The 56,663-nt window shown below is 60.8% G+C and carries 56 protein-coding genes and 1 pseudogene (1 of these 57 running past the window's edge); 34 read left to right on the plus strand and 23 right to left on the minus strand.

Annotated elements, in window-relative coordinates; all coding sequences use genetic code 11:
* The 4 genes from EXW71_RS06625 to EXW71_RS06640 all read left to right on the plus strand — a co-directional run.
* Window positions 1-1,043, plus strand: the 3' portion of a protein-coding gene (locus tag EXW71_RS06625; RefSeq protein WP_134656825.1) for an N-acetylglutaminylglutamine amidotransferase. Its footprint begins 730 nt before the window's first position; the window shows 1,043 of its 1,773 coding nt (coding positions 731-1,773); its start codon lies beyond the left edge, outside the window; the stop codon is at window positions 1,041-1,043.
* Window positions 1,044-1,046: 3 nt separating this feature from the next.
* Window positions 1,047-2,780 carry an N-acetylglutaminylglutamine synthetase gene (ngg, locus tag EXW71_RS06630; RefSeq protein WP_134656826.1) on the plus strand — a complete coding sequence of 578 codons (1,734 nt, stop codon included), beginning with the start codon at window positions 1,047-1,049 and terminating at the stop codon, window positions 2,778-2,780.
* Between the two features lie 23 nt (window positions 2,781-2,803).
* Window positions 2,804-3,988, plus strand: a complete 1,185-nt coding sequence (locus EXW71_RS06635; protein ID WP_134656827.1) for an osmoprotectant NAGGN system M42 family peptidase — start codon at window positions 2,804-2,806, stop codon at window positions 3,986-3,988.
* 69 nt (window positions 3,989-4,057) lie between these two features.
* Entirely contained in the window at window positions 4,058-4,285 is a 228-nt protein-coding gene (locus tag EXW71_RS06640) for a YheU family protein (protein WP_003192759.1), read from the plus strand.
* A gap of 7 nt (window positions 4,286-4,292) precedes the next feature.
* On the opposite strand, the gene csrA is transcribed toward EXW71_RS06640, so the two are convergent.
* Entirely contained in the window at window positions 4,293-4,490 is a 198-nt protein-coding gene (gene csrA / locus EXW71_RS06645) for a carbon storage regulator CsrA (RefSeq protein WP_134656828.1), read from the minus strand.
* Between the two features lie 126 nt (window positions 4,491-4,616).
* Window positions 4,617-5,432 (minus strand): SDR family oxidoreductase, encoded by an 816-nt coding sequence (locus EXW71_RS06650; RefSeq protein WP_167659639.1) that lies wholly within the window; start codon window positions 5,430-5,432, stop codon window positions 4,617-4,619.
* Between the two features lie 327 nt (window positions 5,433-5,759).
* Here EXW71_RS06650 and EXW71_RS06655 point away from each other — a divergent pair, with 327 nt between their 5' ends.
* Window positions 5,760-5,912 (plus strand): DUF3309 family protein, encoded by a 153-nt coding sequence (locus tag EXW71_RS06655; RefSeq protein WP_065873322.1) that lies wholly within the window; start codon window positions 5,760-5,762, stop codon window positions 5,910-5,912.
* 55 nt (window positions 5,913-5,967) lie between these two features.
* On the opposite strand, the gene EXW71_RS06660 is transcribed toward EXW71_RS06655, so the two are convergent.
* From EXW71_RS06660 to EXW71_RS06680, 5 genes are all read right to left on the minus strand, one after another.
* Window positions 5,968-8,058 (minus strand): LTA synthase family protein, encoded by a 2,091-nt coding sequence (locus tag EXW71_RS06660; protein ID WP_134656830.1) that lies wholly within the window; start codon window positions 8,056-8,058, stop codon window positions 5,968-5,970.
* Window positions 8,059-8,418: 360 nt separating this feature from the next.
* Window positions 8,419-8,610: a PLDc N-terminal domain-containing protein gene (locus EXW71_RS06665; RefSeq protein ID WP_003172956.1), complete on the minus strand. Its 192-nt coding sequence runs from the start codon at window positions 8,608-8,610 to the stop codon at window positions 8,419-8,421.
* A 67-nt stretch (window positions 8,611-8,677) separates the two neighbouring features.
* A complete protein-coding gene (locus tag EXW71_RS06670; protein ID WP_134656831.1) occupies window positions 8,678-9,208 on the minus strand; it encodes a hypothetical protein in 531 nt (176 codons plus the stop codon).
* A 41-nt stretch (window positions 9,209-9,249) separates the two neighbouring features.
* The gene (locus tag EXW71_RS06675; protein WP_134656832.1) at window positions 9,250-9,765 is read right to left on the minus strand and encodes an ankyrin repeat domain-containing protein; all 516 of its coding nucleotides are present in this window, start codon (window positions 9,763-9,765) and stop codon (window positions 9,250-9,252) included.
* 97 nt (window positions 9,766-9,862) lie between these two features.
* Entirely contained in the window at window positions 9,863-11,686 is a 1,824-nt protein-coding gene (locus tag EXW71_RS06680) for a long-chain-acyl-CoA synthetase (protein WP_134656833.1), read from the minus strand.
* 396 nt (window positions 11,687-12,082) lie between these two features.
* Between EXW71_RS06680 and EXW71_RS06685 the strand changes: the two genes are divergently transcribed.
* Entirely contained in the window at window positions 12,083-12,361 is a 279-nt protein-coding gene (locus EXW71_RS06685; protein WP_016970113.1) for a DUF3509 domain-containing protein, read from the plus strand.
* A gap of 59 nt (window positions 12,362-12,420) precedes the next feature.
* Here the strand turns inward: EXW71_RS06685 and EXW71_RS06690 are convergent, their stop codons facing one another.
* From EXW71_RS06690 to aroC, 4 genes are all read right to left on the minus strand, one after another.
* Window positions 12,421-12,690, minus strand: a complete 270-nt coding sequence (locus EXW71_RS06690) for a response regulator transcription factor (protein ID WP_123717585.1) — start codon at window positions 12,688-12,690, stop codon at window positions 12,421-12,423.
* A 207-nt stretch (window positions 12,691-12,897) separates the two neighbouring features.
* Window positions 12,898-13,428 (minus strand): acireductone dioxygenase, encoded by a 531-nt coding sequence (locus EXW71_RS06695; RefSeq protein ID WP_134656834.1) that lies wholly within the window; start codon window positions 13,426-13,428, stop codon window positions 12,898-12,900.
* Entirely contained in the window at window positions 13,425-14,588 is a 1,164-nt protein-coding gene (locus EXW71_RS06700; RefSeq protein ID WP_123717583.1) for an MFS transporter, read from the minus strand. Before EXW71_RS06700 ends, EXW71_RS06695 begins: the two co-directional genes overlap by 4 nt.
* Window positions 14,589-14,643: 55 nt before the next feature.
* Window positions 14,644-15,735: a chorismate synthase gene (aroC, locus tag EXW71_RS06705; RefSeq protein WP_134656835.1), complete on the minus strand. Its 1,092-nt coding sequence runs from the start codon at window positions 15,733-15,735 to the stop codon at window positions 14,644-14,646.
* Window positions 15,736-15,878: 143 nt separating this feature from the next.
* Here aroC and EXW71_RS06710 point away from each other — a divergent pair, with 143 nt between their 5' ends.
* Both EXW71_RS06710 and EXW71_RS06715 read left to right on the plus strand, forming a co-directional pair.
* A complete protein-coding gene (locus tag EXW71_RS06710; RefSeq protein ID WP_134656836.1) occupies window positions 15,879-16,841 on the plus strand; it encodes an alpha/beta hydrolase in 963 nt (320 codons plus the stop codon).
* A 100-nt stretch (window positions 16,842-16,941) separates the two neighbouring features.
* On the plus strand, window positions 16,942-17,748 hold the full coding sequence (locus EXW71_RS06715) for a hypothetical protein (protein ID WP_134656837.1): 807 nt from the start codon (window positions 16,942-16,944) through the stop codon (window positions 17,746-17,748).
* 139 nt (window positions 17,749-17,887) lie between these two features.
* Here the strand turns inward: EXW71_RS06715 and prmB are convergent, their stop codons facing one another.
* Window positions 17,888-18,796, minus strand: a complete 909-nt coding sequence (gene prmB / locus EXW71_RS06720) for a 50S ribosomal protein L3 N(5)-glutamine methyltransferase (RefSeq protein ID WP_134656838.1) — start codon at window positions 18,794-18,796, stop codon at window positions 17,888-17,890.
* Window positions 18,797-19,034: 238 nt separating this feature from the next.
* Between prmB and EXW71_RS06725 the strand changes: the two genes are divergently transcribed.
* The 6 genes and pseudogenes from EXW71_RS06725 (at window position 19,035) to EXW71_RS06750 (ending at window position 22,192) form a co-directional block, all read left to right on the plus strand.
* Window positions 19,035-19,625 carry a cysteine hydrolase family protein gene (locus EXW71_RS06725; protein WP_123717578.1) on the plus strand — a complete coding sequence of 197 codons (591 nt, stop codon included), beginning with the start codon at window positions 19,035-19,037 and terminating at the stop codon, window positions 19,623-19,625.
* A gap of 140 nt (window positions 19,626-19,765) precedes the next feature.
* Entirely contained in the window at window positions 19,766-20,086 is a 321-nt protein-coding gene (locus tag EXW71_RS06730; protein ID WP_134656839.1) for a hypothetical protein, read from the plus strand.
* A gap of 75 nt (window positions 20,087-20,161) precedes the next feature.
* Window positions 20,162-20,719, plus strand: a complete 558-nt coding sequence (locus EXW71_RS06735) for a Smr/MutS family protein (RefSeq protein WP_134656840.1) — start codon at window positions 20,162-20,164, stop codon at window positions 20,717-20,719.
* Between the two features lie 218 nt (window positions 20,720-20,937).
* Window positions 20,938-21,150, plus strand: a pseudogene (locus EXW71_RS29015) (site-specific integrase); the annotation flags it as partial.
* Window positions 21,151-21,172: 22 nt separating this feature from the next.
* Entirely contained in the window at window positions 21,173-21,718 is a 546-nt protein-coding gene (gene folE, locus EXW71_RS06745) for a GTP cyclohydrolase I FolE (RefSeq protein ID WP_019826593.1), read from the plus strand.
* A 102-nt stretch (window positions 21,719-21,820) separates the two neighbouring features.
* Window positions 21,821-22,192, plus strand: a complete 372-nt coding sequence (locus EXW71_RS06750; protein ID WP_123717575.1) for a glutathione S-transferase N-terminal domain-containing protein — start codon at window positions 21,821-21,823, stop codon at window positions 22,190-22,192.
* Between the two features lie 103 nt (window positions 22,193-22,295).
* Here EXW71_RS06750 and EXW71_RS06755 read toward each other — a convergent pair whose 3' ends face one another.
* The 3 genes from EXW71_RS06755 to EXW71_RS06765 are packed head-to-tail and all read right to left on the minus strand — an operon-like array spanning window position 22,296 to window position 25,229.
* Window positions 22,296-22,613 carry a hypothetical protein gene (locus tag EXW71_RS06755; protein WP_123717574.1) on the minus strand — a complete coding sequence of 106 codons (318 nt, stop codon included), beginning with the start codon at window positions 22,611-22,613 and terminating at the stop codon, window positions 22,296-22,298.
* Entirely contained in the window at window positions 22,610-23,935 is a 1,326-nt protein-coding gene (locus EXW71_RS06760) for an acyclic terpene utilization AtuA family protein (protein WP_134656841.1), read from the minus strand. The genes EXW71_RS06755 and EXW71_RS06760 overlap by 4 nt, the downstream gene beginning before the upstream one ends.
* Before the next feature lies 1 nt (window position 23,936).
* A complete protein-coding gene (locus EXW71_RS06765; protein ID WP_134656842.1) occupies window positions 23,937-25,229 on the minus strand; it encodes a CitMHS family transporter in 1,293 nt (430 codons plus the stop codon).
* 125 nt (window positions 25,230-25,354) lie between these two features.
* Here EXW71_RS06765 and EXW71_RS06770 point away from each other — a divergent pair, with 125 nt between their 5' ends.
* A complete protein-coding gene (locus EXW71_RS06770) occupies window positions 25,355-26,242 on the plus strand; it encodes a LysR family transcriptional regulator (RefSeq protein WP_134656843.1) in 888 nt (295 codons plus the stop codon).
* Window positions 26,243-26,487: 245 nt separating this feature from the next.
* Here EXW71_RS06770 and EXW71_RS06775 read toward each other — a convergent pair whose 3' ends face one another.
* Together EXW71_RS06775 and EXW71_RS06780 are read right to left on the minus strand one after the other, a co-directional pair.
* Window positions 26,488-27,090, minus strand: coding sequence for a glutathione S-transferase family protein (locus tag EXW71_RS06775; protein WP_123717570.1), 603 nt, complete (start codon window positions 27,088-27,090; stop codon window positions 26,488-26,490).
* A 10-nt stretch (window positions 27,091-27,100) separates the two neighbouring features.
* The gene (locus tag EXW71_RS06780; protein WP_134656844.1) at window positions 27,101-28,267 is read right to left on the minus strand and encodes a PLP-dependent aminotransferase family protein; all 1,167 of its coding nucleotides are present in this window, start codon (window positions 28,265-28,267) and stop codon (window positions 27,101-27,103) included.
* An 81-nt stretch (window positions 28,268-28,348) separates the two neighbouring features.
* Here EXW71_RS06780 and EXW71_RS06785 point away from each other — a divergent pair, with 81 nt between their 5' ends.
* The 3 genes from EXW71_RS06785 to EXW71_RS06795 all read left to right on the plus strand — a co-directional run bounded on the left by EXW71_RS06785 (window position 28,349) and on the right by EXW71_RS06795 (window position 31,029).
* Window positions 28,349-28,783, plus strand: coding sequence for a MarR family transcriptional regulator (locus EXW71_RS06785; RefSeq protein WP_134656845.1), 435 nt, complete (start codon window positions 28,349-28,351; stop codon window positions 28,781-28,783).
* 186 nt (window positions 28,784-28,969) lie between these two features.
* Window positions 28,970-30,316 carry an NCS2 family permease gene (locus EXW71_RS06790; RefSeq protein WP_123717567.1) on the plus strand — a complete coding sequence of 449 codons (1,347 nt, stop codon included), beginning with the start codon at window positions 28,970-28,972 and terminating at the stop codon, window positions 30,314-30,316.
* 74 nt (window positions 30,317-30,390) lie between these two features.
* Window positions 30,391-31,029 carry a LysE family translocator gene (locus EXW71_RS06795; protein ID WP_134656846.1) on the plus strand — a complete coding sequence of 213 codons (639 nt, stop codon included), beginning with the start codon at window positions 30,391-30,393 and terminating at the stop codon, window positions 31,027-31,029.
* On the opposite strand, the gene EXW71_RS06800 is transcribed toward EXW71_RS06795, so the two are convergent.
* Both EXW71_RS06800 and uraH read right to left on the minus strand, forming a co-directional pair.
* Window positions 31,007-36,256: a dermonecrotic toxin domain-containing protein gene (locus EXW71_RS06800; protein WP_256657089.1), complete on the minus strand. Its 5,250-nt coding sequence runs from the start codon at window positions 36,254-36,256 to the stop codon at window positions 31,007-31,009. The genes EXW71_RS06795 and EXW71_RS06800 overlap by 23 nt on opposite strands.
* Before the next feature lie 154 nt (window positions 36,257-36,410).
* Window positions 36,411-36,764, minus strand: a complete 354-nt coding sequence (uraH, locus tag EXW71_RS06805; protein ID WP_123717565.1) for a hydroxyisourate hydrolase — start codon at window positions 36,762-36,764, stop codon at window positions 36,411-36,413.
* A gap of 344 nt (window positions 36,765-37,108) precedes the next feature.
* Here uraH and puuE point away from each other — a divergent pair, with 344 nt between their 5' ends.
* The 8 genes from puuE to EXW71_RS06845 all read left to right on the plus strand — a co-directional run bounded on the left by puuE (window position 37,109) and on the right by EXW71_RS06845 (window position 44,284).
* On the plus strand, window positions 37,109-38,035 hold the full coding sequence (puuE, locus tag EXW71_RS06810; RefSeq protein ID WP_134656847.1) for an allantoinase PuuE: 927 nt from the start codon (window positions 37,109-37,111) through the stop codon (window positions 38,033-38,035).
* Window positions 38,032-38,547, plus strand: coding sequence for a 2-oxo-4-hydroxy-4-carboxy-5-ureidoimidazoline decarboxylase (gene uraD, locus EXW71_RS06815; protein WP_134656848.1), 516 nt, complete (start codon window positions 38,032-38,034; stop codon window positions 38,545-38,547). The genes puuE and uraD overlap by 4 nt, the downstream gene beginning before the upstream one ends.
* 41 nt (window positions 38,548-38,588) lie before the next feature.
* Window positions 38,589-39,584: an allantoicase gene (gene alc / locus EXW71_RS06820; RefSeq protein WP_134656849.1), complete on the plus strand. Its 996-nt coding sequence runs from the start codon at window positions 38,589-38,591 to the stop codon at window positions 39,582-39,584.
* 141 nt (window positions 39,585-39,725) lie between these two features.
* Window positions 39,726-40,229, plus strand: a complete 504-nt coding sequence (locus EXW71_RS06825; RefSeq protein ID WP_025854991.1) for an ureidoglycolate lyase — start codon at window positions 39,726-39,728, stop codon at window positions 40,227-40,229.
* Between the two features lie 51 nt (window positions 40,230-40,280).
* Complete coding sequence (locus EXW71_RS06830; protein WP_134656850.1) at window positions 40,281-41,585, plus strand: urate hydroxylase PuuD; 1,305 nt, start codon at window positions 40,281-40,283, stop codon at window positions 41,583-41,585.
* Between the two features lie 133 nt (window positions 41,586-41,718).
* Entirely contained in the window at window positions 41,719-43,062 is a 1,344-nt protein-coding gene (locus EXW71_RS06835; RefSeq protein WP_134656851.1) for a nucleobase:cation symporter-2 family protein, read from the plus strand.
* A 45-nt stretch (window positions 43,063-43,107) separates the two neighbouring features.
* On the plus strand, window positions 43,108-43,476 hold the full coding sequence (locus EXW71_RS06840) for a hypothetical protein (RefSeq protein ID WP_134656852.1): 369 nt from the start codon (window positions 43,108-43,110) through the stop codon (window positions 43,474-43,476).
* Between the two features lie 22 nt (window positions 43,477-43,498).
* Window positions 43,499-44,284, plus strand: a complete 786-nt coding sequence (locus EXW71_RS06845) for an outer membrane protein OmpK (RefSeq protein ID WP_134656853.1) — start codon at window positions 43,499-43,501, stop codon at window positions 44,282-44,284.
* 46 nt (window positions 44,285-44,330) lie between these two features.
* On the opposite strand, the gene EXW71_RS06850 is transcribed toward EXW71_RS06845, so the two are convergent.
* Together EXW71_RS06850 and EXW71_RS06855 are read right to left on the minus strand one after the other, a co-directional pair.
* Entirely contained in the window at window positions 44,331-45,461 is a 1,131-nt protein-coding gene (locus EXW71_RS06850) for a patatin-like phospholipase family protein (protein ID WP_134656854.1), read from the minus strand.
* Window positions 45,462-45,491: 30 nt separating this feature from the next.
* Window positions 45,492-46,427: a lipid A biosynthesis lauroyl acyltransferase gene (locus EXW71_RS06855; protein ID WP_123717558.1), complete on the minus strand. Its 936-nt coding sequence runs from the start codon at window positions 46,425-46,427 to the stop codon at window positions 45,492-45,494.
* A gap of 119 nt (window positions 46,428-46,546) precedes the next feature.
* Between EXW71_RS06855 and minC the strand changes: the two genes are divergently transcribed.
* The 8 genes from minC (at window position 46,547) to EXW71_RS06890 (ending at window position 54,666) form a co-directional block, all read left to right on the plus strand.
* The gene (gene minC, locus EXW71_RS06860; RefSeq protein ID WP_123717557.1) at window positions 46,547-47,284 is read left to right on the plus strand and encodes a septum site-determining protein MinC; all 738 of its coding nucleotides are present in this window, start codon (window positions 46,547-46,549) and stop codon (window positions 47,282-47,284) included.
* A gap of 201 nt (window positions 47,285-47,485) precedes the next feature.
* Window positions 47,486-48,298 (plus strand): septum site-determining protein MinD, encoded by an 813-nt coding sequence (gene minD, locus EXW71_RS06865; RefSeq protein ID WP_016970146.1) that lies wholly within the window; start codon window positions 47,486-47,488, stop codon window positions 48,296-48,298.
* Between the two features lie 3 nt (window positions 48,299-48,301).
* Window positions 48,302-48,556 (plus strand): cell division topological specificity factor MinE, encoded by a 255-nt coding sequence (minE, locus tag EXW71_RS06870; protein WP_010208824.1) that lies wholly within the window; start codon window positions 48,302-48,304, stop codon window positions 48,554-48,556.
* A gap of 96 nt (window positions 48,557-48,652) precedes the next feature.
* Window positions 48,653-49,288 (plus strand): RluA family pseudouridine synthase, encoded by a 636-nt coding sequence (locus EXW71_RS06875; protein ID WP_123717556.1) that lies wholly within the window; start codon window positions 48,653-48,655, stop codon window positions 49,286-49,288.
* A 170-nt stretch (window positions 49,289-49,458) separates the two neighbouring features.
* Entirely contained in the window at window positions 49,459-50,748 is a 1,290-nt protein-coding gene (locus EXW71_RS06880) for a M18 family aminopeptidase (protein ID WP_134656855.1), read from the plus strand.
* 148 nt (window positions 50,749-50,896) lie between these two features.
* Window positions 50,897-51,073 (plus strand): hypothetical protein, encoded by a 177-nt coding sequence (locus tag EXW71_RS28745; protein WP_167659640.1) that lies wholly within the window; start codon window positions 50,897-50,899, stop codon window positions 51,071-51,073.
* A gap of 72 nt (window positions 51,074-51,145) precedes the next feature.
* On the plus strand, window positions 51,146-53,311 hold the full coding sequence (locus EXW71_RS06885) for a mechanosensitive ion channel family protein (protein ID WP_134656856.1): 2,166 nt from the start codon (window positions 51,146-51,148) through the stop codon (window positions 53,309-53,311).
* A gap of 17 nt (window positions 53,312-53,328) precedes the next feature.
* A complete protein-coding gene (locus tag EXW71_RS06890; protein WP_134656857.1) occupies window positions 53,329-54,666 on the plus strand; it encodes an amidohydrolase in 1,338 nt (445 codons plus the stop codon).
* 129 nt (window positions 54,667-54,795) lie between these two features.
* Here the strand turns inward: EXW71_RS06890 and EXW71_RS06900 are convergent, their stop codons facing one another.
* Together EXW71_RS06900 and EXW71_RS06905 are read right to left on the minus strand one after the other, a co-directional pair.
* Window positions 54,796-55,020, minus strand: coding sequence for an MbtH family protein (locus EXW71_RS06900; protein WP_071486465.1), 225 nt, complete (start codon window positions 55,018-55,020; stop codon window positions 54,796-54,798).
* An 82-nt stretch (window positions 55,021-55,102) separates the two neighbouring features.
* Window positions 55,103-56,497 (minus strand): aspartate aminotransferase family protein, encoded by a 1,395-nt coding sequence (locus EXW71_RS06905; RefSeq protein WP_134656859.1) that lies wholly within the window; start codon window positions 56,495-56,497, stop codon window positions 55,103-55,105.
* Window positions 56,498-56,663: the final 166 nt, after the last annotated feature.

The following is a 56,663-nucleotide window of genomic DNA, read 5'->3' on the forward strand; positions in this document are numbered from 1 at the left end:
GCGTCCTCGACAGCACCCGCGAAGCCGTAGCCATTCGCCAACGCGCGGCCGTGGATGTCGGGGTACTGCTCTCCGGCGGCGTCGACTCGAGCATGCTCGTCGGGCTGCTGCGGGAAGTCGGCGTGGAAGGTCTGTCGACCTTCTCCATCGGGTTTGAAGATGCCGGCGGCGAACGTGGCGACGAGTTCCAGTACTCGGACCTGATCGCCCGGCACTATGGTACCCGCCATCACCAGTTGCGCATCGCCGAGAGCGAAATCATCGAGCAACTGCCCGCGGCCTTTCGCGCCATGAGCGAGCCGATGGTCAGCCACGACTGCATCGCCTTCTACCTGTTGTCGCGGGAAGTGGCCAAGCATTGCAAGGTGGTGCAGAGCGGCCAGGGCGCCGATGAGCTCTTCGCCGGTTACCACTGGTACCCGCAGGTGGATGGCGCCAGCGATCCCTACAGTGCCTACCGCGAGGCATTCTTCGACCGCAGCTACGACGACTATGCCGCCACCGTCGCGCCTAAATGGCTCACCGCCAACGACGCTGCGGGCGACTTCGTGCGCGAGCATTTCGCGATGCCGGGTGCGCAAGCCGCGGTGGACAAGGCGCTGCGCCTGGACAGCACGGTGATGCTGGTGGACGACCCGGTCAAACGCGTCGACAACATGACCATGGCCTGGGGCCTGGAAGCACGCACGCCGTTCCTCGACTACCGCCTGGTGGAACTGTCGGCCCGCGTGCCGGGTAAATTCAAATTGCCCGATGGCGGCAAACAAGTGTTGAAAGAAGCGGCGCGCCGCGTCATCCCCAGCGAGGTCATCGACCGTAAAAAAGGGTATTTCCCGGTGCCCGGTCTCAAGCATTTGCAAGGCGACACCCTGAACTGGGTGCGCGACCTGCTGCTGGACCCCAGCCAGGATCGTGGCCTGTTTAACCCGGCCACACTCGACCGCCTGCTCACTGACCCGCAGGGCCAATTGACCCCGCTGCGCGGCTCCAAACTGTGGCAACTGGCGGCGCTGAACCTGTGGCTCAGCGAACAAGGAATCTGATTGATGAAACCCCATGCAGCGGCTTACAGCCAACGTTTACTCAAGGGCCAGGCACCGTCTTACGAACGCCTGCAAGCCCGACTGGCCGAGGATGGCAGCCCGCAAAACGCCGAACCGATCGCCGTGCATTGCGGTTGGGGCCGGTTACTGATCGGCCATACCTTTCCCGAACCGGCCAGCCTGGCCGAAGAACTGCTCAAGGAGCAGCCCGGGGAACGCGATATAGCGTTGTACGTGGCGGCGCCTCAGCAGATCCTCGGGCTCGACCCACAACAATTGTTCCTCGACCCCTCCGACACCCTGCGCCTATGGTTCACTGACTATCGTCCGGCCACCCGCGTATTTCGAGGTTTTCGCATCCGTCGCGTACAGACCGATGCCGATTGGCAGGCGGTCAACCTGCTCTACCACGGGCGCGGTATGTTGCCTGTCGACGCCGAACGCCTCACGCCCCGCCATCAGGGCGGACCGGTGTATTGGCTGGCCGAAGACGAAGACAGCGGCGCGGTGATCGGCAGCGTGATGGGCCTCAATCATCAGAAAGCCTTTCAAGACCCGGAAAACGGCTGCAGCCTGTGGTGCCTGGCGGTCGACCCGCAATGCACACGTCCCGGTGTGGGCGAGGTGCTGGTGCGCCATTTGGTGGAGCACTTCATGAGCCGTGGCTTGAGTTACCTGGACCTGTCGGTGCTGCACGACAATCGCCAGGCCAAGAGCCTCTACGCCAAGTTGGGTTTTCGGGCGCTGACCACGTTTGCGATCAAGCGCAAGAATGGCATCAACCAACCGCTGTTTCTGGGGCCGGGTCCGCAGGCGGAATTCAATCCGTATGCGCGGATCATTGTCGAAGAGGCCCATCGCCGCGGCATCGATGTACAGGTCGATGACGCCGAGGCCGGTTTGTTCACCTTAAGCCATGGCGGACGCCGCGTGCGCTGCCGTGAGTCCCTGAGCGACCTGACCAGCGCTATCAGCATGACCTTGTGCCAGGACAAAAGCCTGACCCATAAAGTGCTCAAAGCGGCTGGTCTGAAATTACCGGCGCAACAATTGGCAGGCAGCGCCGATGACAACCTGGAGTTTCTCGACGAGCACCAGCGCATCGTGGTCAAGCCACTGGACGGCGAGCAAGGCCAGGGGGTGGCGGTGGATTTGCAGACCATCGAAGACGTGCAACAGGCCATCGAAGCGGCACGCCAGTTCGACAGCCGCGTGTTACTGGAGAGTTTCCACGAAGGCCTGGATCTGCGCATCCTGGTGATCGGCTTTGAAGTGGTCGCCGCCGCTATCCGCCGCCCGGCCGAAGTCACCGGCGACGGTCACCACACCATCCGCGCCTTGATCGAGGCCCAAAGCCGTCGCCGGCAGGCCGCTACCGACGGCGAGAGCAAAATCCCCCTCGATGGCGAAACCGAACGCACGCTGAATGCCGCCGGCTACGACTACAACAGCATCCTGCCTCCCGGCCAGACCCTGGCCGTGCGCCGCACGGCCAACCTGCACACCGGCGGTTGCCTGGAGGATGTCACCGCAATCCTGCACCCCACCCTGGTGGACGCCGCCATTCGTGCCGCCCGCGCCCTGGACATCCCGATGGTCGGCCTGGACCTGATGGTGCCTGCCGCCGACCAACCCGAGTACGTATTCATCGAGGCCAACGAACGGGCCGGCCTGGCCAATCATGAGCCGCAGCCCACTGCGGAAAAGTTTGTGGACTTGCTGTTTCCCCATAGCTGAACGATCCGACCTTAGGAGTCTTTATGAGCCGAACCATCCCCGAACCGGATCTGAATTACCTGCAAAAAGTACTGCTGGAAATGCTCGCCATTCCCAGCCCTACCGGATTTACCGACACCATCGTGCGCTATGTCGCCGAACGCCTGGAAGAACTGGGTATTCCCTTCGAAATGACCCGGCGCGGCACCATTCGCGCCACCCTGAAAGGCCAAAAAAACAGCCCGGACCGTGCCGTGTCTGCGCACTTGGACACCATTGGCGCCGCCGTGCGGGCCATCAAGGACAACGGTCGCCTGACGCTGGCGCCAGTGGGTTGCTGGTCGAGCCGCTTTGCCGAAGGCAGCCGGGTCAGCCTGTTTACCGACAATGGCGTAATCCGTGGCAGTGTGCTGCCGCTGATGGCCTCCGGGCACGCGTTCAACACCGCCGTGGATGAAATGCCGGTGAGTTGGGACCATGTGGAATTGCGCCTGGACGCCTACTGCGCCACCCGCGCCGACTGTGATTCGCTGGGCATCAGCGTGGGCGACTACGTGGCGTTCGACCCCTTGCCGGAGTTCACCGAGAGTGGGCATATCAGCGCCCGCCACCTGGATGACAAAGCCGGTGTCGCGGCCTTGCTCGCCGCGCTCAAGGCCATCGTCGACAGCGGCGAACCCTTGCTGATCGACTGTCACCCGCTGTTCACCATCACCGAAGAAACCGGCAGTGGCGCAGCCGCCGCCCTGCCCTGGGACGTCAGTGAATTCGTAGGGATCGATATTGCCCCGGTTGCCCCCGGCCAGCACTCCAGCGAGCATGCCGTGAGCGTGGCGATGCAGGACTCCGGCGGGCCGTATGACTATCACCTGTCCCGTCATCTGTTGCGCCTGGCGACCGACAACGAGCTGCCCGTGCGCCGCGACTTGTTCCGCTATTACTTCAGCGACGCCCACTCGGCCGTCACCGCCGGCCACGACATCCGCACCGCCCTGCTGGCCTTCGGCTGCGACGCCACTCACGGCTACGAACGTACGCACATCGACAGCCTGGCCGCGCTGAGCCGCCTGTTGGGCGCCTATATCCTCAGCCCGCCGGTGTTCGCCAGCGATGCACAACCGGCCCAGGGCTCACTGGACAGGTTCAGCCATCAGCTGGAACACGAGACGCAAATGGAGAGCGACACCCGTGTACCGTCGGTGGACAGCCTGGTCGGTCAAAAATCCTGACGCCGGCAACTGCTGGTAACAAGGGGCCCGGCGCAGTAGGATCGCCGGGACCCTACCTCCGAGGCTTGTATGCTGATTCCCTACGACGCACTTGAAGTCGATACCCTGACCCGGCTCATCGAAGACTTCGTCACCCGCGACGGCACTGACAATGGTGACGACACGCCGCTGGAAACCCGCGTGCTGCGTGTACGCCAGGCCCTGACCAAAGGCCAGGCGCTGATCGTATTCGACCCCGAGAGCGAGCAATGCCAGTTGATGCTCAAGCACGATGTGCCCAAGCATCTGTTCGACTGAGCAGGTTTCAGGGATGGGTGGCGGTGTGGGGTTGGGCGGCCTGGCGTTCGAGGATCTTTTGATAAACCTCGGCACGGTGCACATTGACGTCCACAGGCGCCACGATGCCGAGTTTTACCTGGGTACCGTTCACTTCGAGGATGTGCAAGGCGATGTCATCGCCGATGGAGATGATTTCGCCGACGGCGCGGCTTAAGACCAGCATGGCGGTTGTCCTTTTGGAGTGACAGGACCTCGACCATGCGCGCTTGAATACGGCCCAGCAATGGCTTGCGGTCAAATCAGGCACCACCTACATCAATAGGTAACTTACCTGACAGACCGCACCCGATCAGCCCTTAACAGCTTGCGCTTTGGCGCGCATCTTGTCGGCCATCACCGTCATTTCGTCGTACAGCAACTGCGGGTTCTTCTGCTTCAATGCCCAGGCCATCCGCCCCTGCTCATGGGGCAGAATCATGAACTCACCTTCGGCCACGCGCTGGTAGATGTAGTCGGCAATGTCCGCTGCCGAGATCGGCGAGCTTTCCAGTAACTTGCCCACCTGCGCTTTCATCGCCGGGGTCGGCCCGCGGAACGAGTCGAGCAGGTTGGTCTGGAAAAACGACGGGCACACCACATGCACGCTCACTTGCTGCTGCTTGAGTTCAACCAGCAGACTTTCCGACAGCGCCACCACACCGGCTTTGGCCACGTTGTAGTTGCTCATCGCCGGTCCTTGCATCAGCGCCGCCATCGAGGCGATGTTGATAATCCGGCCCTTGCTCTTCTCCAGCAGCGGCAGGAACGCCTTGCAGCCTTTAACTACCCCCATCAAGTTGATCGCAATCTGCCAGTCCCAATCTTCCAGGGACAGTTCGGCAAAGAAGCCCCCCGACGCGACGCCGGCATTGTTGACGATCACATCAATGCCGCCGAGCTTCAACTCGCACGCTTGGGCAAAGGCCGTGAGCTGGCTGTAGTCACGCACGTCACAGCGTTGGGTAAACCCATCACCACCGGCCTCGCGCACCTGCTTGAGGGTTTCCTGCAAGCCCGGCTCGCTGACGTCCGACAAGGCCAACTGCCAGCCTTCACGGGCCCAGCGCAGAGCGATTTCACGACCCAGCCCGGACCCGGCGCCAGTGATCATCATGCGATTTTGCATAGAAAGTTGCCTTGTGTTCGCGGAGGTAATGCCCGGCAGTGTAGCGAAGGTTTTTCCGCTACCCACGCACCATCCAATTGATGAATGCCTCGGGCAAACCGGCGAACGGGTGCGAGGTCGGTTTACAGCGTAAGTTCAATGTTTTTGCAACTAAGCTTGTGCCGCTGCGAACGCGTTAAAGGAAATAAGAAAGTTTGCAAAATGCTTTAAAGAAACAGGGAATTTTCTTCGAATGGGCAGAGTCGGAGGTATTAAGGCGCCCGTAAACAAAAGGCGAGCCTCTCGTTAAATAACCGGTCTTTCCCCAAGGCCAATAAGGAAGAAAACATGAGCCTGATTCTGATCATTATCCTGATCCTGCTGTTGGTCGGCGGTTTGCCGGTATTCCCCCATTCGCGAAATTGGGGCTATGGCCCGTCGGGTATCCTGGGTGTTGTGCTGGTCGTTCTGCTGGTATTGATGTTGCTCGGCCGCATATAAACGTCCGCAAAACAAAGAGGCCTCATATAGAGGCCTCTTTTTTATTGTCGGCTAATTAGTCCGGCTTGCCATCCACCACGCCTGCGGTGTTATCCAACAGGCTCTTGGTAGCGGTTTGCAGGAACGATTCAAGCTTCTGCTTCAACGCCGCTTCATCCGGTGATTCCGGGATCACCTTACCGGTCGGGTTTTCGCCCAGTTCGTATTCCCAAAGCTTGGGTGGCATCTCCTTAGGCAATACCAGCACGCGATCACCGGTGAGCAAGGCGACGGTCTGGTCGCTGCCCGATGGCTTGATCACGCCGAAGCCCTTATCGCCTTCCGGCAGGTTCAGCAGGTCACGGCCCCAGCATTGATGCAAGGTGTCACCGCCGAGGCGGCCCATGATGGTCGGGACGATGTCGATCTGGGTGCCCACGGTGTGGTCACGTACGCCGAACTTCTCCTGCATGCCCGGTGCGATCATCAGCATCGGCACGTTGAAGCGCCCCAGGTCCATCTCGGTGATCTGCTGTTCGTTACCAAAACCGTGGTCGCCCACGACTACGAACAGCGTTTCCTTGAAGTACGGCTCTTTGCGGGCCTTCTCAAAGAACTGGCCTAAGGCCCAGTCGGAGTAACGCATGGCGGTCAAATGTTCGTTGAGGCTGCCACGGTCGGTGACTTTCTCGACCGGCAATGGCGTCGGCAACGCGTACGGCGTGTGGTTGGACAGGGTTTGCAGCAGTGCGTAGAACGGCTTGCCGCCTTCGCGGGCTTTCAACTCTTCCAGACCACGGTTGAACATGTCCTGGTCGGACACGCCCCAGGTCGGGTCGGAGAACACCGGGTTGACGAAGTCGTTACGCCCGATGAAGTTGGTCATGCCCTGGTTGCTGAAGAAGCCCGACTGGTTGTCCCAGGCAAAATCGCCGTTGTAGACATACACGTCGTCAAATTTGCGCGCGCTGAGCAACTGCGGCAGGCCCGATAGCTTGTGGCTGCCTTCGGGGGTCTGCATCAGGTATTCGAAGCCCGGCAGGTTCGGGAAGCACGCCATGGTGGCGAACATACCCTGGTGGGTGTGAGTGCCGTTGGAGAAGAAGCGGTCGAACAGCAAGCCTTCCTTGGACAATTTGTCGAAGTACGGCGTGATATTGCCCGGACGCCCCAGGGCGCCCACCGAGTGACCGGCGAAGCTCTCCATCAGGATCACCACGACGTTCTTGATCGGCAGGGTCTTTTCGGCCGGTGGCGTGAAGTCACGGCGCACGGCGGTGGTGTCGGTGTCCACCAGCTTTTCATGAGCCGGCAGTAGCAACATGTCGCGCACGGTCTGGGTCGCCAGCGGCTGGTCCAGGGTGGCTTTCCAGATGTTGGAACGCTCTTCGGAGAAACGCGCCTTGGCGGCGGCAATCAGCGACAGCGTGCCGTTCAAACCCAGCTGGTTGGCGAAGTTCGAGTCGGTGGTGTAGACATCCCCCCAACGCAGCGGTGGGCCCTGGCGCAGGGTACCGCGAATGGCGACCGTGGCGATGACCAGGCAGACCACGAACACCGCGATACGCGTGTACCACGGCGCCACCTGGCGCGTGCCGATACTGCCGCCGCTGAACGGGCCACGGGGGCGCGTTGCGCGGTCGGCACCTTTAAAGGCCATGCTCAGGATCAGTGTACCCACGGCCCAGGCCAGCAGGTAACGCACCACCGGGAAACCGTACCAGAGCATGCTCATCACGGTTTTCGGGTCTTCCTTTACGTATTGGAAGACCAGGCCGTTGAGGCGCTGGTGGAACTCGCGGTAGAAGTCCATTTCCATCAGGCCCAGGAACAGGGCAATGCTGGACACGACGGTCAGCCACAAACGGAACAAACCCCGCGCCGCCATGGCTCGAACGCTGAACAAGGCCAGCAGCAGCGGGACCAGCGCGTACATCACAAAACGGATGTCGAAGCGCGTGCCGTTGGCGAACGCTTCCAAGAAGGTCGAGGCCGGCGTATCGAGGATCATCTCGCGGTTGTAGACCAGCAGCGCAAGGCGCAGCAGGGAGAACATCACCATCATGACCAGTGCGCAGAGCAGTGTGTACGCCAGATGGGATTTGACGGTCGGTTGCAGCAGGCGATTTGAAGCTCGCTGCTGATTCAGGGCGTCCGGGTTTGCCATGTCGTTTCAGGACCCATTGGAAGTTTAAGGTGCGAAGTAATGCAGTGGCGCGAATGGTGCCCGATCAACGGCGGCAAGGCTATTAATTACTGAACGCGTACCACTGCCCCACCGTTAATGGCACTTGAGATAGAGCCTTTGATGGGGAATAAAGCCGGCGAATTGTCTTGGATAAGATGTGAAAATTTCGTGCAACGAATATTTCGACACACAAATCAACCGCTACAGTGAAACCCAATGAGAGAGGGGGCTTGCCCCCGATGGCGGCGTATCAGTCAACGAGTGTGTCGACTGAAACGCTGCCATCGGGAGCAAGCCCCCTCTTGCATTGACTGCTACCACTCCCTATGGAGTGGCGTGTCAGATCCGCACGTTGCCGCGCGGCCCGGCAATTGCCCAGATGATCAGGCCCAATACCGGCAACAGCAGGATCAACAAGATCCACAGCACTTTGGCGCCCGTGCTCGCGCCGCTTTTGAACACGTTGATGATCGCCCAGATATCCAACGCGAGAATGATCAGGCCGATCAGGCCATTAAAAGTGGAACCCATGGTGTCGCTCCTAAGTGGGGGCATGCACTTGTAGGATAGTCAGTGCTGACAGGGGTTCCGTTTTATTTCAGACGTGCACGGCAACGCGCAACGCTTCCAGGGACGGCTCGGCCTTGATATCGACTTCGGCGCACAGTTCCAGCACGCGCGGCAGGTCGTTGCCATACACCAGCACCATCTGTAGTTCGTCATCGAGCAATTGGCTGAAATTCATCAGCACGTAACCGCCGTCTTCCGGGCTGAGGGCGCTCATCTGGATTTGAATGCGGTTCAGCGCGGTGAGGTCGTCGGTCTTGGCCAGTTGCTTGGGCTTGAGGTTGAACGCCACGCCCGGGCCGAACGACGCAACGATCTGTGCAAACAGATCGCCGTAAGTGTCGGCCTGGAACAGCGCAGTCTCGGGCAAGCTGCCGACTACCACCCACTCGCCCAACGGCATAGGGAAAGTATCGTCGTAGTTGATATCCGGGTTGGCGGCCAGAAAAGCGACGGGGTCCGCGTAGGCCTGGGCAGCCTCGGTGGCGATGCGCGCCACTTCGTCCTCGCCCATGACGCCGGCGCTGATTTTGCTGATGAGTTCGACGAGGGCGGTTTTCATGGGCGGATCCTGTGGCAGGCTGGTTTTTGAGGGCGCGTAGCCTACACCAGTTTCTGCAACTGCGCCGCCGTATCCACCGCGCCCATGGTCCGCGCCGCTGCCAACGCCGTCGCGCCCTGGGCATCCACAGCCTTGGGGTTCGCACCCTGGCCGAGCAAGTAGTCGACCATTTCAACGCGATTGAACATCGCTGCCATCATCAACGCGGTGCGGCCATCCGAGGACGCGGCATCCACCGGCGTGCCGCCTTCGATCAGGGCCTTGACCACGGGCAGGTTGCCCTTGAACGCTGCGCCGGCGATCGGCAGTTGGTTCTTGTCATTGGCGATCTGCGGGTCCGCCTTGAACTCGAGCAGCACTTTTACCGCCTCGGCGTGGCCGTGGTAGGCCGCAAGCATCAGCAACGTGTCGCCATTATGGTTGCGAAAGTTGGCCGGCAAGCCTTTGGCCAGCAGCGCGGCGAGCATGGCGGCGTCGCCTTTGCGGGCCACATCGAAGACCTGCTCGGCAAATTCGGCGGCTTCGTCTTCGGTCATTTGTTTGGCGCGGTCTGTCATGTGAGGGCTCCGTAACGGGTGCTGTATATGGCGCCCAGTGTCGCTACGGAGTTCCCCACTGTCATGGCTTTTTTGTCAAAACCCGTCATAGGCAGAATCAATAGCGATACTGACCACCCTGAATCTGCGCCAGCAATTGCCCAGTGACCGGCACGTAGCAATCGGAACCCGGCAGCCACGCATAGACGGGGTCATTGCCTGCCTTGTCCGGGTCGAATGCCTCTTCCTTGAGCTTGCCCTTCTGGTATTTGAAGGTGCCGGTGGTTTCCATCTTCACCTTGATCCGCAGGAATAACGGTACTGCATAGTGCGGCAATTGGCCGTGGGCGAATTGCAGCAACTCACGCATGTCCAGCGATGCCAAGGACTCGCTCGGGGTGATCGCGATCATGCCCGCGCGGCCGTTGGTGTTTTCGATCTCGACCCCGTAGGCCACCACCTCGGCGATCTGTGGGTGCTGCAACAGCACGTTCTCCACTTCGGTGGTCGATACGTTTTCGCCCTTCCAGCGATAGGTATCGCCGAGGCGGTCGACGAATTGCGCATGGCCGAAGCCGATACTGCGCAACAAGTCGCCGGTGTTGAAATACCGGTCGCCCTTCTCGAACACGTCGGTGAGCACCACTTTGCGGTTCTTTTCCGGGTCGGTGTAACCATCGAAGGGTGACTTTTGATCAATCCTGGCCAGCAGCAATCCCTGCCCGCCCGTTGGTACCTTGCGCATCAAACCATCGCTGCCACGCAGCGGCTCGCCCGTATCGTGGGCGTAGTCCACCAGCGCCCAGTGCTGCAGGCAAAAACCGATGGTGTTGTCGAAGTTCAAGATGTTGGTGAAGCCGATATTGCCGTCACTGGCGGCATACAGTTCGCAGATGTGCTCAACCCCATAGCGTTGCTTGAACTGCGTCCACACACCAGGACGCAGGCCATTGCCCACCATCTTGCTCACCCGGTTATCGCGGTCTTGCGTGCTGGGCGGCTGATCGAGCAGGTAACGACACAGCTCACCGACATACCCCAGGGTGGTCGCGTTGAATTTGCGTACATCGTCCCAGAACTGGCTGGCGCTGAATTTGCGGCGAATGGCGAACCCCGACGCCCCGACGATCGCCGAGCCCCAGCACACACACAGGCCGGTGCCGTGATACAGCGGCAAGGTGCAATACAGAACGTCGTCCGTGCCCATGTCCAGGGCAATGCTGCCGAAGCTGACCGCGGTTTTGGTCCAGCGTCCGTGTTTCATGACCCCGGCCTTGGGCAAACCGGTGGTACCGGAGGTGTAGATATAGAAGCAGGGATCGTTGAAGAAAATGTGCCTGGTGCTGTCAGGGTTATTCTCCGGGCTGCCGGCGCTGGCGGCCATCAGGTCGATATAGCCGTCCGGCACCGCGCACTCGGGCTGATCCGCGACACACCAGGTTCTGCCCGCCTCAATCGCCACTTGATCGCGCACCGCCGTGTGGGCGGCCGCCAACTCCGCGCCCACGACGATCGCCACCGGGCTCACCAGGTTCAGGCTGTGCACCAGCGCCGCCTGGGTTTGTGACGTGTTGAGCATGGCGCAAATACCGCCCAGCTTGGCCACGGCCAGCACGGTCAGGAGCAGTTCGGGACGATTTTCGATAAACACCGCGACCACATCACCCTTGGCGATGCCCTGGGCGTGCAGGTGGTGCGCAATGCGGTTGGCGCGCTGGTTGGTCTCGCTGTAGCTGAGCACGCGGTCGCCATACAACAGTGCAGCGCCCTGGGGATTACGCAAGGCAGCCTGTTCAAAGTACCAACCCAGCCCACAAGGCTGTTCGGGGTCAGTGACATTCGCAGCGCGCATACCCCGCACGACCCGTGGCAGCGCTCGAACAATGGCGGGCAACTTACGCAGCATCATGCCCCAGGTGATCATGTCTTGCTGATTGCTCATGGCGGAACGTCCTTTTTTCTTATTCTTGGTCTGACCCACAAACAACGGTGCTCCTGTGAGCAGGAGCCCGAACGTCTTGAAGGAAAATACGCCAGCGATTCTTCAGCTGTACACGCAGGATTTGAAAAGTTTTGTATCCCGGACACGCAACGCACAAAAACGGAATTTTGCGGCGGTTAAGCAGTCATTAGCAGTACCTGCAGCCCAAACGCTCCGCGCCTGATAACGCAAAATGCAGGATGCACGATGGCCATTCATGCAAATTGCACGAAAACGAAATTCTTAATATTTTATAACTTGTTGATTTATAACGATTTTTTAATCATCGCAATACTGGCATAAACGCTGCACCTATCACTCCATGCTTGCCAACTTGAGCCAACGGAGCTGATAGACATGAGCCTGATCCAAGACAAATTCGCTTCTGTATTTTCCCAATACGACGTCACCACTCAGCCGCGTCCCGATGGTGGCATCCTGTTGACCCTGCGCAATAGCGAGGGTAAACAGGTCAAGCGTTCGATTTCCTACCAGCAGCTGCACACCGCCGATCAACTGACCTGGGTGATCAGCGCCATCCGCCGCGACTTGGCCGAACAAGCCAGTGAGCTGCCACAGATCTCGATGCTGCAAAGCCAGAATCGCTTTGCGCTGCCGACTTACCATTCGGCGTAAACCACGCGCAGTAAAAAGGGCCGCGACACCTTCAAGTGTCGCGGCCCTTTTTGTTGTTTTCAGCACAAGCCCTTGCGGACCGCTTCATTCATCGCTTGTACCCGGTTGGTCACGTCTAACTTGCCGTAGATGTTGCGCAGATGGAACTTCACCGTGGCTTCGGAAGTGGCCCGAATCCGGCTGATCTCCCAGACCGTCTTACCCTCCGAGGCCCATCGCAGGATCTCCAGTTCCGCCGGGGTCAAGGGCTTGCCGGACAGATTCATGCGTTTTTCGATAGCCGTCGGCAGGATATCCAGCGGGTGACATGACTCGACGGGGTCACTCATTGCTCTCTCCTTTTATTTACAAACCCCCTGCCATCCTTCGGATTCCTCCTATTGACAGGCGATATAAACATTGAATTCGCAGAGAGTTACATAACGAAAGGAATGAAAGCGTGGGACGCAAAATAAACAGCCAAAACTTACGAGCAATTAAGCATCTTCCCACAGCAACTTCACACTTACCGGGGTTGAACATTCAAAAACTTGTGCTTAGTCATCCAATCCTGGAAAAAGACGCGCAATTGCGTCACCGCTCAACTGGGGTACGCCGCCTTCAGCAGTGTTAAACATGCGCAGCGTCACACAATGCGGGTTCTCACCCATGTCAAACCAATGGGGCAGGCCGGCAGGGATCACCAACAGGTCATTTTTCTCACAGCGCACGCCGTACACATAGTCACCGATATGCAGGTTGAACAGCCCTTGGCCCGCGATGAAGAAGCGTACTTCGTCTTCCCCGTAGCGGCGCTCGTCGAGGAACCGGGCGCGCAACTCGTCCTTCTGCGGGTGATCACCGGTCACGCTGATCACCTCGACGGCCGCATAGCCCAGGGTGTCGATCTGTGGCTGGTACGCCGCGATCATGGCAGCGTCGCTGGCGCCCTTTTCAATGACACCGGGCTGCCAACGCTCGAACCGAACGCCATGTTCAGCCAGGGTGGAGTGGATATCGTCAAAGTGGGTCAGCACCTTGTTCGGGGTATCGGGTGTGGTGACGTGGTAGACGGCTACATAACTCATTGCACGGTTCCTTGATTCGGCTCTTGCAATCGAAGGCCAATGATAACGGCAGCGGCCAGCGCCGCGACGCTGGCAATACTAAAGGTGAAGGTCGGCCCCAACAGGTTCCAGCTATAACCGGAATACAGGGCGCCGACGGCACCGCCCGTGCCCGCCAAGGCGGCATACAACGCCTGGCCCTGGCCTTGCTGGCGGGCGCCGAAGCTACGTTGCACGAAGGCAATCGCCGCTGCATGAAAGCTGCCGAACGTGGCGGCGTGCATCACTTGCGCCAGCAGCAGCACCCAGAAACACTCAGCCAATGTGCCCAGCAGTAACCAGCGCAGGGCTGCCAGCAGGAAACTGGCGAGCAGCACCCGGCGTACGGAAAAACGCGCGAGGATGCGGCTCATGGCCAGGAACATCAACACTTCCGCCACCACCCCCATCGCCCACAGCATGCCGATCACGCCTCGGCTGTAGCCCAAATGTTCGAGGTGCAGCGTGAGAAAGGTGTAATACGGCCCATGACTCATTTGCATCAATGCCACGCAGGCATAAAACGCCAATACCCCGGGGCTGCATAATTGCTTGAGAAAACCGTCTCCGGCCAAGCGGCTGCCATGGGCGGCGGGCTGTGCGTTTGGCACCCACAGGCTGGCACCGATGATGCCGGCCATGATCACCACGACCACCACCGGGTAGATATCCAGGCTCAGCCAGTCAAACAAGCGGCCCATGATGACCACGGTCAGGATAAAACCGATGGACCCCCACAGGCGGATCTGGCTGTAGCGCGAGGTCTGTTTTTGCAGGTGGGCCAGGGTGATCACTTCAAACTGGGGCAGCACCGCGTGCCAGAAGAACGCATGCAACGCCATCACCATGGCCAGCCAGGCGTAGGTCTTGCTGACGAAGATCAGTGAAAAGCTCGCCAGGGTACACACCGCGCCAAACCGTACGATGGCCAGGCGCCGACCGCTGTAGTCGCCGAGCCAGCCCCACAGGTTCGGTGCCACGCAGCGCATCAACATGGGGATGGCCACCAATTCGCCGATACGCGCACTGGGGAACCCCAGGTGATCGAAGTACAGCGCCAGGAAGGGCGCCGTTGCGCCCAGCAGGGCGAAATAGAACAGGTAGAAGCTGGAAAGGCGCCAGTATGGAAGAGCGGGCGTCATGCGTGGGGCTGCTTCGCAACCCGGCGCGAGCAAGCCCGCTCACCCGCACAAGCCGTCACAGCTGGCCCAGCACCGGGGTACTCACGCGTACATCGGCGTTCTGCCCACGATTGCGCAGCAGGTGGTCCATCAACACGATGGCCATCATGGCTTCGGCAATCGGCGTAGCACGGATGCCCACGCACGGGTCATGACGACCCTTGGTGATCACGTCCACCGGGTTGCCATGCACATCGATCGAACGGCCCGGCGTGGTGATGCTCGATGTGGCCTTGAGCGCCAGGTGCGCAACAATCGGCTGACCGGAGGAAATGCCGCCGAGGATGCCACCTGCGTTGTTGCTCAGGAAACCCTGCGGCGTCAGTTCGTCGCGATGCTCGGTGCCGCGCTGGGCCACGCAGGCGAAACCGGCGCCGATTTCCACGCCCTTCACCGCGTTGATGCTCATCAGGGCATGGGCCAACTCGGCATCCAGGCGATCGAAGATCGGCTCGCCCAGGCCCGGCTTCACGCCTTCGGCAACCACGGTGATCCTGGCACCGACGGAGTCCTGATCGCGGCGCAACTGGTCCATGTAGGCTTCCAGTTCCGGCACCTTGTCGGGATCGGGGCTGAAAAAGGCGTTGTCTTCGACGCTGTCCCAGGTCTTGAACGGGATTTCGATCGGGCCCAGTTGGCTCATGTAGCCACGGATGACGATGCCCTGGGACGCCAGGTATTTCTTGGCAATCGCACCGGCCGCCACACGCATCGCAGTCTCGCGGGCCGAGCTGCGGCCACCGCCGCGGTAGTCGCGCTCGCCGTATTTGTGATGATAGGTGTAGTCGGCGTGGGCCGGGCGGAACAGGTCCTTGATCGCCGAGTAGTCCTTGGATTTCTGGTCGGTGTTGCGGATCAGCAGGCCGATGGCGCACCCGGTGGTGCGACCTTCGAATACGCCGGAGAGGATTTCGACCTCGTCGGGTTCCTGGCGCTGGGTGGTGTGGCGACTGGTGCCGGGCTTGCGACGGTCGAGGTCACGCTGCAGGTCTTCCAGGGACAGCTCGAGGCCGGGCGGGCAGCCGTCGACAATGGCGACCAACGCCGGGCCATGGCTTTCGCCCGCGGTGGTGACAGTGAACAGCTTGCCGAAGGTATTGCCGGACATGCAGGGCGCTCCGTGAAATCAGTTGAATCAAGTCAACCGTAATAACTTAAGGCGGCCAGTATACGCAGGCTATCGGACTAGTTCATCCTCGAAACCTTACCGGTAGACGTTGGTCCAACCGGCACCTTCCTGATGATGGCGCGATGATGCTGCGAGTTTTGCTTTTGACCCTCACCCTGTTTTCCAGCCTTGGCTTCGCCGCCTCCCCTGTCGTGCTGCAACGGCCTATCAGCCTGGACACCGGCAGCGGCGAGTTGTTTGGTTCACTCTTGCTGCCCAAATCCGACAAGCCGGTGCCGGTGGTCCTGATCATCGCCGGCTCCGGCCCCACTGACCGCAACGGCAACAGCGCCGACGGCGCGCGCAACGACAGCCTCAAGCGCCTGGCCTGGGTCCTGGCGCGCCATAACATTGCCAGCGTGCGCTATGACAAGCGCGGCGTAGCCGCCAGCCTGGCCGCGACCCCCGACGAGCGCAACCTGACCCTCGACGCCTATGTAGCCGACGCCGTGGCCTGGGGCAAGCTGCTCAAGGCCGATACGCGCCTGGGCCCGCTGATCGTGCTGGGCCACAGCGAAGGCGCACTGGTGGCCGCCCTCGCCGCACCGCAGCTTGACCCCGCGGGCGTCATTTCCCTCTCGGGCAGCGCGCGGCCGGTAGACCAGGTAATTCGTCAGCAACTGGCCAACCATCTGCCTCCCGCCCTGTTGCTGCGCAGCAATGAAATTCTCGATCACCTCAAGGCCGGCCAAGTGGATGACGATGTGCCCCGCCCACTGGAAGGTATTTTCCGACCCAGCGTGCAGCCGTATCTGATCAGCCTGTTCCGCGCCGATCCTTCGGCCGCCTTCGCCAGATTGAAGATGCCCGCCCTGATCATCCAGGGTACCCACGATATACAGGTGGGTGTCGGCGATGCTCAGTTGTTGAAAAATGCCAAGCCGGACGCGCAATTGACGGTGATCGAGGGAATGAACCACGTGATGCGCATCATCCCCAAGGATGTTAAGGAACAACTGGAGTCCTACAACGACCCGCAACGGCCCCTCGCCGCCGAGCTGGGCCAACGCATCGTGCGCTTTATCGACGGACTTGAGCCCCGTTAAGCGACTATTTGCCTCCAGTCCTGAAGAACACGGCCGATAAGGCCAGAGTCGACAGCAAAAAAGACTGTCGACTCGCAAGGCTTGGACAGGATCGCGCCGCATGACAACCACCGAAGCAACACCAGAACCTACCGCCGATGCCCCGGCTGAAAAACCCGAGGTCGTCGAGGCGGCGGCACTGCCGTGGGCGGACGTACAGGCCGAACACTTCAAGATGCTGCGCCTGGCCCCCCTGGCCACGGATCGCGCGACCGGCGTGCGGCCATTGCGCTTTGTGCAGTTCGGTTATGCCGAGCGCCATGACAAACATCGCAGCCTGTTGCGCATGATCATCCAGTTGCCGGCGCAACGGGTGCGCCGTGAGCAGAACCACCTGGATATCTGGGTCGATCACGATACCCACCGCGTGCACTTCGGCCCAGGCAACAGCCTGGAGATCGAGCCGGCCAACCGGGGCCTTGGTCGCTTCCTGGTCGCCCAAGGCGCCGCATGGGCGAAAAAGAAGTGGTCACACTACCGCGTCGACGGCGTGGACCTGGCCAACAAAGACGCACTGAACGAAGCCACGCGCCTGCGGCGCGATCATTTCCTGCGCGTCCAGGGGTTCGACGTGGCCTACGCCGACGTTCAGCACCTCAAGGGTAACGTACAGCCGGGCAAAGTCAGCGAAGTGCTCGACAGCTGGAACACCGAGAAGGTGCAGTTCGTGGAGATTCTCGAGGCTGCACAAATGCTGCAACAGGCCGAGCACAACCTGGCCGAACAGGAAGTGAAGCTGCGCAAGGAAGAGGAGAAGGTCACCAAGTTCAAGCGTGAGGACAGCGGGTTGCGCTTCACCATTACTTGCCTGGTTGCGTTTACCGTGTTTCAGGCGGGCTTGCTGATCTGGATTGCGACGCACCGCTGAAACCGGTCGGTGCAATGACATAAGTGTGAATGCAAGAGGGGGCTTGCCCCCGATGACGGTGTGCCAGTCAATTCATCAGTGACTGAACCACAGCTATCGGGGCAAGCCCCCTCCTACATTTCCAACGGTGCTGCTGCCGTCAGACCCTGGCGGCGAACACCGCTTGATGCGCTCGGCACTGCTCAGCCGTCAACATGAACACGCCATGGCCACCCCGCTGGAAGTCCAGCCAGGCAAAGTCCACTTCCGGGTACAACGCCTCGACGTGCACCTGGCTGTTGCCGACTTCAACGATCAGCAAGCCCTTCTCGGTCAAGTGGTCCGCCGCCTCGGCCAGCATGCGCCGCACCAGGTTCAAGCCATCGTCACCACAAGCCAGGCCCAGCTCCGGCTCGTGCTGATACTCATCCGGCATGTCGGCAAAATCTTCGGCATCCACATACGGCGGGTTGGACACGATCAGGTCGAACCGCTGGCCCGGCAGGCCGTCAAAGCCATCGCCTTGCACGGTATAAACGTGCTGATCCACGCCATGGCGCTCGATGTTCTGGTTGGCGACTTCCAAGGCTTCGAAGGACAGGTCGCCCAGTACCACCTCGGCGTCCGGGAACTCATAAGCACAGGCAATACCAATGCAACCCGAGCCCGTGCACAGGTCGAGAATGCGCGCCGGCGGCTGGGCCAACCAGGGCTCGAAGCGATTTTCGATCAGCTCGCCAATCGGTGAGCGCGGGATCAACACGCGTTCGTCGACGATAAACGACAGGCCACAGAACCAGGCTTCTTTCAACAAGTAAGCAGTGGGCAGACGCTCGTGGATGCGGCGATGCAACAAGCGCTGCACATGGGAGATTTCCTCTTCTTCCAAGTTGCAGTCCAGGTAGCTGTCGGCGATTTCCCAAGGCAGGTGCAAAGCGCCGAGCACCAATTGCCGGGCTTCGTCCCAGGCATTGTCGGTGCCATGGCCGAAAAACAGGTCTTCCCCATGGAAACGGCTGACAGCCCAACGGATATGGTCGCGCACAGTGCGCAGGCGGGATGTAATCACGGGGCAAGCTCCTGGAAAAAACGACTGGCGATTCTATCAGCCTTCGCCTGTCCCTTCGATGTACGAAAAAACTTCACCACCCGTCGGATTTCATCCAATTTGCCATCATTGCACTAAACAAGCCGCCCACTTGACATCGCTGCACGTCAACAACGGCGTACCTTACGATGGTAGCGATTCACAGAACCGCTCAGCCAGTGGACAATGTCGCAAAAGCCCCCCTCACAGGAGCCCCAGAATGTCCGTTCCAAAGACGATGTTTCAACTCAGCGGTCGCGGTTACGCAGCAGCCAACCTGAACCATGCGACCCTCGTGATCATCGACGCCCAGAAGGAATACCTCAGCGGTCCGCTTGCCCTCTCGGGCATGGATGCAGCAGTCGACAACATCAAGCAACTGGTAGCCGCAGCACGTAATGCCGGGCGCCCGATCGTGCATGTGCGCCACCTGGGCACCGTCGGCGGCCTGTTTGACCCACAAGGCGAGCGCGGCGAATTCATTGCGGGCCTGGAACCCCTCGGTGACGAAACCGTCATCGGCAAGCTGTTGCCCAGCGCCTTCCACGGCACCGGCCTGGAAAAACACCTGCAGGACCTTGGTTCCCTGGACCTGATCGTCTGCGGCTTCATGAGCCACTCCAGCGTCAGCACTACCGTGCGCGCCGCCAAGAACCTGGGCTTTCGCTGCACCCTGGTGGAAGACGCCTGTGCCACCCGCGACCTGCCTTGCAAAGGCGGCGTATTGAGCGCCGAGCACGTACAACAGACCGAAATGGCCATCATGGCTGACAACTTCGCGACCCTTGCGCTGACCAAAGATCTGATCTGATCCACATCTGATGAGCGGCGTGGCGTGTTTATTGCCCCGCTCATCCGCAACACCTCCTCATTTGGCGCATTTACCGCTCTCCCAGGAACAACTTGTGTATCTTCCGGTCGAAGGGCCGATACCCTGGAGGAAAGGTCGGAATGAAGATATCCGATGGTTTTGATGCTCGTCGCTTGCGCCCCAAGGGCCCGAGCAACTGGCGTCTGCGCCTGGTCGCCGGCTTTGCCGCGCTGTTGGCGATTGTAGGTCTGCTGCTGGCCGGGGCTGGCGCCGCCGGTTTGTTGGGTCACTCACCCGCCTTGGGTGAACTGAATACCAGCCCTGGCGGTTCGGCGATTCTGTCATTGATCGGCCTGTTGATACTGTGGCTGGGCGTATGTTTGTGGCGACGCAGTCGTCGACGGATGCGCCAACCGTTGTCACTGAATATCGCTTCACACCTGATGAAAAAGCACGACTGATGGCGCTTGGATAGCGTTTCCTGCGCCCTGGCCGCCGCGATTTAGGTAAACTGCCCGCCCTTCGCGGAGGCCGACATGCAAGACGACGATTTTTCCCTGTTCAAAAATGAGCTGCGCGGCGTCAAGCCGATCAAGCACGACCGTGCCGACACCGGCAAACCCAAGACCGACCGGGCACAGATCGCCAAGCTGCGCCAGGCCGCGACCGTACGCACCGATGCCACCACCGTCGATGGTCTGTCGGACCAGTTCGTGATCGATGTAGGCCCCGAAGATGAGTTGATGTGGGCCCGCGATGGCGTGCAGGAAAGCCAGATGCGCAAGCTCAAGATCGGGCAGATCCCGTTCGAAGGCAGCCTCGACCTGCACGGCATGAACGTCGAAAAAGCCCGCGAGACCCTCTGGGCGTTCCTGGCCGAAGCCACCAAATTCGAAATCCGCTGCGTGCGTGTCACCCACGGCAAGGCCGTGCGGCTGGATGGCAAGCGTCCGATGATCAAGAGCCACGTCAACACCTGGCTGCGCCAGCATTCCCAGGTACTCGGTTTTACTTCGTGCCAGGCCCGTCACGGCGGCGCTGGTGCGGTGTATGTGATGCTCAAGCGCACCATGATGGAAGGGCGCGACGAGTAACAGGGGTAAGGCGACGTCACCGGATTCAGCCTTTTCAGATAAGCCCCGTGATGCAAGTGAAAAGCCCGCGATTGCGGGCTTTTTTACGCGTGCAAACGGGCTAGTCGGATCAAGAAGGCAGGCCAGGCTGTCGAAAGACAGAATCAGCCACCAAGCGCTCGCAGAGGCGGCCTGCATGATGGTCAAGCACTCAAAGCGGCGCTCGTCACAGTGAAGGGCAATACAACTGCCGCCACACTTACGCTACCATGTGCCTAATGGCAGGCATGAACCTTGGGTTCATCGCTGATCAGCTCGGTCACAGCGTGCAAATGCTTCTGACGACTTACGCCCGATGGATGAACTCCGGTGCAGATTGGAGTGAAGTCGGGAAGCTTGAGCAAAGCCTGATTGGTACAAAATTGGTACAGGCAGAAACCGTACCCCTCTAGAACCCATACGGAATAACGCTCTGTGACACTGGAACAGAATTACACCGCGATCCTCGGCCAACTCGGCGAGGACGTCTCCCGCGAGGGCCTGCTCGACACGCCAAAGCGTGCCGCCAAGGCGATGCAGTACCTCTGCCGTGGCTATGAACAGACCTTGGAAGAAGTCACCAACGGTGCCTTGTTCAGCTCTGACAACAGCGAAATGGTGCTGGTCAAGGACATCGAGTTGTATTCGTTGTGCGAACACCACCTGTTGCCGTTTATCGGCAAGGCCCATGTTGCCTACATCCCCAGCGGCAAAGTGCTGGGCCTGTCGAAAGTTGCGCGGATTGTCGACATGTACGCGCGCCGCCTGCAGATCCAGGAAAACCTCAGTCGCCAGATTGCCGATGCCGTGATGCAGGTAACAGGCGCGTTAGGCGTGGCCGTGGTGATCGAGGCCAAGCACATGTGCATGATGATGCGCGGTGTGGAGAAACAGAATTCGTCGATGATCACCTCGGTGATGCTGGGTGAGTTCCGCGAAAACGCGGCCACCCGCAGCGAATTCCTGAGCCTGATCAAGTAACAGGCTGGGTAAGAAAAAACCGGCGTTCATCGTCGGTTTTTTTTCGCCCACAAAATTAATGTAAGCTGCGGCCCCTTCTGTATCGGGCAAGAGATTTCAGCCATGTTCGTCAAAGCACTTCGAGTGGGCCTCGGCCACGTCATCATCGCGGGCGACTTTCTGACCCGTCCACGTAAAAAACAGCGTCCTGCCGAACAACAGGCAAAGGTCAACGCTGCCGCCAAGAACCTGACCCTGTATCAGTTCCACGCTTGCCCATTTTGCGTGAAGACCCGCCGTACCCTGCACCGCCTGAATGTGCCAGTGGCGTTGAAGGACGCGAAGAACAACGAGCAGGACCGTCAGGCCCTGCTGGAACAAGGCGGCAAGATCAAAGTGCCGTGCCTGCGCATTGAAGAAAATGGCCAGACCACTTGGATGTATGACTCCAAGGTGATCATCGATTACCTGGACAAACGTTTCGCCGCGCTCTGACTGACCGACGCAGAACACATGGGAGCGTGCTTGCTCCCGATGAGGGCGTCGCTGAATGAATCGGCGGATACACCACCATCGGGAGCAAGCCCCCCTCGCGCATTTACCCTATTGCCAAATCGAGATCCAATAACGCCGACCCCAGGCACTTGCCATGGGCGTCCAGCGCCAGCGAACGGGTCACGCCGCCGCGCAAGATCCCCGGCAGCACGAAGTTCAGCGCCTGCACGTTGGGCAGTTCATAACGTCGTACCGGCGCCGCGCCCGGCTCGCGCAAACCGGCGAAGCACTCGGCCACGCGTTCGGCTGTCAGTTGTTCGCAGAGCAATGGGTAGTCTTCGGCGCGGTACGCGATGATCGAGATATTTGACGTATCGCCTTTATCCCCCGTGCGGGAATGGGCCAGCGTGTGCAACTTCATGCCTGAATCCTCGGGTTGACCCTACTGCGCGGCAGCATCAACGATGCCACCGCCACGACCTGGCGTACGCTCTTGCTCGCACCACCGCCGCCCGACGGGCCGTTGGTGTAAAGGGTTTCCACCTCATTGCCGACCCGCACCGCCTCGCCACGATCTTCACAACGGGCGGCGACGCGCAGGCGCACCTCCCAGGGTTCGACGCTGTTGCGCGAACCGTGCAATGAATCCATGCCGATCAGTTCGGCGCGCACGTCCTGCATCTTCACACCGATCAACTCAAGCCGCTTGAGCACGATATCCCGCGCCAGCTGCGCCCGTGCGACAGCTCCCGGGCCGCCGTAGGACATCTGCCCTTCGCCGATCCAACCGTCCAGGTAACCGACGCTGACCTTCAACTGCTCAGGCCGGGCATGCCCAAGCGCCCCCTGGGCGCGAACGCGATCAACACCCTCCTCCACGAACGCCACCCGAGAAAAATCCGCCGTCACGTCCGGGGTCAGATACGCCGCCGGGTCATGCACTTCGTAGATCAATTGTTCGGTACAGGTGGCACGGCTGACCCGGCCGCCAGAGCCTGCGACTTTGGTAATCAATGCTTCACCCTCGGCATCAACCTCGGCCAGGGGGAACCCCAGGCGCGCCAGGTCGTCCACGTCCTTGACACCGGGATCGGCAAAATAACCGCCGCTGACCTGCCCCGCACACTCCAGCAGATGCCCCACCAGCGTGCCCCGCCCCAGACGCTGCCAATCATCCGCCGCCCAGCCGAACTCAAACATCTGCGGCGCCAGAAACAACGAAGGGTCGGCCACACGCCCGGTGATCACCACGTCGGCATCTGCGTGCAGCGCCTGCAAAATAGCGTCGACCCCCAGGTAGGCATTTGCCGAGATCAGCCGTTCACCCAAGGCGCCCAGGGTCTGGCCGTTATCCAGGCGTTGTTCGGGCCGCAGGGCCGCCAGGACATCGTCGCCTAGTGCAGCCACCACCGTGAGATTCAGCCCCAACTCATCGACAATTCGTCGTACTTCAGCCGCCGCCGCTACCGGGTTGGCCGCGCCCATATTGGTGATCACCCGCAGACGACGGCGACCCTCATGCCGGCCGACAAATGGCAGCACACGGCGCATACGTTCACTCAACAGCGGGTCATAACCGCCCTGTGGATCGCTGATCCGCGCCTGTTGCGCCAAGGCAATGGTGCGTTCAGCCAGGCATTCGAACACCAGATAATCCAGGTCACCCAGCTCGGCCAGTTCCACGGCAGGTTCGATACGGTCACCGGAATAGCCGGCGCCGGAACCGATGCGCAAGGTTTTCATCTCAAATCACTCCCAGGAGCAGCGCAGTCAGGGTCATCAACACCGACGCGGCAAACAGAAAAGGGATGGTAAAGCGCTGGTGATCGGCCAGTTCGATCTTGCACAAGCCCACCAGCAGGAAGGTCGCGGGGGTCAGCGGGCTGACCGGGAAGCCAGTGGTGTGCACACCCAGCAAAGAGGCCTGGGCCACTTGCAGTGGGTCGACACCCAGCGCCTTGCCCACTTCGGCGATCACCGGCATCACGCCGAAATAATAGGAGTCGGGGTCAAACAGCAGGCTCAGGGGCATGGAGATGAAACCCACCACTGCCGGGATCAGCTTGCCGTGGCCCGCCGGGATCTGCGCCACCGCCACTTCGGCCATCGCCTTGAGCATGCCGGTGCCTTGCATGATGCCGGTGAACACCCCGGCGGCGAGCAGGATACTGGCCATGGTCAAGGCGGTCTTGGCGTGGGCGTCGATACGCGCACGCTGGGCGTCCACATTCGGATAGTTGATACACAGCGCCACCACGGTGCCGAGCATGAACATCACCACCGGATCGACCCAGCCGGCAATCATTACCACCATCACCATCACGGTGAGCACCAGGTTGGCCCAGAACAACCGTGGGCGACGCAGCTCGATATCGGCCTCACTGAGCACCCGCTGCGGCACGGCATCCACCGTGGAGCCGGCGCCCAGGCCCAGGCGTTTCTCTTCGCGGCGGCCCAACCACCAGGCACACGCAAAGACAAACACCAGGCCGACGACCTGCACGGGAATCAGCGGCTGGAACAAATCCGCCACGGGCACATGCAGGGCGGCTGACGAGCGCAGCACCGGCCCGGTCCATGGCAGGAAGTTGACCCCGGCCGCCATGGCACACATGCAGGCCAGGATGCGCTTGTCGATGCCCAGGCGCGTATACAGCGGCAGCATCGCCGGCACTGTGACCAGAAAGGTCACGGCGCCGGAGCCGTCGAGGTGCACCAGCAGCGCCAGGGTCGCGGTGCCTACGACAATTCGTGTAGGACGCGTTCCTACCGTTCGCAGGATACGATCAATGATGGGGTCGAGCATGCCGGCGTCGGTCATGATTCCGAAAAACAGGATGGCAAAGACAAACATGCCCACCACCGGGGCGACATTCTTGATACCGGTGATGATGAAGGCGCTGGTCTGCAGGCCGAACCCGCCGAGCAGTGCGGCGATGATCGGCAAGGCGATCAGGGCCACCAGCGGTGAGAGGCGCTTGCTCATGACGGCAGCGAGCAGGCACAGGATGGTAATGACACCCAGGGTAGCGAGCATGGGGTACTCCAGAGCGGCCTGGTTGGCCGGTTATTGTTTTCCCTGGAGTATTGGAAGCGGGTTAGTCTTTGTAAATTGGAATATTCACCGACCAGCGTTCGGAAAAACAAAATGAAGCCGTCCCCATGAAGAATTCAATCCAGCACATTCAGGCGTTCCTTGCGGTAGCCCGCACCGGCAGTTTCACCAAGGCTGCCAACGAGCTGAACCTGTCACCCTCGGCTCTCACCGTGCAGGTGCAACAACTGGAAGACTGGCTCGGCGTCGCCCTGCTCGACCGCAGCCCGCGCCACGTCAGCTTGACCGCCGCCGGCCACGACGCCCGCGGCCCCATGGAAAAACTGCTGTTGGACCTGGACAACATCGTCACCGGCTCCCGCGACCTCGCCGCCCTGCGCCGAGGCGTAGTCACTATCGCTGCCCTGCCCTCGGTGTGCGCCGGCGCCCTGCCCCCGGCGTTGCGCCTGTTTCGCGAACGTTTTGGCGGCATTGAAGTGCGTCTACAGGATTTGGTGGCCCATCGCATTCATGCGCAGGTGCGTGCCGGTGAAGTGGACTTCGGTATTGGCGTACGCGCACGGCTCAGCCATGGCCTGGAATTCGTCCCGGTGCTCAACGACCGCTTGTGTGCCTTTGTGCCGCTGGATCATCCACTCACCCGCCATCGCCAACTGACCCTGGAGCAACTGGCGGACCAGCCGATCATCCTGACCGGCCGAGACAGCAGCGTGCGTGAGCAAGTGGATGAGCTGTTCGATCAGACCCGCCTGACGATGAATGCGGGCATGGAGGCCAACTACATGTCGACGGTTCTGGCGCTGGTGCGCCAGGGGTTGGGGATCAGCGTGCTGCCGGAGTCGGCGGCGGACAGCCTGGAAGGCTTGAAACGTATCCGTATCGATCATCCCGGGGTGAACCGGGAGATCGGCTTGATCAGTCGTAGCGGTACAGGCTTGAGCCCGGCTGCGCAACGCTGTTTTGACCTGCTGAGCGAACAACTCGCCGCCTCGTAATACCGGGCCCGGTCCTGATATTCAACCGTCGAACCAGTTGCGGCTGACCCGCCTTCAACCGCACTTCTATCCGGCTTCGCATTAGTTGCGACAATAGACTTTCCCCGCAAGAGACAAGGCCCAGCGCCCTGGTGCCATTGGGTTAAGGTAAATGGAATGTTGCCTCGCCATGTCGACTTTGCGCGCCGCCGGCGATGGCATTCTCAAGAACGCCATCGCCCGCACGCTGCGCTCGCGCCGGTCAGTCAGTCCAGCATTGGCACATGCTTAGGATGGCTGGCAACGCGGGCCAACCACGCCTGCACGCCCGGATAAGCGTCCAGGTCAAAACCACCCTCATGGGCCACATGGGTGTAGGCATATAACGCCACATCGGCAATAGAGAATTGCTCCCCCACCAGATAGGGCGTCACTTGCAATTGACGCTCCATGACCTTGAGCGCCTTGTAGCCGCCTTTGTGCAGTTTCTTGTACTCCTCCAGGCGCTCTGGCGGCAGGCCCAGATAGAACTGGATAAACCGCGCCACCGCAATGTACGGCTCATGGCTGTACTGCTCGAAGAACTGCCATTGCAGCACCTGTGTGCGCAGGCGCGGTTCGGAGGGCAGGAACTCGCTGCCATCGGCCAGGAAGTTGAGAATCGCGTTGGATTCCCACAGGCAGGTGCCGTCTTCCAGTTCCAATACCGGGATTTTGCCATTCGGGTTCTTGGCCAGGAATTCGGCGGTCTGGGTGTCCCCCTTGAGGATGTCGACATCGATCCATTGGTATTCAATGCCCAGCAGGTTGAGCATCAACTTGATCTTGTAGCAGTTGCCCGACTTGTAATCGCCATAAACCTTGTACATGAGGCTCCCCTTATGCCGCTTGCGCGTGCTGTGCTTGACGGACCACCGAGGCCAGGCGCTTGAGACCTTCGTCCAGGCGGGCCGGGTCAATATGGCTGAAATTGAGTCGCAACGAGCCGAGATGCTGGTCCGGCTCGGAAAAGAACGGTTCACCGGGCATGAACGCGACGTTCTGCTCCAATGCTTGCGCCAACAAAGTGCGGGTATCGAGGGGTTGTTTCAAGGTCAGCCAGAAGAATAATCCGCCCTGAGGCACCTGCCAGTCAGCCAGTTCGTGGAAGTGACGCACCAAAGCGGCCTGGGAGGCATCGCGGCGCTCACGGTAGAAGCTGCGCAACTGCGCCAGGTGTTGCTGGTATTTTTCAGTGCCGATCCACTGCATCGCCTGCCATTGACCGACGCGATTGGTATGCAGGTCAGCTGATTGCTTGAGCTTGAGCAGGTGCGGGAACAGGTCCGGGCTGGCGATCAGATAGCCCACACGCAGGCCGGGCAACAGCGTCTTGGAGACAGTACCGGTGTAGATCCAACTGGCTTTTTCCAGGCGCCCGACAATAGGCTTCGCGCTGCCACCATCAAAGGTCAGTTCGCGATAGGGCTCATCTTCGATCAGGGTCACGCCGAACTCATCGAGCAAGGCGGCCACGGCTTCTCGCTTGGCCTCGCTGTAACGCACCGCCGACGGGTTCTGGAAAGTCGGGATCAGGTAGACGAACGCCGGTCGATGGCGTTCGAGGTTGGCGCGCAACCCCGTCAGGTTGGGGCCGTCGGCCTCCAGTTGCACGGTAAGACAGTCGGCGCCGAACAGTTGGAAGATCTGCAGCGCGGCCAGGTAGGTTGGGCCTTCCAGCAGGATCGGCGTGCCCTTGTCGATATACAGCTTGGCCGCCAGGTCCAGGGTTTGCTGGGACCCACTGACCACCAGTACCTGGCTGGCCTCGCACGGCACGCCCAGCGCACGGGCCTCGGCCGCAAGCAATTCGCGCAGCCGTGGCTCGCCTTCGCTCATGCCGTATTGGCCAATATTCAGTGGCATGTCATCCCAATTCAACGCCGGCAACATGGCTTCGGCGGGCAGGCCACCGGCGAATGACATCACCGCTGGGCGCTGGGCTGCCGCAAGGATTTCACGGATCAAGGAGCTTTTGAGGCGCGTAACACGTTCAGAGAAGGCCATAAGGTCACCGCTAGCGAAGCCTGTGGGAAATACGTCAAACTGGTTGACCGAAATTACGACGACTTGCACGGATACGTCAACATGCTTGACCTTAAAAACCCCACTGCCCAGCAAGATGCCATGGAAGCGTTCTTTTTCGGCTACCAGGCGTTTACCGCCAAGGCCGACGAAATGCTCGGACGCCGTGGCCTGAGCCGCGTGCATCAGCGCATCGTGTTTTTTATCGCGCGCTACCCCGCAATGAGCGTGAAGGAACTGCTGGAGTTGCTCGGCGTGAGCAAGCAGGCGTTGAACATGCCACTGCGCCAATTGCAGGAAATGCATCTGGTCGACAGCGTCGCGTCCGAGACCGACAAGCGCAAGCGCCTGCTGGAACTGACCGAGGAAGGCCGGCGTTTCGAACAGTCACTGCGCCGTGAACAAGTGAAGTTGCTGCAGCGCGCCTTCCACGAAGCCGGGGAAGAAGCCGTGACGGGGTGGCTGGCGGTGAATCAGGCGCTGAGCACGGGGAATTAGCCTTTCATCTTCTTTTGAACAGATGATCGAAAACATTATTTGCTTTATTTGTATACAAAAGCATAATCCACTGCGTGCGAGTTCCTGACCTACTGGTCAACAAACCCGCCAGTACCTCAAAGCGCTGTTGCCCACATTCGTGACCGGCGCTGGAAATAACAATAAAACTCTTGAGGAGTACTCGCTGTGGATAGCCGCAAATCCGAAGCCCCTACGCTGGACATCGCCCCGCCCGACAGCCGTTGGCTAGAACGTCTGTTCAAACTCAGCTTGCACGGCACCACAGTGAAGACCGAACTGATCGCCGGCCTCACCACCTTCATCACCATGGCTTACATCATCTTCGTCAACCCGAACATCATGGCCGACGCCGGTATCGATCACGGCGCGGCCTTCGTCGCCACCTGCATCGCCGCCGCGCTGGGTTGCCTGTTGATGGGCCTGTATGCCAACTGGCCAGTGGGCCTGGCGCCGGGCATGGGCTTGAACGCGTTTTTCACCTACACCGTGGTCGGCACCATGGGTTACCACTGGGAGACCGCGCTGGGTGCCGTGTTTATTTCCGGCGTGCTGTTCATGGGCCTGACGCTGTCCCGCGTGCGCGAATGGCTGCTCAACAGCATCCCCGTGAGCCTGCGCCATGCGATGGGTGCAGGCGTAGGTCTGTTCCTCGGCGTGATCGGCCTGAAAACCGCCGGCATCATTGTCGACAGCCCCGCCACACTGATCAAACTCGGCTCGCTGCACGAGCCTGCGCCGCTGCTGGCGGCGGTGTGTTTCCTGCTGATTGCCATCCTCAGCTACCACCGCGTGTTCGGCGCAATCCTCATCAGCATCATTGCCGTGACCTTGGCCGGCTGGGGCCTGGGCGTGGTGCATTACAACGGCATTCTCTCCACGCCGCCGAGCCTGGCGCCCACCTGGATGGCCATGGATGTAAAAGGTGTATTCAATGTCAGCATGATCAGCGTGGTATTTGCATTTCTTTTTGTACACATGTTTGACACCGCAGGTACACTGATGGGCGTTGCGCAACGCGCCGGGCTGGTCAATGCCGATGGCAAGATCGATAACCTGTCCCGCGCACTGAAGGCTGACAGCGCTTCCAGCGTGTTCGGCGCGGTGGTCGGTGTACCTCCCGTGACGAGCTACGTGGAAAGCGCTGCCGGTGTCGCCGCTGGCGGCCGCACGGGGTTGACTGCGGTGACCGTGGGCGTGCTGTTTGTGGCGGCGATGTTTTTCGCGCCGCTGGCGGGCATGATCCCGGCCTACGCCACTGCCGGTGCGTTGATCTACGTGGCGATGCTGATGATGGCGAGCATGGCTCATATCAATTGGGATGAAGCCACCGACAGCATTCCGGCCATTGTCACCGCGATCATGATGCCCCTGACCTTTTCGGTGGCCGACGGTATCGCCCTGGGCTTTATCACGTACGTGGCGCTCAAGGCTGGTACCGGCAAGCACCGCGAGATTTCCGTGAGCCTGTGGGTGCTGTGCGCGATCTTTATCGCCAAATTTGTATTTCTATGAAATAGCGGCAAGTTTTCAGCGGCGAGCGACAAGCTTGCCGCTTGAAGCTTGTCGCTGACAACTGGAGGAATGAAATGACGATTGAAACCTGGCTACTGTTCAGCGGCGCAGCCTTGGTCGTGATCCTGATCCCGGGGCCACTGTCATTGCTGATGATCAGCAACAGTCTCAACTACGGCCTGCGCCGTTCGTATCCAGCGTTTCTCGGCGGGGTGTTTGCCTCGATCTGCCTGTTGAGCGCCTCGGCCCTGGGCCTGGGTGCCCTGCTGCTGGCATCGGAACAGTTGTTCAGCGCGTTGAAAATCCTCGGCGCGGCCTACCTGTTCTACCTTGCCTGGCAAAGCTGGCAGCAATCCCGTCAGCCAAGCCAGGGCGCGGTGGTGCCACAAGCGGTAGCGACGCCGCGGTTCCGCGCGTTGTTTGGCCGAGCGTTTGTGCTCGGCGCCAGCAACCCCAAGGACATCCTGTTCTTCGCTGCCTTCCTGCCGCAATTTCTCAGCAGCCAGCAACCCTTCCTGCCGCAGCTGCTGATCATGATCGCCACCTGGACCCTGCTCGACCTGCTGTGCAAACTGGCCTACGGGTTGAGTGCCCATGGTGCGGCGCGCTACCTGCGCAGCGGCAAAGGCCAGAGCTGGTTCAACCGCACCAGCGCCGGGCTGTTCGGCGGCGCCGGGATGGTGTCGCTGATCAAGGGGACGGGCCCACTTTGACAAAGTAAATGCTGGGCGGGAGCGTGCCTGATACAGGCCATTGAATGCCTGCTACTAACCGGACAAGGCGCCCTTCCTCCCTGGCACGCTTGATTCGCGCGAATACCTGCGAAACGGGATGACGGTTGATGGCTTTAGTGAACCAACCGTCCGTCAGCCTGGAGTGCAGTGTGATAGACGATCTCTCGACCCAGCGGACGGATACGTAATAGAGCTTGTCCGAAAGCGCATGAGTCACGACCAGGTCACGTGTAGTCCTCCTACCGTGGGTGACACGCAATTCCTCTACGTTGAACCCCATCTGCTCCAACACCTGCCTGACGGCCGGATGCTGCGCGTTGTTTCGCACCACGGTGTGCCTGCGGCTGACGGAGCGCAGCAGCGGGTCCAAGCCCTGCACTCGAAAATCGACACGGGTGAAGCCAGGCGCTTTGCCGTCATAGCCAATGAATACCGATACCCTGCCCCTTTCGCTGGGCCGCAACATTCTCAGCAAATCATCGGTCTGCCCGGGCCGCGCGGGGGCCGGAGGCAACCAACCGTCCAGGGTCGCGCGGATATTGAGCAGGTGAGTGGCCGTAGCTGGACGCCTGGGGCCTGAAAGCTCGACCAGTCTGGCGACTGCAAAGTTCTTGCTACCCTTTGTCAGGGTGGGAAAGGCCTCACTCACATACCTTGCCAGCGGCTTATTGAACAGCGGCTGATGAAGCTGCCAGTCGTTCGCCGAACTGCGCGACGCCGGAATGGGCTGCTCGTCAGGCGCCGTGCGTGTCCACCGTTCGATGTCAGCGCTCGCCAAGGAAACGCGCGGCTCATCCCTTGTGATGAACACGATGCGGTGCAGCGGCGCTTGATCGCCCTGGGGCAACAGCCGGTAATAACCGCTCAACGGATCCGCCAGGCTGGTATTGGGTGGTGCCACTCGCAGGACGTTGTAGGAAATACCTGGACTGGCCAGAGGAACGTGAAACACACCAGGCGCCGGGGAGCTCAACTGCGCGGTAATCGGAATCTGCATCCGCCAGTCCAACCAATGGGTTGCCGTGGAGAATGACTGCAGGATCGAAGCTTCCGTCGCGTTGCGCAAAACCGGTGGCCACCAGTCAGATAAGGCCGACACCGGCGCGGGCCACGGGTTGAGCACCCCCGAACTCGTCCCGGCCATCGGTTGCGGCGCGTCCGCACCCAGCAACCATTCACCCGGCTGATGGATATTCAAGATCAGTTCGCCCTGGCCCGCGACCTGTCGATTTTCCAGGCGGAATACCGGCTCGTTGCCGCGTCGATAGACCGGATAATGGTGCGTGTCGTCCGCCACAAACAGCACGCCGTCCTTCGCATGGATGCCGACCTGATCCGGTCCCTTCAACGCCACGGCCTCTTTGGGCACACCCTCGATTTTGAAATGTTCCAAGGTCTTGAGCTGCATCACGGGGGGCGATGCCAATCGCACTGGCCCGCCCTGCGCAGTCATGCGCAGACGATGAATACGCCCCAGGGCAACCCTTGATACGGGGCGGGCGACGCGCGATGCGACACGCCCCGCCGGCTTCGGGCCGGGCATGACGTTCAGCAGCAGGTCGATGATCAGAAAGCTGCTCATAAAGCCCACATCGACGGCATCGTGCGCATCGCCAAAGCGGTGATAGTGCCGCGCCGCAAGCAGCAACTCATAAACGTCATTGAGGACGCCGAACAAGGGAAAGAAAAACTGCGAGAAAAACGCAACGATCCGGCGACTGCGGGTCCCGCTTTGCTCAGCCAGCCGCCGGGCGCGGTAGTTCTCCAGTTCTTTGCCGGAACGGCTGACCGCCTGAGCCTGGCGCTGCAGCTCGAACACACTGGCTCGATACAGCAATGCCCGGGCATCGCTATGGGAGGTAGCGACAATCGCCAGCCAGTCCTGCGGCTCACTGGCGATCTGCTCAAGGATGACGTTCTCCAGCTCATTGAGCTGCACCGTGGGCTCCAGGTGCTTGATCTTGAATGAGCGAATGAACTCGATCCCGCGCTGTATCCCCTTCACCATGGAAATGCCCGGTAAATAATCAAGGATATCGAGTGCCGGATCGGGCGCAGCGGCCCGGGCGGGATGGTGAGTCAGCGCCTCGAAGGCCCAGCCGGGTGCAACCTGTCGAGCCAACACCTTGACGCTGCCAGGCAGTGAGCCGACCCGGTTCAACTCAACCCGCGCCTGTTCCAGGCTGCCGTATTCGGTGAGCACTGCCTCTGGCGGACCGCCGGGCCAATAGACCACACACTGGCCCGTGGCGATGTCTTGCACCACCACCAGCCCTGCGATGTAGCGATCATGCTGCATGGTGTGCCCCACCAGGTGCACCACATGCAATTGCAACTGATGCTGGTTTTTCAGCAGATCCCGGGGCGTTCGCGCGGCCATCGCGGTGCGCAACAGACTCTCTGCACTCGCCGTCAGCCCTTGCTGAACCGCCGCGTAAAGATTCTGTTCGGCACCCGCCCGCAACGTGCGGTTCAACAGCGCTGGAATACGTCCCTCAGTCACCGTGTGGGCATCGCCAACAGGTGGATAAAACACTGAATTGATCAACCTGGCGTACTCGCCACCGATATCCAGTGAAGCCACCATGGGTATCAGGTAAGCGGCGTTCAACCGCTCTTTCCATTGGGGCTGCAGATAGCGGGCGCGGTTGAATCGCCACTGTGTCCAAGGTGCCACTGGATCCAGATTATGCAGCGCCAGTTGCTGCAGGCTGAACGTCGTACGCTCGGGGGTGGCGGTCAATATTCGCCGGCGATCCCCCACAGAGCAGCGGCTTTCCCACCCGCAAAAGCTGTCTTGGACATCATCGGGCAGATCAATCAACGGCTGCTCGATATCCAGGTGCGAGGGCAGACCATCCTGGTGCAAGCGGTCCGTCAGCGCACGGCGGGCAAACGTGCCGAGGTCGGGCAGGCAGTCTTGCAGGCGACGTGCGAAGGCAAAGGCGCTGCTCAGATGCAAACGCCACAAGCGCCTGAAGTGCCTGCGCTGGACACTGGGCGCACTGACTAACCAGGCCGGCAGTTGCGTGGATTCGGACGCGACCTTGCACAGCAGTTCAACGTTCGCTTGTGCCTGGTTCAGCGCGCTGTTCGCCGGAGCCGTCAGGTTGTCTTGCAGCTCGAACATCAACAGCGAGCGGCTCAACTCGGCATCCGTCACTTCGCTGAAAATACGCGTGATGTCCTCAGTGCTTTTGTGCAAACGGTCGCAGGTCCCAAGCAGCCTCTTGAGGCTGGCCAGTGCAGGCTTGCTACGGATGTGGAGGTAACGCACGCTCAGGGATTCACGCGCCGCATGGGCGCGCAGATCGCGGCGTTTATCACGCTCCACATAGCCCCATAGCACCGAATCGTCATGACTGCCCAGGCTGGCCTTGAGGCTTTGAGTCAGGGCGTCCAACCCGGAAAAAGCAGCCACGCCGCCGTCGGTCCCAAACGCGTATAGCACCACGGGGCGCTGGCGGGTCGGGACCCTCACGGCGGCGGCCGTCGTGACGACCCAGACGTTATGCAGTGGGTAAAAGGCATCTGGCTCATTGCCAATGGCGACGGACATCACCCGGGTCTGGCTCTGCGAGCGGCGTGAGGCCAGGGGCTGGTCTATCACCTCAATCATCAGATCGCGATGCGCGGTGCCCAGCCGCTTGAGCTGGTGTTGCAGCAAAACCTCGCAGCGCAGGGCCTCGGCCTGAGCATTCAGGAACAGCGAAACCCGCCTGGGCGTCCCTGCCCCGCCCGGCCGCCCGGCCCAAAAAACCAGGTCGAGCAAGCGTTGTGGCGCAGCTTGCACTAACGCTTTCAACGCCTGCGCATGCACATCCCGTTGGCGTATCAGTGAGAGCAACCCTTGATAAGCGGGCGTCTGCACATTGGGATCGGCCGGGCCCAACAACGTGACCAGGCCTTTTTCGTAGCGTTTGACCTGCCGCTCCACCGTCAGCATCGCCAGCGTGGGTGCCGTGCTGGCAAACACAATCTCTGCCCGCCGGCGTCGATGGTCCCATCGGAGTAGTTGATCACGGAGCGGACCGAGCCGAGCGCCACCGATCAGCTGCTTGCGCGCGCCTTCCACGTAAGCGAGAAACGCCCTGGCCTCCAAGGGCTGAGGGCGCGGTCGGGCAGTAGAGAACACATGCGCGAGATTGACCTTCCTGGCACACGCCAACTCATTGCCCCATTGCCCACTCAGCAACGCCTCAGCCCCCAGCGCCAGGGCATCGCCCGTCACTGCGTGGCCACGAACGAAGCGGGTTGTCGGGGACAAGTCCGCCGGCGGGCAGGCCACATTGCGCTGATCCAACGGTAAACACTGCCACAGTAGGTGAAAGCGCTCACTGCCAAGCTCGAGCACGCCGCCTTGAAAGGCCTCGAAGCTCGGGTACTCATGAAAATTACGCACCACACCCGGCAGGTAGATGACATGGGGCGCATCAACGGGCTCACCGTCACGGTATAGATGCAAGGCCCCGGGAATTGCCAGTGCCGGCGAACCGGGCCACATCAACTGGCCCACTCGCACAGCGGCCCAGCCGCCACCGGCGCGCTGGCGTGCCGCAGCGGTCGGGGCATCGATGACGGCCTGGACCATCATCATTCCCGCACTCGACAACTCGTCGAGCTGCCGTGCGATGAAGGCACGGTCAGCAAAAAGCTGCGTGTGTAACGCCGCCCAGCGCTCCCGACGCGTCAGCCAGGAACCTTGCACCAGCGTGTCCCAATAGGTCCGTTGCGCACGAGCCAACACGTCAGGCAGCCCCATCGCAAGCACCCGCCGCAATGCTTCCAACGGGGTGTAGGGCAACCGACGATTCGGGCTCCCCTTGATGCTCAAAGCGGTAAAGGCGTTGACGTTAATCACCACCGACGGCTTAACCAGCGAGAACAACGCCCGATCGGTCAACGTGTCGACGTTCTGCGGTTCACGGGGCGGCTTGGGCTCAGTGAAAATCAGGCTGTCCGGGTCGATCTCGAAGGTCTTGCGCAGTTCGGCTCGAAGCACATTCAACACCTTGGGAGAACGGCCGATCAGGTGCGCCAACGCCTGCGTCGACTCGCTGCACCGCAGGTCGGCCAGGGCGAGCTGATTGATCAGGCGGCTGGGGTGTGAGCAGGTATTGATTCGCCATCGAAGCGCATCGCGAATGGCCTGTAGCGCGGCTTCGGCCGCAGCGGCTGAATCATCGGTATCGGGGAGCGGACCCATGGTGCTTTCTTCTCATTGAGGAAAACACCCAGCCTAGGTACCGCCGAAGGCCAAGGAGCACTAGATAGTTGAGCCCTCGGCAAATAAAAAAAGCCCGCTGTGTGGGCGGGCGAAAAACCAACGAAGAGCTTTGGGGGTGTGAAGCGAGGTGACGCTAGCTACCGCGATAGGTGGAGTAGCTGTAAGGCGAAATCAGTAGCGGGACATGGTAGTGCTCCTGTTCGGCGCTGATACCGAAGCGCAATACCACCACATCCAGGAAGGCCGGTTCCGGCAGTTGTACACCACGGGCGCGGTAGTAATCACCAGCGCTGAACTGCAGCTGGTACACGCCACTGCGGTAGGCGTCGCCTTGCAGCAGCGGCGCATCGCAGCGGCCGTCGCTGTTGGTCAGGGCGGTGGCGACCAGCTCAAGCTGAGCGCCTTCGACGCGGTACAGCTCAACCTGGATGGCGCTGCCGGGGCAGCCGTGTGCGGCGTCCAAAACGTGTGTGGTCAAACGTCCCATGGCGTCTATGCGCCTCCCGTGGTCAGTAGAAGAGAATCCGCACTTTTTCGGGGCAGGGAAAAAGTCGGCGATGGCTGATTAAGACACTTTTTAAAAAAATTGTACACAATAAAAATCACAAACCCTTGGATGCATGCCTTCGTGTGGCTCGCCAGGGCAACCGACGAGTAATCCTTGCTTTTAAACGACCTTTTGTCCATTAGCTGACCAATCAGGCAAGTTTCTTGCTACAGCATCCCCCCAGGGCCCTGCAGAAAAAATGCGGAAATGCAGGCTTACAAAGTCGTCGATAAGTTGTATACAATCAATCATCGCCAACACGACGAACAAGAAGGAAGACTGCAGTGAGCGCTGACTACCCACGCGACCTGATCGGTTACGGCAGTAACCCTCCTCATCCCCACTGGCCGGGCAAGGCGCGCATTGCGCTGTCTTTCGTACTCAACTACGAAGAAGGTGGCGAGCGCAATATCTTGCACGGTGACAAAGAGTCTGAAGCCTTCCTCTCGGAAATGGTCTCGGCCCAACCGCTGCAGGGCGAACGCAACATGAGCATGGAGTCGCTGTACGAATACGGCAGCCGGGCCGGTGTGTGGCGCATCCTCAAGCTGTTCAAGGAATTCGATATACCGCTGACCATCTTCGCCGTGGCCATGGCCGCCCAACGGCACCCGGATGTGATCCGCGCCATGGTCGAAGCGGGCCATGAGATCTGCAGCCACGGCTATCGCTGGATCGACTACCAATACATGGACGAGGCCCAGGAGCGCGAGCACATGCTCGAAGCCATCCGCATCCTCACCGAACTGACCGGCGAGCGCCCCCTGGGCTGGTACACCGGGCGCACCGGCCCCAACACGCGGCGGCTGGTGATGGAGGAAGGTGGCTTCCTCTACGATTGCGACACCTACGACGACGACCTGCCCTATTGGGAACCCAACACCCCCACCGGCAAGCCGCACCTGGTGATCCCCTACACCCTGGACACCAACGACATGCGCTTCACCCAGGTGCAGGGTTTCAACAAAGGCGATGACTTTTTCGAGTACCTCAAGGATGCCTTCGATGTGCTTTACGCCGAAGGCGCCGAGGCACCGAAGATGCTTTCCATCGGCCTGCACTGCCGCCTGATCGGCCGCCCTGCACGCCTGGCCTCGTTGAAGCGCTTCATTGAATACGTCAAAGGCCACGAGCACGTCTGGTTCACTCGTCGGGTGGACATTGCCCGTCACTGGCAAGAAACCCACCCCTGCCCGGGAGCGGCGAAATGACTGCGTTCCACAGCCTCAAACCTTCGAGCCTGAGCCGCGACGAATTCGTCAGCGCCTTCGCCGATATCTACGAACATTCGCCATGGGTGGCCGAAAGGGCCTTTGACCTGGGCCAGGACGCTTCGATTGACCAGATCGAAACCCTGCACCAGCGCATGAGCGACATCCTGTTGAGCGCCGATCACGCCAGCCAACTGGCCTTGATCAACGCTCACCCGGACCTGGCGGGCAAAGCGGCCGTCCAGGGCCAACTGACCCAAGCCAGCACTGATGAACAGGCCGGCGCGGGGATTCACCAATGCACGGCCGAAGAGTTCTCACGCTTCACCGAGCTGAACGAGGCCTACAAGGCCAAGTTCAAGTTTCCCTTCATCATGGCGGTAAAAGGCAGCAACCGGCATCAGATCCTGGCCGCGTTCGAAACGCGCATCCACAACTCGGTGGACACCGAGTTCAAATGCGCCCTGGCCGAGATCAACAAGATCGCGTTGTTCCGTTTACTGACCCTCTAACAGACCATTCCCAGCCACTCTATCCAAGGCAGACAAGAAGAATGAAAGCTTACGCCGCACCTTTCGAAAAGTTCGTCAACCTGGCCGATGCCCGCCTGGGCACCAAGATCATCTCTGTGACCGATGACTGGTTCGCCGACGCCAACCGCCTTTTCCAGCCGACCCCGGCCGTGTGGAAGGAGGGCGTTTTCGATGACAACGGCAAGTGGATGGACGGCTGGGAGTCGCGCCGCAAGCGTTTCGAAGGCTACGACAGTGCGGTCATCCGCCTGGGCGTGCCGGGTTCGATCAAGGGCGTGGACATCGACACTTCGTTCTTCACCGGCAACTACCCGCCGTCGGCGTCCCTGGAAGCGTGTTTCCTGGCCTCTGGCGAGCCCGACGAAAACACCCAGTGGGTGGAAGTGCTGTCGGCCGTCGAGTTGCAAGGCAACAGCCATCACTACCACGAAATCAACAACGACCAGGCATTCAGCCACCTGCGCTTCAACATCTACCCGGACGGCGGTGTAGCCCGTCTGCGTGTGTACGGTGTGCCGTTCCGCGACTGGTCGTCGGTGGGCGATAACGAACAGGTCGACCTGGCTGCCGCGCTGAACGGCGGTCGCGCCCTGGCCTGCTCCGATGAACACTTCGGCCGCATGAGCAACATTCTCAACCCGGGCCGTGGCATCAACATGGGCGACGGCTGGGAAACCGCGCGTCGTCGTACACCGGGCAATGACTGGGTGATCGTCGCCCTGGGCCATCCGGGCGAGATCGAGAAGATCATCGTCGACACCCTGCACTTCAAGGGCAACTACCCGGACACCTGCTCGATCCAGGGTGCATTCGTGAAAGGCGGCACCGACAGCCAGATCGAAACCCAGTCGTTGTTCTGGCGTGAACTGCTGCCGGCGCAGAAGCTGGAAATGCACGCCGAACACACCTTCGCCGAGCAGATCAAGGCACTGGGGCCGATTACCCACATCCGCCTGAACGTGTTCCCGGATGGGGGTGTGAGCCGCCTGCGCGTCCTGGGCAAGGTCGCTAAATAAGCAGTGAACCCTGTGGCGAGGGAGCTTGCTCCCGCTGGGTCGCAAAGCGCCCCCAAGAACTGGAACTGCTGCGCAGTCCAACGGGAGCAAGCTCCCTCGCCATACAAGCAAACAACACAGAATCCGGATAAGAAGACAGCCATGCGCACACTGATGATCGAACCCCTGACCAAAGAAGCCTTCGCCCCTTTCGGAGACGTTATCGAGACCGATGGCAGCGATCACTTCATGATCAACAACGGGTCGACCATGCGCTTTCACAAACTGGCGACGGTGGAAACCGCGACGCCTGAAGACAACGCGATCATCAGCATCTTCCGCGCCGACGCGCTGGATATGCCGCTGACCGTGTGCATGCTGGAGAGACACCCGCTGGGCAGCCAGGCTTTCATTCCGCTGCTCGGCAACCCCTTTCTGATCGTGGTCGCGCCACTTGGCGATGCACCTGTATCAGGCTTGGTCCGCGCCTTCGTCACCAACGGCAGGCAGGGCATCAATTACCATCGCGGCGTCTGGCACCACCCGGTGCTGACGATCGAAAAGCGGGATGACTTCCTGGTGGTTGATCGCAGTGGCACTGGCAATAACTGCGATGAGCATTTTTTCAAAGAGGATGAGCGTTTGATCCTCGCCCCCCACCAATAAGAGAAGGTCTGATCACCCGACAACAAGGGTGACAGGCGAGAGGTAAAGACTGTGGAAGCACATCTGTTGGAATGGCTGAACCTGAGCGTGCGCTGGGTTCACATGATCACCGGCGTCGCCTGGATCGGCGCTTCCTTTTATTTCGTCTGGCTGGAAAACAACCTCAACCGCGTCAACCCCAAGGACGGCCTGGCCGGTGACTTGTGGGCGATCCACGGTGGCGGTATCTACCACCTGGAAAAATACAAACTGGCCCCACCGACCATGCCGGACAACCTGCACTGGTTCAAATGGGAAGCCTATTTCACCTGGATGTCGGGCATTGCGCTGCTGTGCGTGGTGTTCTATTCCAACCCGACCCTGTACCTGCTGGCCCCGGGCAGCAGCCTCAGTGGCCCGGAAGGCGTACTGCTGGGTATCGGCTCCCTGTTCGTCGGCTGGTTCATCTACTCCTTCCTCTGCGACTCGGCCCTGGGCAAGCGCCCTGCTCTGCTCGGCTTGATCCTGTTCGTGCTGTTGATTGCCGCCGCGTACGGCTTCAGCAAGGTGTTCAGCGGGCGCGGCGCCTACCTGCATGTGGGCGCCGTCATCGGCACCATCATGGTGGGTAACGTGTTCCGCATCATCATGCCCGCCCAGCGCGCGCTGGTGGCGGCCATCGAGCAAAACCGCACGCCGGATCCGGCATTGCCGGCCAAGGGGCTGCTGCGTTCGCGGCACAACAACTACTTCACCTTGCCGGTGCTGTTCATCATGATCAGCAACCACTTCCCGAGCACCTACGGCAGCCAATACAACTGGCTGATCCTGGCCGGTATCGCGGTGGCGGCGGTGCTGGTACGCCACTACTTCAACACCCGGCATAACAGCCAGAAGTATGCGTGGACCCTTCCGGTGGGCGCGTTGGCGATGATTTGCCTGGCGTATGTGACCGGGCCAAAACCGCTATCGACTTCGCCGGAAGTGGCCAAGGCACCGGCGGCGATCGAATACCAGCCGTTGCCGGAAACCGCGTTGGGCGGTGGCCTGAAACCTGCCGCGCCGGCTGCTCCCGCCGAGCCGGCTGCAGCACCCGCTGCGCCTGCCCAGGCCACGATTGATTTCGACAAGGTGCACGGGGTGATCCAGGAACGCTGCGCCGTGTGCCATTCGGCCAAGCCGACCAGCCCGCTGTTCAGCACCGCGCCGGCCGGAGTGATGTTCGACACCCCGGCGCAGATCCAGCAGCAGGCGGCGCGCATTCAGGCGCAGGCCGTGGCCAGCCAGATCATGCCGTTGGGCAACATCACGCAGATGACCCAGCAGGAGCGGGACTTGATTGGCACCTGGATCAGCCAGGGAGCCCGTACCAACTGACAGCCTGATGCACATCCACCTGTGGGAGCGGGCTTGCTCGCTCCCTCAGGGCCTTTGCAGCGTTTTCAAGACCAAGCTCCACCCGGCAATTGAATGCCGAACAACACAAAAATAAAAAGATTCGAGGTGTTGCATGTCCCAGTTAGAAACGCAGACCCCTGCGGCGCCCGCCATCGTGCGCCTGCCCCTCTTGCAACTGATGCTGGTCGGCCTGCAACACGTCTTGCTGATGTACGGCGGCGCCGTCGCCGTGCCCCTGATCATTGGCCAGGCCGCCGGCTTGAGCCGTGAAGAAATCGCCTTTCTGATCAACGCCGACCTGCTGGTTGCCGGTATCGCCACCCTGGTGCAGTCATTCGGCATCGGCCCGGCGGGCATTCGAATGCCGGTGATGATGGGCGCCAGCTTCGCCGCTGTCGGCAGTATGGTCGCCATGGCCGGCATGCCCGGGATCGGCTTGCAAGGGATCTTCGGCGCGACCATCGCCGCCGGGTTCTTCGGCATCTTGATCGCACCGTTCATGTCCAAGGTCGTACGTTTTTTTCCGCCGTTGGTGACCGGCACGGTCATAACCGCCATCGGCCTGTCGTTGTTTCCGGTCGCCGTGAACTGGGCCGGTGGCGGCAGTGCTGCCGCCACGTTCGGCTCGCCGATTTACCTGGCGATTGCCGCGCTGGTACTGGCTACCATCCTGCTGATCAACCGCTTCATGCGTGGTTTCTGGGTGAACATCTCGGTGCTGATCGGCATGGCGCTCGGTTACGGTTTGTGCGGCATGCTCGGCATGGTCGACCTCAGCGGCCTCACGCAGGCACCCTGGGTGCAGGTGGTGACGCCACTGCATTTCGGCATGCCCACGTTCGAATTGGCGCCGATCCTGTCGATGTGCCTGGTGGTGGTGATCATCTTCGTCGAGTCCACCGGGATGTTCCTTGCCCTGGGCAAGATCACCGGCCAGGAGGTCACGCCGAAGATGCTGCGCCGTGGCCTGCTGTGTGATGCCGGCGCGTCATTCTTCGCCGGTTTCTTCAACACCTTTACTCACTCCTCCTTCGCCCAGAACATCGGCCTGGTGCAGATGACCGGCGTGCGCTGCCGCTCGGTGACGATCATGGCCGGGGTGTTCCTGATTGTGCTGAGCCTGTTGCCCAAAGCCGCATTTCTGGTGGCGTCAATTCCGCCGGCAGTGCTGGGCGGTGCGGCGATTGCCATGTTCGGCATGGTCGCGGCGACCGGCATCAAGATCCTGCAGGAAACCGACATCGCCGATCGCCGTAACCAACTGCTGGTGGCGGTGAGCATCGGCATGGGCCTGATCCCGGTGGTGCGCCCGGAATTCTTCGCACAGCTGCCGCTATGGATGAGCCCGATTACCCACAGCGGAATTGCCATGGCCACCCTCAGCGCCCTGTCGCTGAACATACTGTTCAACATCCTGGGTGGCGCCGAGCGATCCGTAGTCGCCCCTACCCACTGATTCCTTCGTTAACAATAAAAACAATAACGAACAAGGAACATCCCCATGTACGCCATTCACCTGGGGCCGGCCACAAGCCGCGCCCCATTCTCGCCCCACGCGCTCTGTTACAGCGCACTTGAGCCACGGCCTGAGAGCCAGTATTCTCCGCGCCCGCTCGAATCGACTCAAAAAAAAACAGCGAATGTAAAAGCTGACTGCAAGGCCAACTTATCCGGGCCTACTGTCTGCGGCCAACGTGCACAAAACACCACCGGACTCGACTGCAAGAACTGCAGCCGAAGGCGTTTTATTGGTTTTTTAAACACCTTGGCGCAGCTCTTGCTAAAAGCATTAAAGCTGACCAAACAGACGATTTTTGCAGCGAACCAAAAGGCGCCACACCAGAGCGCTTGCGTAGAAGAACAATCCTAAAACTTTGACTCGGGAGCACCGAATGAAACCTATGTTGAAAGGCCTGATGTTGGCAGGTTCCCTGCTGGCCGGTGGCCAAGCCGTAGCCGGCGATCTGTTGCAGTGGCAGAACAACAGCCTGACGTACCTGTGGGGCAAGAACTTCACCATCAACCCACAGATCCAGCAGACCGTCACGTTCGAACATGCCGACGCCTGGAAGTACGGCGACAACTTCCTGTTCGTCGACCGTATCTTTTACAACGGCAAGGAAGACGGCAACGTCGGCCCGGATACTTATTACGGCGAGTTCAGCCCACGGCTGTCGTTCGGCAAAATATTCGACAAGGACCTGTCTTTCGGCCCGATCAAAGATGTATTGCTGGCCTTCACTTACGAGTTCGGCGAAGGCGATAACGAGTCGTACCTGCTCGGCCCGGGCTTTGACCTGAATATCCCGGGTTTCGACTACTTCCAGTTGAACTTCTACCAACGCCAGACCGAGGGCAATCGCCCGGGTGACGGCGTCTGGCAGATCACTCCTGTGTGGTCGTACACCCTGCCAGTGGGCAATTCCAACATATTGATCGACGGCTACATGGACTGGGTAGTCGACAACGACAAGAACGCCCGCGGCACTTACCACGCCAACCTGCACTTCAACCCACAGGTCAAATACGACTTGGGCAAGGCACTGCATTGGGGCGAGAAACAGTTGTATGTCGGGTTTGAATACGACTACTGGAAGAACAAGTACGGCATTGAAGATTCCGGTGCGTTCAAGACTAACCAGGACACGGCAAGTTTCCTGGTCAAGTACCACTTCTAACGGTTGACTGCATCGCCTGTGGGAGCGGGCTTGCGCGCTCCCACATTCAGTTCGGCGTCAATCCAAGGAACCTCGACAACTCCTCACGCTTGGCCAGCGCATCGCGCCGCCCCAGCTCGATCAACTCACTGCAATACCCCGCCTCGAACAACAAGTAACTCAACACCCCCGCCCCGCTCGTCCTGGTCGCCCCCGGCCCGCGCAGGAACAAGCGCAATGCCGCCGGCAGTTCCTGGCGATGCCGCGCCGCGATTTCATCGATCGGCTGGCTGGGCGCAATCACCAGCACCTCCACCGGCGCCACCCCAGGCGCGACCTGGCTGAATTGGTTCAAGCGCTCGAGCAACTCGATATCACTCTCCAGGCTGTCGATGAATGTGCTGTTGAGCATGTGCCCACCAATCTGTGCCAGCGTCGGCTGCTGGCCGGTATAGGCACGTTGCGTGGCAGGCTCATTGCCCCGCGGGTTACCGCTCACGCCCACCACCAGCACCCGGCTCGCGCCCAAGTGCAAGGCAGGGCTGATCGGCGCCGACTGGCGCACCGCGCCATCACCGAAATATTCCTCATCAAGCTTGACTGGCGCGAACAGCAACGGGATTGCCGAGCTGGCCAGCAGGTGTTCCACCGTCAACTGGGCGGGCACACCAATACGCCGATGGCGCAACCAGGCATCGATGGTACGGCCGCCCTGGTAGAAGGTCATCGCCTGCCCGGACTCATAGCCGAAAGCCGTCACCGCTACGGCATGCAGATGCTGTTTGCGAATGGCCTCGTCGATGCCTTGCAGGTGCAGCTTGTCGTTGAGCAGGTCCCGCAGCGGCGCACTGTCGAGCAGCGCCACCGGCACCTGGCCCCCCAGGCCCAACAGGCTGTGAATGAAGAAGCGACTGGCCTGGCGGATCACTCCCGGCCAGTCGCTGCGCAGCACCAGGTGGCTGCGAAAGCCCTGCCAGAACGCGGTAAGCCGTTGGATCGCCGCGGTGAAGTCTGTCGCACCGCTCGCCAGGCTCACGGCGTTGATCGCCCCGGCGGAGGTACCGACAATCACCGGGAAAGGGTTCGGCGCCCCTGGCGGCAACAGCTCGGCAATCGCCGCCAACACCCCCACCTGATACGCCGCTCGCGCCCCGCCGCCGGAAAGAATCAAGCCTGTGACCGGTTCAGCTGGGCGCATTGCATCACTCCATAGGGGGGAAGGCAGGTATTACCGACGGCGTTTTTCGTACAGCTTAGGCTCGCCCGGTGGCCGGCTCTTGAAGCGGCGGTGCGTCCACAGGTACTGCGCGGGGCATTCGCGTACCGAGGCCTCGACCCACTGGTTGATACGCAGGCAGTCGACTTCATCGGTTTCGCCAGGGAAGTCAGTCAACGGCGGGTGAATCACCAGGCGATAACCACTGCCATCGGCCAGGCGCTCCTGGGTAAACGGCACCACCAGGGCCTTGCCCAGGCGGGCGAATTTGCTGGTGGCGGTGACGGTAGCGGCCTGGATGCCGAACAGCGGTACGAAGATGCTTTGCTTGGCGCCGTAGTCCTGATCCGGTGCGTACCAGATGGCGCGCCCGGAGCGCAGCAACTTGAGCATGCCGCGCACGTCGTCGCGCTCTACCGCCAGGGAATCGAGATTGTGCCGCTCGCGGCCGCGCCGTTGGATAAAGTCGAACAGCGGGTTACCGTGCTCGCGGTACATGCCATCAATGGTGTGTTTCTGCCCGAGCAGGGCGGCGCCGATTTCCAGGGTGGTGAAGTGCAGGGCCATCAGGATCACGCCCTTGCCTTCCAGCTGCGCCTGCTTGAGATGTTCCAACCCTTCGACATGCGCCAGCCGTGCCAGGCGTGGCTTGGGCCACCACCAGCTCATGGCCATCTCAAAGAAGGCGATACCGGTGGAGGCAAAGTTTTCCTTGAGCAGTTGCTTGCGTTCCTTGGCGGACTTTTCCGGGAAACACAGTTCCAGGTTGCGCGCAGCAATGCGGCGACGGTCGCCGGCCACACGGTACATGCCGGCGCCGAGTAAACGACCAATGGTCAACAGCGCCCGGTACGGCAACTGAGTGATCAGCCATAACAGGCCGAGTCCCAGCCATAACAGCCAAAAACGCGGGTGAAGAAATGCAGCTCGAAAACGCGGGCGATCCATTACAGATTCCGGTAAAGACATGGGCCGCGCATTCTACAACGGTTCGACCCGGCTTGCGGCCCGCGGATGTTCTCGTTATAAGTCTCGACACTTTTCGTGACAAGCCGCTTTTGCCGACCATGAGCCAAACCGAACCGCTAGACCAAGATCCCGTGTTCCAGCTGAAAGGCAGCATGCTGGCCATCACCGTGCTGGAACTTGCCCGCAACGACCTCGACGCCCTGGACCGCCAACTGGCCGCCAAGGTCGCCCTGGCGCCGAATTTTTTCAACAATGCCCCATTGGTACTGGCCCTCGACAAACTGCCGGCCGGCCAGGGTGCCATCGACTTGCCCGGGCTGATGCGTGTTTGCCGCTCCCATGGTTTGCGTACCCTGGCGATTCGTGCCAGCCGTATCGAAGACATTGCAGCGGCCATTGCAATTGAACTGCCCGTATTGCCGCCCTCCGGTGCCCGCGAGCGTCCGCTCGACCCCACCGAAGGCGAAGTGAAGAAAAAACCGGAAAAACCACCGGAGCCGACGATCAAGCCTACAAAGATCATCACCTCCCCCGTACGCGGCGGGCAGCAGATTTACGCCCAGGGCGGTGACCTGGTCGTGGTAGCGCCGGTCAGCCCCGGGGCGGAACTTCTGGCCGATGGCAACATCCATGTATACGGCCCAATGCGCGGACGTGCCCTCGCCGGCATCAAGGGTGATACCAAGGCCCGGATTTTTTGCCAGCAGTTGACCGCTGAGCTAGTGTCCATCGCCGGCCAGTACAAGGTTTCAGAAGATCTGCGCCGTGATCCGCTGTGGGGAGCCGGGGTACAGGTCAGCCTGTCGGGCGACGTGTTGAACATCATCCGTCTTTAACGGATACTGCCGCATTTTCCAAGCATCTCTAGACTCTGATAGCACAGCGAAACCGGCAAGATTTGCGTAGGAATAATTAAAGACTGGCGTTTTCCCTGCGGAGACAACGGTTTTTTCCTACAAAGGCTGTCCGCCTGCAGCGAGTTTCAAGAGATGTTTTTCAGGGGCTGAAAAGTCCTTCTTCCTTAGGGGTGAAACACCTTGGCCAAGATTCTCGTGGTTACATCCGGCAAGGGTGGTGTGGGTAAGACCACCACCAGCGCCGCTATCGGTACCGGCCTCGCTCTGCGCGGCCACAAAACCGTTATCGTCGACTTCGACGTCGGTCTGCGTAACCTGGACCTGATCATGGGCTGTGAACGCCGCGTGGTTTACGACTTCGTCAACGTCGTCAACGGCGAAGCCAACCTGCAACAAGCCCTGATCAAGGACAAGCGCCTTGAGAACCTGTACGTACTGGCCGCCAGCCAGACCCGTGACAAGGACGCGCTGACCAAAGAAGGCGTAGGCAAAGTCCTGGCCGAGCTGAAAGAAACCTTCGAATACGTGGTATGCGACTCCCCGGCCGGTATCGAAACCGGTGCTCACCTGGCGATGTACTTCGCCGATGAAGCCATCGTGGTGACCAACCCGGAAGTGTCCTCCGTACGTGACTCGGACCGCATGCTGGGCCTGTTGGCCAGCAAGTCCCAGCGCGCTGAAAAAGGCGAAGATCCGATCAAGGAGCACTTGCTGCTCACCCGTTACAACCCTGAGCGCGTCAGCAACGGCGAAATGCTCGGTGTTGAAGACGTGAAGGAAATCCTCGCAGTGACCCTGCTGGGCGTGATCCCGGAATCCCAGGCCGTGCTGAAGGCTTCCAACCAGGGTGTTCCGGTGATTCTCGACGACCAGAGCGACGCCGGCCAGGCGTACAGCGATGCCGTCGATCGCCTGCTGGGCAAGTCCGTGGAACATCGCTTCCTCGATGTCAAGAAGAAGGGATTCTTCGAGCGTATCTTTGGAGGCAACTAAACAATGAAATTTCTCGACTTCTTTCGCGCCAACAAAAAACCAACGACCGCGTCGGTCGCGAAAGAGCGTCTACAGATCATCGTGGCGCACGAACGCGGCCAACGCAGTACGCCGGACTACCTGCCAGCCTTGCAGAAGGAACTGGTCGAGGTGATCCGCAAGTACGTCAATATCGGCAACGATGACGTGCATGTCGCCCTGGAAAATGACGGCAGCTGCTCGATTCTGGAACTTAATATCACCCTGCCTGATCGTTGATCGAAAAGGCGGTCGCCACGGCGGCTCGTTCACCTTGATCCCTATTGGGGAGCCGGGTGGGCGAGCCGCCGTTGGCGTTTGTTGCGAGGCTGTTTAATGCCGCTGTCCAATATTCATATCCTGCATCAGGACGCCGCCGTCCTGGTGGTGAACAAGCCTACCCTGTTGCTCTCGGTGCCTGGTCGGGCCGATGACAACAAGGACTGCCTGATCACCCGGCTGCAGGAAAACGGCTACCCCGAAGCCCGCATCGTCCATCGACTCGACTGGGAAACCTCCGGGATCATCCTGCTGGCTCGGGATGCCGACACCCACCGCGAATTGTCCCGTCAGTTTCACGACCGCGAAACCGAAAAAGCCTACACCGCATTGGCCTGGGGCCAGCCGGAGCTGGACAGCGGCAGCATCGACCTGCCCTTGCGCTACGACCCGCCGACCAAACCGCGGCATGTGGTAGACCACGAGCAGGGCAAGCATGCGCTGACCTTCTGGAAGGTGCTGGAGCGTTGTGGCGACTGGTGCCGGGTGGAGCTGACACCGATCACCGGGCGTTCGCACCAGTTGCGTGTACATATGCTGTCAATCGGCCACCCGCTGCTGGGTGATGGCCTGTACGCCCATGAACAGGCCCTGGCCGCCTGGCCACGGCTGTGCCTGCATGCAAGCATGTTGAGCTTCACGCACCCGCAAAGCGGCGAGCGCCTGCGCTTTGAGTGCCCAGCCCCGTTCTGACCGCTGAGCGCATCTCCTCCAGGAGGGAGCTTGCTCGCGAAGAGCCTGAGAGCAACGCATTCATTCAGGATAAATGCAGCGCTCCTGGGTTTTTCGCGAGCAAGCTCGCTCAACAATGAATCGGCCGAGCCAATACGGTAGACTCCGCGCATTGCTGTCTGGAGCTATTTATGCGCGAAGCGTTGAATCAAGGCCTGATCGACTTCCTCAAGGCCTCCCCTACTCCTTTTCATGCCACTGCCGCCCTCGCCCAGCGCCTGGAAGCGGCCGGTTACCAGCGTCTCGACGAGCGCGACACCTGGGCCACCGAAGCCAACGGCCGCTATTACGTCACCCGTAACGATTCCTCGATCATCGCCTTCAAGCTCGGCCGTCATTCGCCGCTGCAAGGCGGCATTCGCCTGGTCGGCGCCCACACCGACAGCCCGTGCCTGCGGGTCAAGCCGCAACCGGAGCTGCAACGCCAGGGCTTCTGGCAACTGGGCGTGGAAGTCTATGGCGGTGCGCTGCTGGCGCCGTGGTTCGACCGCGACCTGTCCCTGGCCGGCCGCGTCACTTTCCGCCGTGACGGCAAGGTCGAGAGTCAGTTGATCGACTTCAAGCTGCCCATCGCCATCATCCCCAATCTGGCCATTCACCTGAACCGTGAAGCCAACCAGGGTTGGGCGATCAATGCCCAGACCGAGCTGCCGCCGATTCTCGCGCAATTCGCCGGTGACGAGCGCGTGGACTTCCGCGCCGTGCTCACCGAGCAACTGGCACGGGAACATGGGTTGAACGCCGACGTGGTGCTCGACTACGAGCTGAGCTTCTATGACACGCAAAGTGCGGCGGTGATCGGCCTCAATGGCGACTTCATCGCCGGCGCGCGCCTCGACAACCTGCTGTCGTGCTACGCCGGCCTGCAAGCCTTGCTCACCAGTGACACCGACGAAACCTGCGTGCTGGTGTGCAACGACCATGAAGAAGTCGGCTCTTGCTCCGCCTGCGGTGCCGATGGCCCGATGCTGGAACAGACCTTGCGCCGCCTGTTGCCCGAAGGTGATGAATTCGTACGCACCATTCAGAAATCACTGTTGGTGTCGGCGGACAATGCCCACGGAGTGCACCCGAACTACGCCGAGAAACACGACGCCAACCATGGCCCGAAACTCAACGCCGGCCCGGTGATCAAGGTCAACAGCAACCAGCGCTACGCCACCAACAGCGAAACCGCCGGCTTCTTCCGCCATCTGTGCATGGCCCAGGAAGTACCGGTGCAGAGCTTTGTGGTACGCAGCGACATGGGCTGCGGCTCGACCATCGGCCCGATCACCGCCAGCCACCTGGGCGTACGTACCGTGGACATCGGCCTGCCGACGTTTGCCATGCACTCGATTCGTGAACTGTGCGGCAGTCACGACCTGGCGCATCTGGTGAAGGTGCTCGGTGCGTTCTATGCGAGCCGCGATTTGCCTTGACGTTCAGGGCTGAGGGCGCGCAGGTACGTGGGAGGGGGGCGTGCTCTCTCCCACATGCAGTCTGCGTATGCCTGATCTGCATCACCTGCACTTTCTGCATTCCGACCTAGACTTGTCAGTATTCCCACTCTGACAAGGCCGTCGCACCATGATCCCCATGTCCTCCTTCCACGCCATGCTTATCCCGGTTCTGATCGGCATGATCATGTTGGCCGTGGGCTTCAACTTCCGTGACAAGCCGGTCGGCGTGTTCGGCATGTGGATCGGCATGCTGCTGATCCTGGGGACAGTGGTTTACAAGATCCTCGCCAAACTGGCGGAATGACAAATGCACTCGCATTGGGCATAGCGGCCTCGTACACTCGGTCAATTCGTCGTTTCCAAGGTTGACCGCCTCGTGCTCTCCCGTCTGTTCGCCCTGCCCTGCTATATCCTGATCGCCCTGCTCACGCTGTTGCCGCTGGCGCCTGCCCAAGCCGTGGGTTTACCCGGCCTGCTCGGCACTACCACCAAGGCCCAGCCCCAGGCGGAAGTCCCCCTGGGGCAGTCGCTGGATGAGGTGATCAAGACGCTGGAAAACGACCAGCAGCGCACCCAACTGCTGAGCGATCTGAAGAAACTCCGTGAAGCCACCCAAAAGGCGCAACCCGCCGCCGAACAAGGCGTGCTCGGGCTGATCGGCGGCACCCTGGCGGGCCTTGAGGCGCAGTTTTCCGGGGCCGACAGCCCACTGGGGCGCTGGTCCAATGAAGTCGACCAGGCCAAGGACGAACTCAGCGCCCTGATGCTGCCGGCCAGCGAATGGCTGCCGATCATTTTCGGCTTTGCCGTGATCCTGGCAGTGTGGAGCCTGCTGGCGGCGGCGCTGATCTGGCTCAGCCACCGTGTGCGCGAACGTTTCGGCCTGCCCGAAGAGCTGCCGCAGCACCCACGCACCTGGGACATGGTGCGCTTCGCCCTGCGCAAACTGGGCCCCTGGATGATCGCCCTGATCATCACGGTTTACCTCAGCTACGCCCTGCCCTCGTCCCTGGGCAAATCCCTGGCGATGGTGCTGGCCTACGCACTGGTGATCGGCACCTGCTTCTCGGCGATCTGCGTGATTGCGTTCTCCGTGCTCGACGGCCCTCACCGTCACCGTGCCCTCTATATCCTGCGCCATCAGGCGTTCCGTCCGCTGTGGTGGATCGGCAGCTTTGCCGCCTTCGGCGAAGCGTTGAGCGACCCACGGCTGGTCCAGGCCTTGGGGCAACACCTGGCTCACACCGCCGCGACCGTGGCCAATGTGATGGCTGCGCTGTCCACCGGCGTGTTTATCCTGCGTTTCCGTCGCCCCATCGCGCACCTGATTCGCAACCAACCGCTCTCCCGCCGCCTCACACGCCGCGCTCTCACCGACACCCTGTCCATCATCGGTACCTTCTGGTACTTGCCGGCGCTGCTGCTGGTCGGGATTTCGCTGTTCGCCACCTTCCTGTCGGCGGGCGACACCAGCACGGCGTTGCGCCAGTCGCTGTTGTGCACGGTGCTGCTGGTGCTGTGCATGGTGATCAACGGCCTGGTACGCCGCCACGCCCTCAAGCCGCAGCGCGGGCACAAGCGCCACGCCTTGTATTCCGAGCGCCTGAAGAGCTTTGTCTACACCCTGGCCCATCTGGTGGTATGGCTGGCATTCATTGAGCTGGGCCTTCGTGTGTGGGGGATGTCGTTGATCCGCTTTACCGAAGGCGACGGTCATGAGATCAGCGTCAAACTGTTCGGCCTGGGCGGCACACTGTTGTTTGCGTGGCTGATCTGGATTCTCAGCGACACGGCCATTCACCATGCCCTGACCCGCTCGCGCAAAGGCCTGGCCAACGCCCGTGCGCAAACCATGATGCCGCTGATCCGCAACGTGCTGTTCGTGACCATCTTCATCATCGCGGCCATCGTCGCCCTGGCGAATATGGGTATGAACGTCACGCCGCTGCTGGCAGGTGCCGGTGTGATCGGCCTGGCCATCGGTTTTGGCGCACAGTCACTGGTGGCGGACTTGATCACCGGCCTGTTCATCATCATCGAAGACTCCCTGGCCATCGATGACTACGTGGATGTCGGCGGCCACCTCGGCACCGTCGAGGGCCTGACCATTCGGACCGTGCGCCTGCGTGACATCGACGGCATCGTACACACTATCCCGTTCAGTGAAATCAAGAGCATCAAGAACTACTCGCGGGAGTTCGGCTACGCAATTTTCCGAGTGGCGATCCCCTACAACATGGAAATCGACGACGCGATCAAGCTGATGCGCGATGTCGGCCAAAAAATGCGCAACGACCCGCTGCAACGTCGCAATATCTGGTCACCGTTGGAGATTCAGGGTGTCGAAAGTTTCGAATCGGGCAGCGCGATCCTGCGCGCGCGGTTCAAGACGGCGCCGATCAAGCAGTGGGAAGTGTCGCGGGCGTTCAACCTGTCGCTCAAGCGTCATCTGGATGAAGCCGGGCTGGATCTGGCCACGCCGCGCTTGAGTGTGCAGGTAGTGACCGCCGGCACTGTGCAGGAGAAAGATCAACAACAATAAACTCAGGAGAGGTCCTTATGCGTTTAACCGGTCTGACACACCAGTGGGTTTTCGGCGCGCTGTGCGCAGTCGCCAGCAGTGCCGTGATTGCCGCCGGCAGCGGCCAGGGCAGCGCCCGCGAGGAAATCGCCGCCCAGGCAAAAGCGCTTGAGCCGGCGTTGCTGGAAACCCGGCGCGACATTCACGCCCACCCTGAACTGGGCAACACCGAAACCCGCACGGCCGAACTGGTCGCCAAACAATTGCGCGACCTGGGCCTTGAGGTCAAAACCGGCATCGCGCGTACCGGTGTCGTAGCCGTACTCAAAGGCGCCCTGCCCGGCCCAACCGTCGCCCTGCGGGCCGATATGGATGCGTTACCGGTGAAGGAGGTCGCCGACCTACCCTTCGCGTCCAAAGCCAAAGGCACCTACCTGGGCAAGGAAGTCGACGTGATGCACGCCTGCGGCCACGACGCCCACACCGCTATCCTCCTGAGCACGGCGAAAATCCTTACCGGCATGCGCGACCGCTTGCCCGGCACAGTCGTGTTCTATTTCCAACCTGCCGAAGAAGGCCCGAGCGACTTCATTCCCGACGGCAAAAACACCTGGGGCGCGAAGATGATGGTGCAGGAAGGTGTGATGAAAGCGCCCAAGCCGGACGCGGTGTTCGGCCTGCACGTGTGGGCCGGTGTGCCCGCCGGGCAGATCGCCTACCGCCCAGGCCCAACCCTGGCCAGTTCAGATGACCTGCGCATCAGGATCCTCGGCAAACAGACCCACGCCGGTCGCCCGTGGGACGGCATCGACCCGATCACCGTCGGCGCGCAAACCATCGTCGGCCTGCAAACCGTGGTCAGCCGCCGCACCGACATATCGTCATTCCCGTCGGTGGTCAGCATCGGCACCATCAACGGCGGTACGCGCTACAACATCATTCCCGAATCGGTGGACATGAGCGGCACCATTCGCTCCTACGACTACGGCATCCGCCAGAAGCTGCACGCGGATGTGCGCCAGACGGTAGAGAAAATCGCCGAGAGCGGTGGCGCCAAGGCCGAAGTCACGATCATCGAGAAATACGACCCCACCATCAACAACCCGGCCCTGACCGAAAAAATGCTGCCGAGCCTGCGCTGGGCGGCCAACGATGATGTGGTGCAAGGCCCGTTGGTGGGCGGTGCCGAGGACTTCTCGTTTTATGCCAAGGAGGCACCGGGACTGTTTGTGTTCCTGGGGGTAACGCCGCGGGCTCAGGACATGAGCAAGGCTGCGCCGAACCATAACCCGGGGTTCTATGTCGATGAGTCGGCGTTGGTGGTGGGGGTCAGGACGCTGGCGTCGCTGGCAACAGACTACCTGTACACCCGCTGAACCACTGCCGTGGCGAGGGAGCTTGCTCCCGCCGGGCTGCGAAGCCGCCCTAAAAAACAGGAGCGCTTCGCACTCCAGCGGGAGCAAGCTCCCTCGCCACACAAACCACTTCGCATGGGATGTGCTGGATCAGCCGGCCAGCGCAGCGCTGTCCATCTTCTGGCGCAGGCTCAGCGGGCGCATGTCGGTCCAGACCTCCTCGATGTAGGCCAGGCACTCTTTCTTCATGCCGCTCTTGCCCACGGTGCGCCAACCTTCCGGCACGGCCTTGTAGTCGGGCCAGATGGAATACTGCTCTTCATGGTTGACCACAACCTGGAAGAGGATGTCGTCGCGGTCAAATACTGAGGTCATTGCTGTTCTCCATCGCTCAAAGGCTGGCTGCGCACCACGCGCAGCGCTGATATCTGTAGAAACGTACCAGGCCGGCAAAAAATTAGAGGCCGGCAACCGCCGCCGTCACGGCGCGCCCGAAGATTTCGGCAACACGGTCGATCTCGGCAGCGGTGATCACCAGCGGCGGCAGGAAACGCACCACGCCGCCATGGCGACCGCCCAGCTCCAGGATCAGGCCGCGCTTGAGGCATTCACGCTGTACCAGCGGTGCCAACTGGCGATGTACCGGTGGATGGCCCTGGATATCGGGGGTGCCGTCCGGGTCCACCAGTTCCACCCCCAACATCAACCCACGTCCACGAATATCGCCCAGTTGCGGGACATCCCGTTGCAGGATGCGCAGGTGTTCAGCCAGCCGTTCCCCCATGGCGGCGGCGTGGCCGGCCAGGTCATGCTCCTTGAGGTGGCGCATCACCGCCGAACCCGCCGCCATTGCCATCTGGTTGCCACGGAAGGTTCCGGCGTGAGCGCCCGGCAGCCAAGTGTCGAGCCAGTCGCGATACACCACCACCGCCAAGGGCAGGCTGCCGCCGATGGCCTTGGACATCACCACCACGTCCGGGATGATGCCGGCGTGCTCGAAGGCGAACATCTTGCCGGTACGGCCGAAGCCGCTCTGGATTTCATCGACGATCAACGCCACACCAGCCTGCTCGGTAATACGCCGCAGACCACGCAACCAGTCGAGGTCGGCAGGGATCACACCACCCTCGCCCTGCACCACTTCGACAATCACCGCGGCCGGCAGCGTTACGCCGGCCTCCGGGTCACTGAGCAGGTTTTGCAGGTAATGCAGGTTGACCTGTACGCCTTGCGCACCGCCCAGACCGAACGGGCAGCGGTAATCGTAGGGGTACGGCAGAAATTGCACACCATTGGCAAGCAAGGCACTCAAGGGTTTCTTCGGCCCCAGGCTGCCCATCAGGCTCAACGCACCCTGGCTCATGCCGTGATACCCGCCCTGGAATGACAACACCGTACTGCGGCCGGTGGCGGTGCGTACCAGTTTCAGCGCGGCCTCCACCGCGTCGGTGCCGGTCGGCCCGCAGAACTGGATTTTCGCTTCCCGCGCCAGCGCCGGCGGCAGCAGGCCGAACAGGTCCTGCACGAACTGGTCCTTGACCGGGGTGGTCAGGTCGAGGGTGTGCAGCGGCAGTTCATCGCTGAGTACCTGCTGGATGGCTTCGATCACCACCGGGTGGTTATGGCCCAGCGCCAGAGTGCCGGCACCGGCCAGGCAATCGATGAAACGGCGGCCCTCCACGTCCTCCACGTAGATACCCTTGGCGCGTTTGAGTGCCAGGGGGATACGCCTTGGGTAGCTGCGGGCGTTGGATTCCTGTTGGCGTTGGCGGGCCAGCAGTGGGGTTTCCTCGAATTGGTAGAGTGTTTCGTGCACCTGAGTGTCTTCGATGCGGATGGTGGCGACTGACATTTCTCGATCCCTCAATACGCGGGTGGGGTGAGCAGACGGGTGATCCGTGGGTGTACGGATTTCATGTTCTGGAGACGCATCAGCTTCGGGGGGATTTAGGGGAGACGGCGTACATATCCGTTATTCAGGTCACGGCCACCTGGGGTTCCGCCCTTACGGCGGGTCA

The sequence above is a fragment of the Pseudomonas sp. BCA17 genome (assembly GCF_004519405.1).
Taxonomy (GTDB): Bacteria; Pseudomonadota; Gammaproteobacteria; order Pseudomonadales; family Pseudomonadaceae; genus Aquipseudomonas.

Coding starts and splice junctions, on each gene's coding strand:
- ngg (WP_134656826.1), top strand. CDS start 1,047: ATGAAACCCCATGCAGCGGCTTACAGCCAACGTTTACTCAAGGGCCAG.
- EXW71_RS06635 (WP_134656827.1), top strand. CDS start 2,804: ATGAGCCGAACCATCCCCGAACCGGATCTGAATTACCTGCAAAAAGTA.
- EXW71_RS06640 (WP_003192759.1), top strand. CDS start 4,058: ATGCTGATTCCCTACGACGCACTTGAAGTCGATACCCTGACCCGGCTC.
- csrA (WP_134656828.1), bottom strand. CDS start 4,490: ATGCTGGTCTTAAGCCGCGCCGTCGGCGAAATCATCTCCATCGGCGAT.
- EXW71_RS06650 (WP_167659639.1), bottom strand. CDS start 5,432: ATGCAAAATCGCATGATGATCACTGGCGCCGGGTCCGGGCTGGGTCGT.
- EXW71_RS06655 (WP_065873322.1), top strand. CDS start 5,760: ATGAGCCTGATTCTGATCATTATCCTGATCCTGCTGTTGGTCGGCGGT.
- EXW71_RS06660 (WP_134656830.1), bottom strand. CDS start 8,058: ATGGCAAACCCGGACGCCCTGAATCAGCAGCGAGCTTCAAATCGCCTG.
- EXW71_RS06665 (WP_003172956.1), bottom strand. CDS start 8,610: ATGGGTTCCACTTTTAATGGCCTGATCGGCCTGATCATTCTCGCGTTG.
- EXW71_RS06670 (WP_134656831.1), bottom strand. CDS start 9,208: ATGAAAACCGCCCTCGTCGAACTCATCAGCAAAATCAGCGCCGGCGTC.
- EXW71_RS06675 (WP_134656832.1), bottom strand. CDS start 9,765: ATGACAGACCGCGCCAAACAAATGACCGAAGACGAAGCCGCCGAATTT.
- EXW71_RS06680 (WP_134656833.1), bottom strand. CDS start 11,686: ATGAGCAATCAGCAAGACATGATCACCTGGGGCATGATGCTGCGTAAG.
- EXW71_RS06685 (WP_016970113.1), top strand. CDS start 12,083: ATGAGCCTGATCCAAGACAAATTCGCTTCTGTATTTTCCCAATACGAC.
- EXW71_RS06690 (WP_123717585.1), bottom strand. CDS start 12,690: ATGAGTGACCCCGTCGAGTCATGTCACCCGCTGGATATCCTGCCGACG.
- EXW71_RS06695 (WP_134656834.1), bottom strand. CDS start 13,428: ATGAGTTATGTAGCCGTCTACCACGTCACCACACCCGATACCCCGAAC.
- EXW71_RS06700 (WP_123717583.1), bottom strand. CDS start 14,588: ATGACGCCCGCTCTTCCATACTGGCGCCTTTCCAGCTTCTACCTGTTC.
- aroC (WP_134656835.1), bottom strand. CDS start 15,735: ATGTCCGGCAATACCTTCGGCAAGCTGTTCACTGTCACCACCGCGGGC.
- EXW71_RS06710 (WP_134656836.1), top strand. CDS start 15,879: ATGATGCTGCGAGTTTTGCTTTTGACCCTCACCCTGTTTTCCAGCCTT.
- EXW71_RS06715 (WP_134656837.1), top strand. CDS start 16,942: ATGACAACCACCGAAGCAACACCAGAACCTACCGCCGATGCCCCGGCT.
- EXW71_RS06725 (WP_123717578.1), top strand. CDS start 19,035: ATGTCCGTTCCAAAGACGATGTTTCAACTCAGCGGTCGCGGTTACGCA.
- EXW71_RS06730 (WP_134656839.1), top strand. CDS start 19,766: ATGAAGATATCCGATGGTTTTGATGCTCGTCGCTTGCGCCCCAAGGGC.
- EXW71_RS06735 (WP_134656840.1), top strand. CDS start 20,162: ATGCAAGACGACGATTTTTCCCTGTTCAAAAATGAGCTGCGCGGCGTC.
- EXW71_RS06750 (WP_123717575.1), top strand. CDS start 21,821: ATGTTCGTCAAAGCACTTCGAGTGGGCCTCGGCCACGTCATCATCGCG.
- EXW71_RS06755 (WP_123717574.1), bottom strand. CDS start 22,613: ATGAAGTTGCACACGCTGGCCCATTCCCGCACGGGGGATAAAGGCGAT.
- EXW71_RS06760 (WP_134656841.1), bottom strand. CDS start 23,935: ATGAAAACCTTGCGCATCGGTTCCGGCGCCGGCTATTCCGGTGACCGT.
- EXW71_RS06765 (WP_134656842.1), bottom strand. CDS start 25,229: ATGCTCGCTACCCTGGGTGTCATTACCATCCTGTGCCTGCTCGCTGCC.
- EXW71_RS06770 (WP_134656843.1), top strand. CDS start 25,355: ATGAAGAATTCAATCCAGCACATTCAGGCGTTCCTTGCGGTAGCCCGC.
- EXW71_RS06775 (WP_123717570.1), bottom strand. CDS start 27,090: ATGTACAAGGTTTATGGCGATTACAAGTCGGGCAACTGCTACAAGATC.
- EXW71_RS06780 (WP_134656844.1), bottom strand. CDS start 28,267: ATGGCCTTCTCTGAACGTGTTACGCGCCTCAAAAGCTCCTTGATCCGT.
- EXW71_RS06785 (WP_134656845.1), top strand. CDS start 28,349: ATGCTTGACCTTAAAAACCCCACTGCCCAGCAAGATGCCATGGAAGCG.
- EXW71_RS06795 (WP_134656846.1), top strand. CDS start 30,391: ATGACGATTGAAACCTGGCTACTGTTCAGCGGCGCAGCCTTGGTCGTG.
- EXW71_RS06800 (WP_256657089.1), bottom strand. CDS start 36,256: ATGGGTCCGCTCCCCGATACCGATGATTCAGCCGCTGCGGCCGAAGCC.
- uraH (WP_123717565.1), bottom strand. CDS start 36,764: ATGGGACGTTTGACCACACACGTTTTGGACGCCGCACACGGCTGCCCC.
- uraD (WP_134656848.1), top strand. CDS start 38,032: ATGACTGCGTTCCACAGCCTCAAACCTTCGAGCCTGAGCCGCGACGAA.
- alc (WP_134656849.1), top strand. CDS start 38,589: ATGAAAGCTTACGCCGCACCTTTCGAAAAGTTCGTCAACCTGGCCGAT.
- EXW71_RS06825 (WP_025854991.1), top strand. CDS start 39,726: ATGCGCACACTGATGATCGAACCCCTGACCAAAGAAGCCTTCGCCCCT.
- EXW71_RS06835 (WP_134656851.1), top strand. CDS start 41,719: ATGTCCCAGTTAGAAACGCAGACCCCTGCGGCGCCCGCCATCGTGCGC.
- EXW71_RS06840 (WP_134656852.1), top strand. CDS start 43,108: ATGTACGCCATTCACCTGGGGCCGGCCACAAGCCGCGCCCCATTCTCG.
- EXW71_RS06845 (WP_134656853.1), top strand. CDS start 43,499: ATGAAACCTATGTTGAAAGGCCTGATGTTGGCAGGTTCCCTGCTGGCC.
- EXW71_RS06850 (WP_134656854.1), bottom strand. CDS start 45,461: ATGCGCCCAGCTGAACCGGTCACAGGCTTGATTCTTTCCGGCGGCGGG.
- EXW71_RS06855 (WP_123717558.1), bottom strand. CDS start 46,427: ATGGATCGCCCGCGTTTTCGAGCTGCATTTCTTCACCCGCGTTTTTGG.
- minC (WP_123717557.1), top strand. CDS start 46,547: ATGAGCCAAACCGAACCGCTAGACCAAGATCCCGTGTTCCAGCTGAAA.
- minE (WP_010208824.1), top strand. CDS start 48,302: ATGAAATTTCTCGACTTCTTTCGCGCCAACAAAAAACCAACGACCGCG.
- EXW71_RS06875 (WP_123717556.1), top strand. CDS start 48,653: ATGCCGCTGTCCAATATTCATATCCTGCATCAGGACGCCGCCGTCCTG.
- EXW71_RS06880 (WP_134656855.1), top strand. CDS start 49,459: ATGCGCGAAGCGTTGAATCAAGGCCTGATCGACTTCCTCAAGGCCTCC.
- EXW71_RS28745 (WP_167659640.1), top strand. CDS start 50,897: ATGATCCCCATGTCCTCCTTCCACGCCATGCTTATCCCGGTTCTGATC.
- EXW71_RS06890 (WP_134656857.1), top strand. CDS start 53,329: ATGCGTTTAACCGGTCTGACACACCAGTGGGTTTTCGGCGCGCTGTGC.
- EXW71_RS06900 (WP_071486465.1), bottom strand. CDS start 55,020: ATGACCTCAGTATTTGACCGCGACGACATCCTCTTCCAGGTTGTGGTC.
- EXW71_RS06905 (WP_134656859.1), bottom strand. CDS start 56,497: ATGTCAGTCGCCACCATCCGCATCGAAGACACTCAGGTGCACGAAACA.